The sequence below is a fragment of the Streptomyces sp. NPDC018693 genome, assembly GCF_044391385.1.
Classification (GTDB): Bacteria; Actinomycetota; Actinomycetes; order Streptomycetales; family Streptomycetaceae; genus Streptomyces.
Genome location: NZ_JBIRZZ010000003.1, coordinates 171,757 through 226,314, shown reverse-complemented (window position 1 = coordinate 226,314; position 54,558 = coordinate 171,757). Strand labels below are relative to the sequence as shown.

57 protein-coding genes, 2 tRNA genes and 1 pseudogene (2 of these 60 cut by a window edge) are annotated in these 54,558 nt (G+C 69.9%); 31 read left to right on the top strand and 29 right to left on the bottom strand.

Annotated elements, in window-relative coordinates; genetic code table 11:
• A protein-coding gene (locus ACH5AC_RS09415; RefSeq protein WP_398861131.1) for a decarboxylase crosses the window boundary here: on the bottom strand, positions 1–640 show its 5' portion. 92 nt of this gene lie to the left of the window's left edge; 640 of the gene's 732 nt are visible here — the first part of the coding sequence; it begins with the start codon at positions 638–640; its stop codon lies beyond the left edge, outside the window.
• A 192-nt stretch (positions 641–832) separates the two neighbouring features.
• Between ACH5AC_RS09415 and ACH5AC_RS09410 the strand changes: the two genes are divergently transcribed.
• From ACH5AC_RS09410 to ACH5AC_RS09375, 8 genes are all read left to right on the top strand, one after another.
• Positions 833–1,792, top strand: a complete 960-nt coding sequence (locus ACH5AC_RS09410; protein ID WP_398861130.1) for a D-2-hydroxyacid dehydrogenase — start codon at positions 833–835, stop codon at positions 1,790–1,792.
• A gap of 20 nt (positions 1,793–1,812) precedes the next feature.
• Entirely contained in the window at positions 1,813–3,210 is a 1,398-nt protein-coding gene (locus tag ACH5AC_RS09405) for an amidase (protein WP_398861129.1), read from the top strand.
• 199 nt (positions 3,211–3,409) lie between these two features.
• Positions 3,410–4,315, top strand: coding sequence for an ectoine/hydroxyectoine ABC transporter substrate-binding protein EhuB (gene ehuB, locus ACH5AC_RS09400; RefSeq protein ID WP_398861128.1), 906 nt, complete (start codon positions 3,410–3,412; stop codon positions 4,313–4,315).
• A gap of 12 nt (positions 4,316–4,327) precedes the next feature.
• Positions 4,328–5,071 (top strand): ectoine/hydroxyectoine ABC transporter permease subunit EhuC, encoded by a 744-nt coding sequence (ehuC, locus tag ACH5AC_RS09395; RefSeq protein WP_398861127.1) that lies wholly within the window; start codon positions 4,328–4,330, stop codon positions 5,069–5,071.
• Positions 5,068–5,712, top strand: a complete 645-nt coding sequence (ehuD, locus tag ACH5AC_RS09390) for an ectoine/hydroxyectoine ABC transporter permease subunit EhuD (RefSeq protein ID WP_398861126.1) — start codon at positions 5,068–5,070, stop codon at positions 5,710–5,712. The genes ehuC and ehuD overlap by 4 nt, the downstream gene beginning before the upstream one ends.
• On the top strand, positions 5,702–6,538 hold the full coding sequence (ehuA, locus tag ACH5AC_RS09385) for an ectoine/hydroxyectoine ABC transporter ATP-binding protein EhuA (protein WP_398861125.1): 837 nt from the start codon (positions 5,702–5,704) through the stop codon (positions 6,536–6,538). Before ehuD ends, ehuA begins: the two co-directional genes overlap by 11 nt.
• A gap of 198 nt (positions 6,539–6,736) precedes the next feature.
• On the top strand, positions 6,737–7,495 hold the full coding sequence (locus ACH5AC_RS09380) for an IclR family transcriptional regulator (RefSeq protein ID WP_398861124.1): 759 nt from the start codon (positions 6,737–6,739) through the stop codon (positions 7,493–7,495).
• Between the two features lie 110 nt (positions 7,496–7,605).
• Positions 7,606–7,679, top strand: a tRNA-Lys gene (locus tag ACH5AC_RS09375).
• Here ACH5AC_RS09375 and ACH5AC_RS09370 read toward each other — a convergent pair.
• The 5 genes from ACH5AC_RS09370 to ACH5AC_RS09350 all read right to left on the bottom strand — a co-directional run bounded on the left by ACH5AC_RS09370 (position 7,645) and on the right by ACH5AC_RS09350 (position 13,330).
• Positions 7,645–9,306, bottom strand: coding sequence for an AMP-binding protein (locus ACH5AC_RS09370; protein ID WP_398861123.1), 1,662 nt, complete (start codon positions 9,304–9,306; stop codon positions 7,645–7,647). The two genes, ACH5AC_RS09375 and ACH5AC_RS09370, sit on opposite strands and share 35 nt — an antisense overlap.
• Positions 9,307–9,344: 38 nt before the next feature.
• Positions 9,345–9,806: a DUF3592 domain-containing protein gene (locus tag ACH5AC_RS09365; RefSeq protein ID WP_398861122.1), complete on the bottom strand. Its 462-nt coding sequence runs from the start codon at positions 9,804–9,806 to the stop codon at positions 9,345–9,347.
• Between the two features lie 89 nt (positions 9,807–9,895).
• The gene (locus ACH5AC_RS09360; protein WP_398861121.1) at positions 9,896–10,501 is read right to left on the bottom strand and encodes a lytic polysaccharide monooxygenase; all 606 of its coding nucleotides are present in this window, start codon (positions 10,499–10,501) and stop codon (positions 9,896–9,898) included.
• Positions 10,502–10,642: 141 nt separating this feature from the next.
• Positions 10,643–11,764 carry an SPFH domain-containing protein gene (locus ACH5AC_RS09355; protein WP_398861120.1) on the bottom strand — a complete coding sequence of 374 codons (1,122 nt, stop codon included), beginning with the start codon at positions 11,762–11,764 and terminating at the stop codon, positions 10,643–10,645.
• A 69-nt stretch (positions 11,765–11,833) separates the two neighbouring features.
• On the bottom strand, positions 11,834–13,330 hold the full coding sequence (locus tag ACH5AC_RS09350; RefSeq protein WP_398861119.1) for a peptidoglycan-binding protein: 1,497 nt from the start codon (positions 13,328–13,330) through the stop codon (positions 11,834–11,836).
• A gap of 185 nt (positions 13,331–13,515) precedes the next feature.
• Between ACH5AC_RS09350 and ACH5AC_RS09345 the strand changes: the two genes are divergently transcribed.
• The 3 genes from ACH5AC_RS09345 to ACH5AC_RS09335 all read left to right on the top strand — a co-directional run bounded on the left by ACH5AC_RS09345 (position 13,516) and on the right by ACH5AC_RS09335 (position 17,697).
• Positions 13,516–13,589, top strand: a tRNA-Lys gene (locus tag ACH5AC_RS09345).
• Between the two features lie 267 nt (positions 13,590–13,856).
• Positions 13,857–15,731, top strand: a complete 1,875-nt coding sequence (locus ACH5AC_RS09340) for a glycosyltransferase family 2 protein (RefSeq protein ID WP_398861118.1) — start codon at positions 13,857–13,859, stop codon at positions 15,729–15,731.
• A 22-nt stretch (positions 15,732–15,753) separates the two neighbouring features.
• Positions 15,754–17,697 (top strand): galactose oxidase-like domain-containing protein, encoded by a 1,944-nt coding sequence (locus tag ACH5AC_RS09335; protein ID WP_398861117.1) that lies wholly within the window; start codon positions 15,754–15,756, stop codon positions 17,695–17,697.
• Positions 17,698–17,715: 18 nt separating this feature from the next.
• Here the strand turns inward: ACH5AC_RS09335 and ACH5AC_RS09330 are convergent, their stop codons facing one another.
• The 6 genes from ACH5AC_RS09330 to ACH5AC_RS09305 all read right to left on the bottom strand — a co-directional run bounded on the left by ACH5AC_RS09330 (position 17,716) and on the right by ACH5AC_RS09305 (position 23,407).
• Positions 17,716–18,726: a glycoside hydrolase family 6 protein gene (locus tag ACH5AC_RS09330; protein WP_398861116.1), complete on the bottom strand. Its 1,011-nt coding sequence runs from the start codon at positions 18,724–18,726 to the stop codon at positions 17,716–17,718.
• A gap of 157 nt (positions 18,727–18,883) precedes the next feature.
• Positions 18,884–19,582: a class F sortase gene (locus ACH5AC_RS09325; protein WP_398861620.1), complete on the bottom strand. Its 699-nt coding sequence runs from the start codon at positions 19,580–19,582 to the stop codon at positions 18,884–18,886.
• A 32-nt stretch (positions 19,583–19,614) separates the two neighbouring features.
• Complete coding sequence (locus ACH5AC_RS09320; protein WP_398861115.1) at positions 19,615–20,193, bottom strand: hypothetical protein; 579 nt, start codon at positions 20,191–20,193, stop codon at positions 19,615–19,617.
• 119 nt (positions 20,194–20,312) lie between these two features.
• Positions 20,313–21,092: an HAD-IIA family hydrolase gene (locus ACH5AC_RS09315; RefSeq protein ID WP_398861114.1), complete on the bottom strand. Its 780-nt coding sequence runs from the start codon at positions 21,090–21,092 to the stop codon at positions 20,313–20,315.
• A gap of 196 nt (positions 21,093–21,288) precedes the next feature.
• Positions 21,289–22,152, bottom strand: coding sequence for a hypothetical protein (locus ACH5AC_RS09310; protein ID WP_398861113.1), 864 nt, complete (start codon positions 22,150–22,152; stop codon positions 21,289–21,291).
• Between the two features lie 175 nt (positions 22,153–22,327).
• Positions 22,328–23,407 (bottom strand): ROK family protein, encoded by a 1,080-nt coding sequence (locus ACH5AC_RS09305; protein ID WP_398861112.1) that lies wholly within the window; start codon positions 23,405–23,407, stop codon positions 22,328–22,330.
• Between the two features lie 47 nt (positions 23,408–23,454).
• Between ACH5AC_RS09305 and ACH5AC_RS09300 the strand changes: the two genes are divergently transcribed.
• A complete protein-coding gene (locus ACH5AC_RS09300; protein ID WP_398861110.1) occupies positions 23,455–24,534 on the top strand; it encodes a Gfo/Idh/MocA family oxidoreductase in 1,080 nt (359 codons plus the stop codon).
• 136 nt (positions 24,535–24,670) lie between these two features.
• Entirely contained in the window at positions 24,671–25,180 is a 510-nt protein-coding gene (locus ACH5AC_RS09295) for a heme-degrading domain-containing protein (RefSeq protein WP_398861109.1), read from the top strand.
• Positions 25,181–25,354: 174 nt separating this feature from the next.
• Here the strand turns inward: ACH5AC_RS09295 and ACH5AC_RS09290 are convergent, their stop codons facing one another.
• The 6 genes from ACH5AC_RS09290 to ACH5AC_RS09265 form a co-directional block, all read right to left on the bottom strand.
• Entirely contained in the window at positions 25,355–26,476 is a 1,122-nt protein-coding gene (locus tag ACH5AC_RS09290; RefSeq protein ID WP_398861108.1) for an amidinotransferase, read from the bottom strand.
• Positions 26,477–26,618: 142 nt separating this feature from the next.
• The gene (locus tag ACH5AC_RS09285) at positions 26,619–27,476 is read right to left on the bottom strand and encodes a fumarylacetoacetate hydrolase family protein (protein WP_398861107.1); all 858 of its coding nucleotides are present in this window, start codon (positions 27,474–27,476) and stop codon (positions 26,619–26,621) included.
• Positions 27,477–27,660: 184 nt separating this feature from the next.
• Complete coding sequence (locus ACH5AC_RS09280; protein ID WP_398861619.1) at positions 27,661–28,395, bottom strand: YidC/Oxa1 family membrane protein insertase; 735 nt, start codon at positions 28,393–28,395, stop codon at positions 27,661–27,663.
• Between the two features lie 133 nt (positions 28,396–28,528).
• Positions 28,529–28,801, bottom strand: coding sequence for a DUF6412 domain-containing protein (locus tag ACH5AC_RS09275; RefSeq protein ID WP_398861618.1), 273 nt, complete (start codon positions 28,799–28,801; stop codon positions 28,529–28,531).
• 182 nt (positions 28,802–28,983) lie between these two features.
• Positions 28,984–29,616, bottom strand: coding sequence for a hypothetical protein (locus ACH5AC_RS09270; protein ID WP_398861106.1), 633 nt, complete (start codon positions 29,614–29,616; stop codon positions 28,984–28,986).
• The gene (locus ACH5AC_RS09265) at positions 29,613–30,368 is read right to left on the bottom strand and encodes a class E sortase (protein WP_398861617.1); all 756 of its coding nucleotides are present in this window, start codon (positions 30,366–30,368) and stop codon (positions 29,613–29,615) included. The genes ACH5AC_RS09270 and ACH5AC_RS09265 overlap by 4 nt, the downstream gene beginning before the upstream one ends.
• A 316-nt stretch (positions 30,369–30,684) precedes the next feature.
• Here ACH5AC_RS09265 and ACH5AC_RS09260 point away from each other — a divergent pair, with 316 nt between their 5' ends.
• The gene (locus tag ACH5AC_RS09260) at positions 30,685–32,157 is read left to right on the top strand and encodes a glycoside hydrolase (protein ID WP_398861105.1); all 1,473 of its coding nucleotides are present in this window, start codon (positions 30,685–30,687) and stop codon (positions 32,155–32,157) included.
• 24 nt (positions 32,158–32,181) lie between these two features.
• On the opposite strand, the gene ACH5AC_RS09255 is transcribed toward ACH5AC_RS09260, so the two are convergent.
• A complete protein-coding gene (locus tag ACH5AC_RS09255; RefSeq protein ID WP_398861103.1) occupies positions 32,182–32,481 on the bottom strand; it encodes a DUF1905 domain-containing protein in 300 nt (99 codons plus the stop codon).
• A gap of 115 nt (positions 32,482–32,596) precedes the next feature.
• Here ACH5AC_RS09255 and ACH5AC_RS09250 point away from each other — a divergent pair, with 115 nt between their 5' ends.
• The 4 genes from ACH5AC_RS09250 (at position 32,597) to ACH5AC_RS09235 (ending at position 38,531) form a co-directional block, all read left to right on the top strand.
• Positions 32,597–33,610 (top strand): SEC-C domain-containing protein, encoded by a 1,014-nt coding sequence (locus tag ACH5AC_RS09250; RefSeq protein WP_398861102.1) that lies wholly within the window; start codon positions 32,597–32,599, stop codon positions 33,608–33,610.
• 291 nt (positions 33,611–33,901) lie between these two features.
• Complete coding sequence (locus tag ACH5AC_RS09245; RefSeq protein ID WP_398861101.1) at positions 33,902–34,714, top strand: DUF6551 family protein; 813 nt, start codon at positions 33,902–33,904, stop codon at positions 34,712–34,714.
• Positions 34,715–34,911: 197 nt separating this feature from the next.
• Positions 34,912–35,250, top strand: coding sequence for a hypothetical protein (locus tag ACH5AC_RS09240; protein ID WP_398861100.1), 339 nt, complete (start codon positions 34,912–34,914; stop codon positions 35,248–35,250).
• A 134-nt stretch (positions 35,251–35,384) separates the two neighbouring features.
• Entirely contained in the window at positions 35,385–38,531 is a 3,147-nt protein-coding gene (locus ACH5AC_RS09235; protein WP_398861099.1) for a DUF3427 domain-containing protein, read from the top strand.
• A gap of 5 nt (positions 38,532–38,536) precedes the next feature.
• Here ACH5AC_RS09235 and ACH5AC_RS09230 read toward each other — a convergent pair whose 3' ends face one another.
• Positions 38,537–38,701, bottom strand: coding sequence for a hypothetical protein (locus ACH5AC_RS09230; protein WP_398861098.1), 165 nt, complete (start codon positions 38,699–38,701; stop codon positions 38,537–38,539).
• Positions 38,702–38,805: 104 nt separating this feature from the next.
• A complete protein-coding gene (locus ACH5AC_RS09225) occupies positions 38,806–39,480 on the bottom strand; it encodes an ATP-binding protein (protein WP_398861097.1) in 675 nt (224 codons plus the stop codon).
• 198 nt (positions 39,481–39,678) lie between these two features.
• Between ACH5AC_RS09225 and ACH5AC_RS09220 the strand changes: the two genes are divergently transcribed.
• The 7 genes from ACH5AC_RS09220 (at position 39,679) to ACH5AC_RS09190 (ending at position 44,514) form a co-directional block, all read left to right on the top strand.
• Entirely contained in the window at positions 39,679–40,527 is an 849-nt protein-coding gene (locus ACH5AC_RS09220; RefSeq protein ID WP_398861096.1) for a helix-turn-helix domain-containing protein, read from the top strand.
• Positions 40,524–40,724, top strand: coding sequence for a DUF397 domain-containing protein (locus ACH5AC_RS09215; RefSeq protein ID WP_398861094.1), 201 nt, complete (start codon positions 40,524–40,526; stop codon positions 40,722–40,724). Before ACH5AC_RS09220 ends, ACH5AC_RS09215 begins: the two co-directional genes overlap by 4 nt.
• A 39-nt stretch (positions 40,725–40,763) precedes the next feature.
• On the top strand, positions 40,764–41,621 hold the full coding sequence (locus ACH5AC_RS09210) for a hypothetical protein (protein WP_398861093.1): 858 nt from the start codon (positions 40,764–40,766) through the stop codon (positions 41,619–41,621).
• A gap of 136 nt (positions 41,622–41,757) precedes the next feature.
• Positions 41,758–42,498 (top strand): DUF6879 family protein, encoded by a 741-nt coding sequence (locus ACH5AC_RS09205; RefSeq protein WP_398861092.1) that lies wholly within the window; start codon positions 41,758–41,760, stop codon positions 42,496–42,498.
• Positions 42,495–43,343, top strand: coding sequence for a helix-turn-helix domain-containing protein (locus ACH5AC_RS09200; RefSeq protein ID WP_398861091.1), 849 nt, complete (start codon positions 42,495–42,497; stop codon positions 43,341–43,343). Before ACH5AC_RS09205 ends, ACH5AC_RS09200 begins: the two co-directional genes overlap by 4 nt.
• Before the next feature lie 213 nt (positions 43,344–43,556).
• Positions 43,557–43,997, top strand: a complete 441-nt coding sequence (locus ACH5AC_RS09195; protein ID WP_398861090.1) for a hypothetical protein — start codon at positions 43,557–43,559, stop codon at positions 43,995–43,997.
• Between the two features lie 112 nt (positions 43,998–44,109).
• The gene (locus ACH5AC_RS09190) at positions 44,110–44,514 is read left to right on the top strand and encodes a hypothetical protein (protein ID WP_398861089.1); all 405 of its coding nucleotides are present in this window, start codon (positions 44,110–44,112) and stop codon (positions 44,512–44,514) included.
• On the opposite strand, the gene ACH5AC_RS09185 is transcribed toward ACH5AC_RS09190, so the two are convergent.
• Complete coding sequence (locus ACH5AC_RS09185; protein ID WP_398861088.1) at positions 44,443–44,736, bottom strand: hypothetical protein; 294 nt, start codon at positions 44,734–44,736, stop codon at positions 44,443–44,445. The genes ACH5AC_RS09190 and ACH5AC_RS09185 overlap by 72 nt on opposite strands.
• Positions 44,737–45,373: 637 nt before the next feature.
• Here ACH5AC_RS09185 and ACH5AC_RS09180 point away from each other — a divergent pair.
• On the top strand, positions 45,374–45,511 hold the full coding sequence (locus ACH5AC_RS09180; RefSeq protein WP_398861087.1) for a hypothetical protein: 138 nt from the start codon (positions 45,374–45,376) through the stop codon (positions 45,509–45,511).
• Positions 45,498–45,965 carry an NUDIX hydrolase gene (locus ACH5AC_RS09175; RefSeq protein WP_398861086.1) on the top strand — a complete coding sequence of 156 codons (468 nt, stop codon included), beginning with the start codon at positions 45,498–45,500 and terminating at the stop codon, positions 45,963–45,965. Before ACH5AC_RS09180 ends, ACH5AC_RS09175 begins: the two co-directional genes overlap by 14 nt.
• On the opposite strand, the pseudogene ACH5AC_RS09170 reads toward ACH5AC_RS09175, so the two are convergent.
• Positions 45,953–46,514, bottom strand: a pseudogene (locus ACH5AC_RS09170) (HD domain-containing protein). The gene ACH5AC_RS09175 and the pseudogene ACH5AC_RS09170 overlap by 13 nt on opposite strands.
• A 328-nt stretch (positions 46,515–46,842) precedes the next feature.
• Between ACH5AC_RS09170 and ACH5AC_RS09165 the strand changes: the two are divergent.
• A complete protein-coding gene (locus ACH5AC_RS09165; protein ID WP_398861085.1) occupies positions 46,843–47,292 on the top strand; it encodes a hypothetical protein in 450 nt (149 codons plus the stop codon).
• A 69-nt stretch (positions 47,293–47,361) separates the two neighbouring features.
• Here the strand turns inward: ACH5AC_RS09165 and ACH5AC_RS09160 are convergent, their stop codons facing one another.
• Entirely contained in the window at positions 47,362–47,952 is a 591-nt protein-coding gene (locus ACH5AC_RS09160; protein WP_398861084.1) for a TetR/AcrR family transcriptional regulator, read from the bottom strand.
• A gap of 60 nt (positions 47,953–48,012) precedes the next feature.
• Here ACH5AC_RS09160 and ACH5AC_RS09155 point away from each other — a divergent pair, with 60 nt between their 5' ends.
• Positions 48,013–48,870 (top strand): alpha/beta fold hydrolase, encoded by an 858-nt coding sequence (locus ACH5AC_RS09155; RefSeq protein ID WP_398861083.1) that lies wholly within the window; start codon positions 48,013–48,015, stop codon positions 48,868–48,870.
• A 120-nt stretch (positions 48,871–48,990) separates the two neighbouring features.
• Here the strand turns inward: ACH5AC_RS09155 and ACH5AC_RS09150 are convergent, their stop codons facing one another.
• From ACH5AC_RS09150 to ACH5AC_RS09135, 4 genes are all read right to left on the bottom strand, one after another.
• On the bottom strand, positions 48,991–49,329 hold the full coding sequence (locus ACH5AC_RS09150) for a hypothetical protein (protein ID WP_398861082.1): 339 nt from the start codon (positions 49,327–49,329) through the stop codon (positions 48,991–48,993).
• A gap of 315 nt (positions 49,330–49,644) precedes the next feature.
• Positions 49,645–51,333 carry a sigma-70 family RNA polymerase sigma factor gene (locus tag ACH5AC_RS09145; protein WP_398861081.1) on the bottom strand — a complete coding sequence of 563 codons (1,689 nt, stop codon included), beginning with the start codon at positions 51,331–51,333 and terminating at the stop codon, positions 49,645–49,647.
• Positions 51,334–51,424: 91 nt separating this feature from the next.
• The gene (locus ACH5AC_RS09140) at positions 51,425–52,228 is read right to left on the bottom strand and encodes an inositol monophosphatase family protein (RefSeq protein WP_398861080.1); all 804 of its coding nucleotides are present in this window, start codon (positions 52,226–52,228) and stop codon (positions 51,425–51,427) included.
• 4 nt (positions 52,229–52,232) lie between these two features.
• A complete protein-coding gene (locus ACH5AC_RS09135) occupies positions 52,233–52,538 on the bottom strand; it encodes a hypothetical protein (RefSeq protein ID WP_398861079.1) in 306 nt (101 codons plus the stop codon).
• A gap of 188 nt (positions 52,539–52,726) precedes the next feature.
• Here ACH5AC_RS09135 and ACH5AC_RS09130 point away from each other — a divergent pair, with 188 nt between their 5' ends.
• Both ACH5AC_RS09130 and ACH5AC_RS09125 read left to right on the top strand, forming a co-directional pair.
• Entirely contained in the window at positions 52,727–53,155 is a 429-nt protein-coding gene (locus ACH5AC_RS09130; RefSeq protein WP_398861078.1) for an Hsp20/alpha crystallin family protein, read from the top strand.
• Between the two features lie 107 nt (positions 53,156–53,262).
• Positions 53,263–53,778 (top strand): DUF2267 domain-containing protein, encoded by a 516-nt coding sequence (locus ACH5AC_RS09125; RefSeq protein WP_398861077.1) that lies wholly within the window; start codon positions 53,263–53,265, stop codon positions 53,776–53,778.
• A gap of 46 nt (positions 53,779–53,824) precedes the next feature.
• On the opposite strand, the gene ACH5AC_RS09120 is transcribed toward ACH5AC_RS09125, so the two are convergent.
• On the bottom strand, positions 53,825–54,558 hold the 3' portion of the coding sequence (locus tag ACH5AC_RS09120) for a GlxA family transcriptional regulator (protein WP_398861076.1). Its footprint extends 232 nt past the window's final position; only the last 734 of its 966 coding nucleotides appear in the window; the start codon falls outside the window, past its right edge — the gene reads right to left on this strand; the stop codon is at positions 53,825–53,827.

Below are 54,558 nucleotides of genomic sequence, written 5' to 3'. Positions count from 1 at the left end.
TTACCTGGTTGGCGGTGAGGACAGGTTTGGCGAGGGTTTTCTCCAGGGCCGGGAGGTGGCTCGCGGTGTGCAGGGCCGTGTCGGGGAGGAGGAGGGCGTCCGCGTCCGGGTGGTCGGCCGCGCGGGCCAGGGTGAAGAGGTCCTCCTCGCCCCAGGCGGCGACCTCGGCGGGCGTCCGGATCCCGGCCCCGCGCACGCCCACGACCTCGATGTCCGCCGCCCGCAGGAAGTCCGCGAACAGGTCCGCCACGTCCGCCGGGTAGGTCGCGCCGACGGCGACCCGCCGCAGCCCCAGCTCGGCGACCGCGTGCGCGAAGCCGACGGAGGTCGAGGAGGCCGGCATGCCCGCGGCCAGCGCGAGGGCGCGCACCTGCTCGTGGGCGCCCTCCCAGCCGTAGACGAAACTGCCGCTGCTGCACGCCCACACGACGGCCTCGGCGCCGGCCAGCCGCAGCTGCTCCACGCCGGCCGCGATCCGCTGCGGGGAGCCCATGCGGCGCAACGCGTCCTCGTGGTGCGGGTCCTCGCCGGTGTCCGTGCGCACCAGGTCGACTCGGATGTCACTGCCCAGGAGCTGCTCGATACGGGGGTAGTCGGACTCGGCGGCGTGGCCCGGGTGGAGGAATCCGAGTGCGGTCATGTCCAGCCTTCCTGCCGTTCTTCCGGCAGTACGGGTACCCAGCCGACGCGGCGCTGCCCCCACGGTCACCTGGTTGGCCGAGAGGTGCCGGGTCAGGCCCGCGAAGGCCGTGTTGACGGCGGTGGGTTCAGGTGCGAGCGTGGTCAATCCATGCACGTCAGGCCCTTGGTCACGCCCGAGGAAGGGCCCAGGATGCCCCTGGAACCCGCTGTTCCCACCCTGCTGGTGCTGGACGCGGAGCCGCTTCCCCGGCTCGGCCGCCTCATCGGCCGCGCGCAGGTCCTGCACGCCGACGAGACCACGCTCGCCGAGCGGCTGCCGCGGGCCGACGTACTGCTGGTGTGGGACTTCACCTCGCACGCGGTGCGCCGGGCCTGGCCGGGCGGCGGCCCGCGCCCGCGCTGGGTGCACACGGCCAGCGCGGGCGTGGACCATCTGCTCTGCCCGGAGCTGGCCGCCTCCGACACGGTGGTGACGAACGCGCGCGGCGTCTTCGACCAGCCCATCGCCGAGTACGTGGCCGCGCTGGTGCTCGCCCACGCCAAGGACCTGCCGCGCACCCTCGAGCTGCAGGGTGGCCGCGAGTGGCGGCACCGCGAGACCCGCCGGGTGGCCGGCACGCACGCCGTGGTCGTCGGCTCGGGTCCGGTCGGCCGGGCGATCGCCCGCACCCTGAAGGCGCTCGGCGTGACCGCGGCGGTCGTCGGCCGGGTGCCGCGCACCGGCATCCACGGCCCCGGCGACCTGGACCGGCTGCTCGCCCGCGCCGACTGGGTGATCGCGGCGACCCCGCTCACCGAGGAGACCCGGGGCATGTTCGACGCCCGCCGCTTCGGCGTGATGCAGCCCTCCGCGTACTTCGTCAACGTCGGCCGCGGTCCGCTCGTCGACGAGGAGGCGCTGATGCGGGCCCTGACCAGCCGCTGGATAGCGGGCGCCGCGCTGGACGTCTTCACGACCGAGCCGCTGCCGCCGGACAGCCCGCTGTGGAAGGTCCCGGGACTGCTGGTGTCCCCGCACATGAGCGGCGACACGATCGGCTGGCGGGACGAGCTGGCCGCGCAGTTCGTGGACCTGTACGAGCGCTGGGCGGCGGGCCGTCCGCTGGTGAACGTGGTCGACAAGGAGCGCGGATACGTGCCCGGTCACTGACCCCTGCCCAGGGAGTGCACATGACGGAGCCCACCGAACCCACAGAACTCACCGAACTGACCGCCGTACGGCTCGTCGAGGGCTACCGCAAGGGCGAGTTCGATCCGGTGGAGGTCACCCGGGCGGCCCTGGAGCGGGCCGAGCGGATCCAGCCACGCGTCAACGCGTTCGTACGACTGCTGCCGGACGAGGCCCTCGCCGAGGCGCGCGCGTCGGCCGGGCGGTGGCGGCGCGGGGAGCCGGCCGGGCTGCTGGACGGGGTGCCGGTGACGGTGAAGGACCTCCTGCTGCTGCGCGGCCACCCCACCCTGCGCGGCTCGCGGACGGTGGCCCCGGAGGGCCCCTGGGACGAGGACGCGCCGTCGGTGGCCCGGCTGCGTGAGCACGGCGCGGTGTTCCTCGGCAAGACGACCACGCCCGAGTACGGCTGGAAGGGCGTCACCGACTCCCCGCTGACCGGCATCACCCGCAACCCGTACGACCCCTCCCGCACCGCGGGCGGCTCCAGCGGGGGCAGCGCGGCGGCGGTGGCGCTCGGCGCGGGCCCGCTGTCGCTGGGCACGGACGGCGGCGGCAGCGTGCGCGTCCCGGCCGCGTTCTGCGGGATCCTCGGCCTCAAGCCGACGTACGGCAGGGTGCCGATCCATCCGGCGAGCCCCTTCGGAACCCTCTCGCATGTCGGCCCGATGGCCCGGGACGCGGCGGACCTGGCGCTGCTGCTGGACGTGATCGGCGTGCCGGACGCGCGGGACTGGTCGGCGCTGGGTCCGGCCGGGATCTCGTACCGCGAGGCCCTGACCGGGGGCGTGCACGGGCTGCGGGTGGCGTACTCGCCCTCGCTCGGCGGGCAGGTCCCGGTGCGGACGGCGGTCGCCACGGCGGTGCGGCGGGCGGTGGAGCGGCTCGCGGGGCTCGGGGCGTACGTCGAGGAGGCCGACCCCGACTTCAGTGAGCCGGTGGACGCCTTCCACACGCTGTGGTTCACCGGCGCCGCCCGGGTGGCCCAGCATCTGGGGCCGCACCGGCGTGAGCTGCTGGAGCCGGGGCTGCGGGAGATCTGCGCGGCCGGGGAGCGGCGGTCGGCGCTGGACTATCTGGCGGCGGTGGACGTCCGTATGGACCTGGGCCGGCGCATGGGCGTCTTCCACGAGACGTACGACCTGCTGGTCACGCCGACGCTGCCGCTCACCGCGTTCGAGGCGGGGGTGGAGGTGCCGCGCGGCTCGGGGCTGCGGCGGTGGACGGGTTGGACGCCGTTCACGTATCCGTTCAATCTGACGCAGCAGCCGGCGGTCAGCGTGCCGGTCGGCGTGGACGGGGACGGGTTGCCGGTCGGCCTGCAGATCGTCGCCGCGCGTCACCGGGACGACCTGGTACTGCGGGCGGCGCACGCCCTGCACCAGGAACTCGCCGGCTGAAGAAGCCGCCGAACCCGAGCAGGCCAAGACCCGAGGAAGCCAAGGACGCCGCCACCTCCGGCGGACACAGGAGCGTCTCGCTCCGGTCACCGTTGGGTCACATCCGCTGTCGGGTCTGCATAGCCCACGGGAATCGGGCAGGCGCCATCACTGGCCGTCACCGGCCAACCAGGCAAGGTCTTCCGGAGGTTGCACGTCCATGACCGAGTTCCCGAATCTCTCCCGCAGGGGCTTCCTCACCAGAACCGCCGCGGTCGGCGGTCTGCTCACCGTCCCCGGTCTCATCACCGCCTGCAGCAAGACCGACAGCGGCGACGGCGAGGGGTCGAAGCTGGAGCAGTTGAAGAAGCAGGGCTATGTGAAGGTGGCCTACGCCAACGAGGCGCCCTACGGCTACGAGGAGGACGGCGAGCTCAAGGGCGAGGCGCCCACCCTGCACCGGGAGATCTTCAAGGCCCTCGGCGTGGCCGAGCTGCGCCCGACCTTCTCCGAGTGGGACGGCCTGATCCCGGGACTGCAGGCCGGCAAGTACGACGTGATCAGCGCCGGCATGGCGATCCGCCCCGACCGCTGCGAGAAGGCCCTGTTCTCCGAGCCCGAGTTCGTCTCGCCGACCGCGATGCTGGTGAAGAAGGGCAACCCGAAGAAGCTCACCGACCTGGCGTCGGCGAAGGCGGCCGGGGTCACCGTCGGCGTGATGTCCGGCGCGGTCGAGAAGGAGTACGCGGCCGGCGCCGGGATCGCCGAGGGCAGCATCAGGACGCTGCAGAAGCCGCAGGACGGCGCGGACGCCGTCAAGGGCGGCCGGATCGACGCCTTCCTGCTGACCAGCATCTCGCTGAACTGGCTGGTCAGGAACAACGGCGATCTGGAGGTCACCGAGCCGTTCATCCCGGAGCTGGACGGCGCCAAGCAGTACAGCCCCGGCGGCGCCGTCTTCCGCCAGGGCCAGGAGGAGCTGCGGGACGCCTTCAACGAACAGCTGAAGAAGATCACTTCCGACGCGGACCGCTATGTCCAGCTGATCGGGCAGTACGGCTTCGGCAAGGAGACCATCCCGCCGGCGGACCTGCGGACGGCCGAGCTGTGCAAGAGCCCGGCCTGACGGGGCCCGCGCATGGGTGACTTCTACGCGTACTTCTTCGACCATCTCCCGGACGTCGGTTCGGGGCTGTGGGTCACGATCGAGGCCACGGTCCTCGGCGCGCTCCTCGCCCTCCTGCTCTCCTTCGCCTTCGGCTTCATGGCGAACAGCCGGCCGGTGCTGGTGCGCGGGGTGTCCCGGGTGGTCGTGGAGTTCTTCCGCGGCACCTCGCTGTACGTCCAGCTGTTCTGGCTGTACTACGCGTTCCCGCTGCTGCTCGGCTATGAACTGACCCCGCTGTTCTGCGGGGTGGTCGCGTTCGGGATGAACTACGGGGCGTACGGCTCCGAGGTCGTGCGCGGCGCGCTGAACGCCGTACCGCAGGGCCAGCGGGAGGCGGCGATCGCGCTGAACATGACGCCGTGGCAGCGCATGCGGCGGGTGATCCTGCCGCAGGCGTGGGTGCAGATGATCCCGCCGTTCACCAATCTGCTGATCCAGCTGCTGAAGTGCACCCCGCTGCTGTGGCTGATCTCGGCGGCCGACCTGACCACGGTGGTGCAGCAGATGCGTGACCGCACCGGCGCCACCACCTGGGCCTATGTGACCCTCCTGGTGATCTACTTCGTGCTCGCCTACGCGCTCACCCTGCTCATGAACCTCCTGGAACGGCACGCGAAGGCCAGGCTGGGGCGGCACGAGGGCGCCCGGGGGCTGCTGCGTTCACGCAGCGCCGAGTCGGCCGTCGCGCCGGAGATGGCGGGGGGTGCCCGATGAACTACGAGTGGGACTGGGACGCCGTCGGCGACTCGCTGCCGCTGCTGCTGGAGGGGTTCAGGACGACCCTGCTGGCCACCGTCCTCGGCATCCTGGTCGCGTCCGTGCTGGGGCTCGTCGTCGCCGTGGCCGGACGGGCGCCGAGCCGATGGATCACCGTGCCGGTGCGGGCGGCCACCGAGTTCGTCCGCTCGACGCCGCTGCTGGTGCAACTCGTCGGCGCCTGGGCCGTGTTCAACACCGTCGAGCCGCTCACCATCGGCATCACCGTCCTCGGCATCCACTACGCCTCCTATCTGTCCGAGGTGTACCGGGCCGGCATCGACGCCGTACCGAAGGGGCAGTGGGAGGCGTGCCGCGCGCTGTCCCTGTCGCGGCGGCGGACCTGGCGGGCCGTGATCCTGCCGCAGGCGGTGCGCAAGGTGCTGCCCGCGCTCGGGAACTACGGCATCTCCATGTTCAAGGAGACGCCGTTCCTGGCCGTCATCACCGTCCAGGAGATGGTGGCCGAGGCCCGGGAGTACGGCGCCGACCACTTCACCTACGCCGAGACGTTCACCCTCGCCGGGCTGATCTTCCTGGCGGCCAGTTACCCGACCTCGCTTCTGATGAGAAGGCTGGAGAAGCGCCTTGGCCACTGATCCCCTGCAGACGCCTGTGCAGAAGACGTCCCCGACCGCCCTGGAGGACGCGGCGCCGACCGGCGACCTGATCGTGTTCGACCGGGTCGTCAAGCGCTACGGCGACCATGTCGTCCTCGACCACCTCGACTTCTCGGTCGAGCGGGGCCGGCATGTCACCCTGATCGGGCCGAGCGGCTCCGGCAAGACGACCATCCTGCGGCTGCTGATGACGCTGGAGCAGGTCAGCGGGGGCATGATCCTGGTGGCCGGAAAGCCGCTGTCCCACATGCCCGGCCCGAACGGCACGCTGAAGCCAGCCAACGAGCGCCACCAGCGGGAGGTGCGCAAACGGATCGGGATGGTCTTCCAGCAGTTCAATCTGTTCCCCAACATGAACGTGCTGCGGAACATCACCGAGGCACCGGTGAACGTGCTGGGCCTGGAGCGGGCCGAGGCGGAGGCGCGCGCGGAGGAACTGCTGGAGCTGGTGGGCCTGCGGGAGAAGATCACCGCGCATCCGACCCAGCTGTCCGGCGGCCAGCAGCAGCGCGTCGCGATCGCCCGCGCGCTCGCCATGCGGCCGGAGATCCTGCTGCTGGACGAGGTGACCTCGGCGCTCGACCCCGAGCTGGTCGCCGGTGTCCTGGACCTCCTTCGGGACATCGCCCGCACCACCGACATCACCATGCTCTGTGTGACCCACGAGATGAACTTCGCCCGGGACATCTCGGACCAGGTGATGATGTTCGACCGGGGGAAGGTCGTCGAGTCGGGTCCGCCGGAGCGGATCTTCGGGGAGCCGGAGCACACGCGGACCCGGGAATTCCTGAGCGCGGTGCTGTGACACCGGAGGGTGACTACGCAGGTCTCGAAGTCGGGGCATGTCGATGGCATATGCCATGGGGTCGATGCCGCTGATGAGAGCCTCGGAGGGGGTGGGTGTTTCTCGTCAACACCCGCTCCGTCCAGCACCCTTGGCGGTTATCGTGGAACTGATTCGCTGCCCGGATCACGGCCAGAAAGCGACCGCAGGGGGACAACCGTGGCGCTGATGCACGAGCCGACCGCGCCGTACAACGCGGCCCAGGACGCCCTGCGCGTCCTCGAAATCGTGGCCCGGCACTCCGCCGGTGTCACCGACGCCGAACTAGCCCGCCGGACCGGCTTCGGCATGGAGCGGTTGACCGCGCTCCTGCGGATGCTGCGCCGCGAGGGCTACGTCGAGCAGATCACCGGCGGTGCCTATGTCACCGGCGCCGCCCTCACCCGCCTGGGCTCCGCGCACCACCGCAAGGAAGCCCTGCGCGAGAAGCTCCAGCAGACCCTGGACCGGCTGCGCGACTCCGTCGGCGCCGCCGTCTACATCAGCCGGTACGTCGACGGCGAGGTCAAGGTCACCCAGTACGCCGCCGGCCCGGGCACGCCCGCGGTCAACGAGTGGGTCGACTTCCGCTATTCCGCGCACGCCACCGCGGTCGGCAAGAGCCTGCTCACCCAGCTCGACCACAACGGCCGGCGCGACCACCTCTCCCGGCACAAGATGGCCCGCCTGACCTCCCGCACCATCACCAGCGACAAGCTGTTGCTCTCCCGCCTGGAGGCCCAGCCACCGACGGTCCCGGTCCTCGACCTCCAGGAGTACGCGATCGGCACGGTCTGCGCGGCCGTCCCGATCACCGCCGGGTCCTCGGTGGGCTGCCTGGCCCTCTCCCTCCCGGTCGAGCACGCCCACCGCCTCCGCCAGGCCGCCGACGCCCTCAACCGGAACGCGGCACCGGTACTGCTGTCGCTGGCGATCTAGTACGGCGACCAGGTCCCGTCTCAGCCAGGTCCCGGGTGGTCACGAGCACCGCTCGGGACCGGGTAGTATTTTCTTCGTCGCCGACCGCGGGAAGCGGACGGCGAGGGTCTGCGCCGCTAGCTCAGTTGGTTAGAGCAGCTGACTCTTAATCAGCGGGTCCGGGGTTCGAGTCCCTGGCGGCGCACCGGTGAAGGGCCTCTCGTGGGAGCGAGGGGCCCTTCGGCGTGCTCGGGTTCGTATATCCGGTACGCCCGCTCCCCCGCCGGCCGCCACCACACCGGGTCGGCGCAGCGGACGCCCTCCTTGCGCAGCAGCGCCCGGTGGATCTTGTTCGTGGCGGTCACGGGCATCCGCTCCAGCACCCTGACGAAGCTCGGCGCCATCTTCGTCCCCAGGTCGGGCTGGGCCGCGAGGAACGCCTCGAACCCCGCCGGGTCGAAGGTCCCCGCGATCGCCGCCATCACTTGGTCCCCGGTCACCGGATCCGGCACCGCGTACACGGCGACTGCGGCGGCCCCCTCGTACCGGGCGAGGATGTGCTCGATCATCGCGGTGGCCAGGTTCTCGCCGTCGACGCGGATACGGTCGTCCCCGCGCCCGGCGAAGTAGAGGAACCCGTCGCCGTCCTGGTAGAAGAGGTCGCCGGTCCAGTACCAGCCCGCCCGGCGCCGCTCGGCCTCCGCCTCGGGGTTGCGCCAGTAGCCCTCGAAGGGGTTCGGGCCGCGGTTGACCAGCTCGCCGATCGCCTCGTCGCCGTTCAGCAGCCGCCCGGCCGGGTCGAACTGGGCCGGCGGGCACTCGGCGCCGCTGTCCGGGTCGAGCACCACGAGATCGCCGCCCCGCGCCGCCTTCCCCACCGCGCCCGACGGTGTCCCCGGCACCCACTGGACCGCCGCCCCGCCCTCCGACGACCCGTACCCCTCCACCAGCCGCGCCCCGAACCTCCGCTCGAACGCCGCCGCGTCCGCCGGTCCCGCCTCGGTGCCGAAGCCGAGCCGCAGCCGGTGGTCACGGTCGTCGGGGCGGGGCTCGGTGGCCAGGAGGTACTGCACGGCCCGGCCCACATACGTGAAGTACGTCGCCCGGTAGCGCCGTACGTCCGTCAGGAAGCCGGACGCCGAGAAGCGGCGGCGCAGCGCCACGCCCGCGCCGGCGGCGAGCGCCGGGGCCCAGTCGGCGATCACCGCGTTGCCGTGGAACATCGGCATGCAGATGTAGTGCACGTCGTCAGGGCGGACCGTGAACTGCCCGGCCAGGGAGCGGCCGGCCGCCGCGAGGCGCCCCTGGGTGCAGATCGCGGCCTTCGGGGCGCCGGTGGAGCCGGAGGTGAAGTAGAGGAGGAGGCGGTCGGCGGGGGTGGCGCGGGAGGGGTCCGGGCGGGCGTCGGCGTACGGGGCGAGGAGGGCGTCGTACTCCGGGGTGCCGGTGGTCAGCAGGCGGACCCCGGGCAGGTCGAGGCCGGTGAGGAGGGGCAGGTGGGCGGGCTCGGTGACGAGGAGGCGGCACTCGGTGTGCAGGATGTCCCGGGCCAGCTCGGCGCCCCGGCGGGTGGGATTGATCCCGGCGACCGCCGCCCGGGCCAGGGCCGCGCCGGACAGCCAGAGCGGGAACTCCGGGGTGTTGTCCAGCAGGATCCCGAGGTGCGGCGGCGCGTCCGGCGGCAGCAGGTCGGCCAGCAGCGCGGCGCGGGCGGCGGCCCCGGCGGCGAGGCGGTGGTGGGTGAGCACGGTGTCCTCGCACCACAGGCCCGGTCGGTGGTCGCCCCACCGCGCGGCGACGAGTTCGGCGACGGTCGCCCTGGCGGACTTCATGCGCCGACGGTAACTGACGGTGCGTCAGATGGGGAGCCTCACGGCGCGGGGAAGTCGTCGGAGGCGAAGAAGTCCTGCGCGCCGGCCATGAAGGCGACGGCGAAGGCGATCAGCACCCCGCAGAAGACCAGCAGAACCCCCGCCTCGGCGGCGAGCCGGCCCCGGGCCGGGGTGAGCGCCGTGGCCTGCTCGGGGCGGTCCGGCACATAGTGCACGGTGACGATGTCGCCCTCGACGGTGGTCCCTGGGCCGCCCCGCTCCTCGAAGCGGACGGCGCGGCCGTCGCGGGTGGTGAACTCGTAGACGTGGTGCAGATGGGTGTGCAGCGTACGGTCGCCGCTGCGGCTGGTCGTCGTGTACGTGCGCAGACAGCGGGCCTCTGCGGTCAGCCCGCTGTCCCAGGCCCTGGCCGTCCGCCGGGCGCGGCGGACGACCAGGACAGCGGCGAAGCCCGCGCCGGCGATCACGATCGACGGCACGATGTAGAAGACGTTGTCCATGCGTGTTTCCCCTGTTCCCCGTGGTCGGTAGGAACCTACCCACGCCGATCACGGGGGCCGCTCAAGGGAAGCTCAGAAGATCGGCGGCTTCAGAACGTGACGTCCGAGCAGGCGTAGAACGCGTTGCCCGTGTCGTGGACCGTCCAGACCGCGAGGATGACGTGGTGGCCGCTCAGCCCGGTCGGCAGGACGCCGCTGTGGGAGAGGGTGGACGGGGGGCGCTGACCGCCGTAGGGCACGGTCAGGAACGGGGTGAGGGTGAGGTCGGAGCGGGACAGGTTGTGGTTCTGGTTCCAGCCCTGCCTGGTGACGAAGTACTTGAAGTCGGTCGTGGCGTGCATGGCGGTGAACTGCCAGCGGAAGGTGTAGCTCTGCCCGCCGGTCACCCTGGTGGTCGGCCAGGCGCCGCCGTTCGGGGTGCGCGGGCTGTCGAGCGGGGCGAAGCGGGTGTTGCCGCCCGAGCAGATCCGGCCGTCGGCCGGTCCGGCCGCCGGGAAGCCCTTGGGCCCCTCGACGCTCTGCGGCTCCCATCGGATCTCGCCGCAGTTGGTCACCGTGCCGTTCTGGCAGAGCTTCTGCCTGCTGATGGGGAGGTCGGTGTAGCCGTGGCCGGTGGCGCCACCGGAGGAGAGCACGAGGGCTCCGGTGGTGGCGAGGCCCAGCACGGCCGCGTTCAGCTTGGTCCTTGTGCGCATGCTGCCGCTCCTGGAGAACGTGGGGAGTTCCGGGGAGTTCAGGACGTTCCGAGGTTCGGGACGCACCTGAGGCGTGCAGGTCTAGACCAAGTCCGAGATTATGGCCGCGTGGTGGACATGTCCATACCAATCACGTCCGGATTACGGCGTCTGTTCGCCGCGCCCCGCGCAGAACGCCACCGTCAGGTCCTTCACCAGCGCCTTGCGCTCGTAGTCGTCCAGCTCCACCAGGCCGCGCATGGTCAGCCGGGTCACCGTGTCCTCGACCGAGTCGACCACCGAGGTGAGCATGGACGCCCGCTGCTGGGCGTCCAGCGCGGCGATCCGGCGGCGGTGCATCGCGGCGGCCACCTCGGGGGCGTACTCGGCGCGGACCGGCTGCACGGAGTACACCTCGACCCCCACCGCGCCCGCGTCCCGCGCCACCAGCCGGGTCAGCGCCTCCCCCGCCGCCCCCACCGGGCCGCGCCCCGAACCCGGCATCTCCACCGGGACCCGCGCCAGCGCGGCCTCCACGCACTCCCGCAGATAGGTCTCGTGGTCCTCCACCCCCAGCGTGGCCCGCGCGGTGTCCCGCACCCGCCACACCACCAGCACCACCACCCGCAGCGCGACCCCGCCGGCGTCGGCGGCCGGCATCGGCTCGCTGCGCCAGTGCCGCAGCCGTACGTCCACCCGGCGGCGCAGCAGCAGCGGGTTCACCCACAGCAGACCCGTGCGGCGCACGGTCCCCCGGTAGCGGCCGAACAGCCCGAGCACCCAGGCCCGCCCGGTGCGGCCGCGCGCCAGCCCGCCGAGGCCGAACAGCCCGAGCGCGCCCGTCCCCGCGTACGCCGCCCACTGCGCCGGCCCCAGACCGGTGCCCGCGGACCCGGGCAGGCCCAGCGCCTCCAGCAGCTGCGGCGGCAGCACCCCGGCCCACCAGGAGGTGACCGCGCACCCGGCCGCCCCGCAGGCACCGGCCAGCACCCCCGCCGCGCCGGGCAGCACCCGGGCGGGCCGCTCGACGAGGGCGGGGTCGACCTGGGCCACCGGCCGGGAAGCGGACTGCGCCGGGCGGCGGAAGCGGGGCTGGTCGGCGCCGCCCTCGGCCTGGGGGCGGGTCACCACGGCGGGGCCGACCGGCACCGGCTGCGGGTCGGGCTCGTCGCGGAACAGCAGGTGGACGGGGATCTCGGTGGTCGCCTCGTTCTGGATGAGCCGCCCGGGCCGGGCCTGGCTCTCGTCGGGTTCGGGGGTGCGTGGGGTGGTCGTACTGGTCATACCTGCCTCCAGCCTCCGCGCCAGATGCGTGACAAAGGTGCGATGGGGGGTGGGTGGGGGTGAGGTGCGTCAGGAGAACAGCCGGCGCCAGGTCTCCGGCCCCGGGTAGCCGTCCGCCGCGGCGCCGCGCCAGCCCTGGGCGCGCTGGAACGCCTCGACGGCACGGCGGTCCGCGGCGCCCCAGCGCGGCCCCGGGCCCAAGGTGTAGTACCGGCCGTACCCCTTCTTCACCAACTGCTTCCCCAGCTGGGTGACATGGGCGTTGTTCGCGCCGGGGCGGAACATCGCCCGCCCGGGAAACGCGGGCGCCCGCGCAGAGGGAGTGGCTGTGGGCGTCGGAGCCTTGGGGGCGGGGACGGGCGTGCCGGCCGTGCCGGGGGCGATGTCGCGGCCCTGTCCGCCGACCAGCAGCGCCCAGGTGCGCGGGCCCGGCAACCCGTCGGCGTCGGCGCCCCGCCACCCCTGGGCCTGCTGGAACGCCTGAGTGGCCCTGCGGTCCGCCTCGCTCCAGCGCGGGCCGGGGCCGACTCTGTAGAAACGTTTCGCGCCGCGCTCGACGAGCATCCGGCCCAGCTGGGTGACGTACGCGTTGCTCACGCCCGGGCCGAAGGACGACCGTCCGGGGAAGCGGACCGTCTCCTTGGGGTCGGTGCTGCCCGGCTTCTCGTTGTCGGTGCTGGCCGGCTTCTCGTTACCGCTCTCGCCCGGTCCTGGAGCTGCCGGACCGGCCGGACTGCCCGGACCTGGCGGACTGCCCGGACCTGCCGCGTCCGTCGTGCCTTCCGCGCCTTCCGTGCCTGCCGTGTCCGCTGTGACCCCCTGGTAGCGGTAGGCGACATAGTGGTCGGAGTGGCTCCAGTAGGCGTACGGCGTGGCCTGGTGGCGGGTGCCGGGGCGGGTCTGCTCGTAGGCGAAGTAGTAGCTGTGGGTGTAGTCGGTCCAGCCGCCGAAGATCGTGACGTGCGAGCCCTTCTGGGGGTCGGCCGGGTTGTGGAAGAGCAGTATGTCGCCGGGCTGGAGTTCCTCCTTGGGGATGCGGGTGCCGTACTTGTCGAGGGTGCCCGTCCATTCGTTGCCGGGCAGGTTCCAGGCCATGGAGACGAAGCCCGAGCAGTCCTGCCGGTAGCCGTCGGACCAGTAGGCGGTCATGCTGTACGGCACCTTCGCCGCGACCCAGGTCTTCGCCCGCCGGATGATGTCGGCGCGGGTCGTGGCCGGGATCTTCACGGCGGCCGGGGTGGGGACGGGCGGGGTGTCCGACGGGTTGACGGGCCCGCCGGCGGGGCCGTGCAGCGGGGCCTTGTCACCCTGGGGGGTCTCGGGCTCGTCACCTGCGGGAACGCCCGGGCGAGCGGGGCTGTGGGGGGCGGCCAGGGCGGGGGCGACGGGGCCGGCGGTCAGCGCCGCGGACGTCGCCGCGACGACGACGGCGGCGGCAGCGCGATGCCCGGTCGGAGCGGGGCGGGCGCCCGGATTCAGCCGCTGGAGCGCGCATCCGGAGCAGTCGCAGTCGGTCGTGGGATCGATGTCCTCGAATGCAGGGGTCCCGCATGCCGGAGTTTCCATGAGATGCCCCTCACACTCCAGAGAGAAATGTCACGCATGTGCACATTGATCAGTTTCACAACCGTCTTCGGGACGCGCATGTTGACGGTCCGAATGATGTACGCGGGCACGGAGGGGGCGCACGGTTGGCCGACAGGCGGTCGGAAGCACCTCCGGAGGTCATGTAAAGTTAACGACGTCAGCAGGCGCCGCTAGCTCAGTTGGTTAGAGCAGCTGACTCTTAATCAGCGGGTCCGGGGTTCGAGTCCCTGGCGGCGCACAGACAAGGAAAGCCCTCCGCGAAAGCGGGGGGCTTTTCTGCTGCACCCACCTGCTGCACCCACCCACCTGCCACACTCACCCGCCGTGCGCGCACACCTCCTCCACGCATGCTCCACAATGCCCCCGTATGCCCGGTAAACAGCGCGTTGCACACCTTGCGATCATGCTCGGGCGCATAGACCCTGTTTCTCAAGATGCTGCGGATACGCGGCAGTTGGGGGGATCACAGACACGCGCCGTCCTGCGCGTGTGTGGGGGGAGACACATGACGGTGCCTGCGCACCATTCCGTCGGTACGGTCACGTTCCGACGTCTCAGGAGGACGCTTCCGAAGTACGACTACGAGCACTACAGCAGGCTCGCCGGGCCGCTCACCGAGCCCGGGTCCGACCGGCCCTACAGAGTGCGCTACCGCTCGCTGCTGGCGCAGGAGCCGCACCGGATCCGTGCCGCGCTCATGCTGGGTGCGGCCCCGCTTCTGTCACTGGTGCTGCTGGTGTGGCTGCTGAGGCCCGAGCACTGGACCCAGCGCGACCATCCGGAGTACGGCTTCCTGCCGGCGCTGGACGTCGTGATGCTGGTCTCGATCGGTCTGATCGAGTCCTTCCGCTGTCTGAACGTCCTGTCGAACGCGCACGCGACCCTGGTCGCCCGCGACCCGGTCCCGGTGGTGCCCGAGACCGGCACCCGGGTCGCCTTCCTCACCACGTACGTCCCGGGCAAGGAGCCCCTGGACATGGTGACGAAGACCCTGGAGGCAGCCGTTCGGCTGCGCCACCGGGGTCTGCTGCACGTGTGGCTGCTCGACGAGGGCGACGACCCGGAGGTGAAGGAGGTCTGCGCGCGCCTCGGCGTGCACCACTTCTCCCGCAAGGGCGTCGAACGCTGGAACCGGCCCTCGGGCCCCCACCGCGCCAAGACCAAGCACGGCAACTACAACGCCTGGCTGGAGGCCCACGGCGACGCCTACGACTACTTCGCCTCCGTCGACACCGACCACGTGCCGCTGCCCAACTACCTGGAGCGGATGCTGGGCTACTTCCGCGACCCGGACGTCGGCTTCGTGATCGGCCCGCAGGTCTACGGCAACTACGACACGTTCGTCACCAAGGCCGCCGAGTCACAGCAGTTCCTCTTCCACGCGCTGATCCAGCGCGCCGGGAACCGCTACGGCGCCCCCATGTTCGTCGGCACCTCCAACGCCGTACGGATCTCCGCGATCCGGCAGATCGGCGGGCTGTACGACTCGATCACCGAGGACATGGCGACCGGCTTCGAGATGCACCGCGCGAAGAACCCGGCGACCGGCAGGCGCTGGAAGTCCGTCTACACGCCGGACGTCCTCGCCGTCGGGGAGGGCCCGGCCGCCTGGACGGACTTCTTCACCCAGCAGCTGCGCTGGTCGCGGGGCACCTACGAGACGATCCTCAAGCAGTACTGGAAGGGCTTCTTCTCTCTCCCGCCCGGGCGGCTCTTCAACTACACGATGATGATCGTGTTCTACCCGATGTCCGCCCTCAACTGGATCCTCGCCGCGCTGAGTTGCGCCCTGTTCCTGGGGCTCGGCGCGTCCGGCGTGAACATCGACCCGGCGGTGTGGCTGATGCTCTACGGCAACGCCTCCGCGCTGCAGATCGGGCTGTACCTGTGGAACCGGCGGCACAACGTCTCGCCGCACGAGCCGGAGGGGTCCGGCGGGATCGCGGGCATGGTGATGTCGGCACTGTCGGCACCCGTGTACGCGCGCTCGCTGATGGACGCGGTGCTGCGCCGCAAGAGCCGCTTCGTGGTGACGCCCAAGGGGGACTCCGCGAGCCCCGACACCCTGTTCGGCACCTTCCGCATCCATCTGTTCTTCCTGCTGGTCTTCGGTGCCTCGATCGCCGCCGGCCTCGTGCTGGGGCACGCCCATCCCGCGATGATCGTCTGGGCCTCGCTGGCGCTGCTGATCACCGCCTCGCCGGTGGTCGCCTGGCGGAGGGCCGTACGGGAGGAGCGACGCCGGCGCGTGCGGAAACGGGAGGTCGTGCTGGACGAGGAGGTGGTGCCTGAGGAGGAGGTGGTGCCTGAGGAGGGGCCGGTGGTCGAGGAAAAGCTGGTGCTCGGCGGGCTGGGCGGGCTGGGCGCACCGGCGAAGTGAGGGGACCGGGGGGACGTAGCGCATGAGGGAACGGGCAGGGGCGGGGCTGCGGCGCGCCCGCAGGCTCGCGGTCAGTACGGCGGTCGTCGTGGCGCTCGCCGCGGCGAACGGGCCCTGGCTCTACCGCGTCGGCACGGCGCGCTACCACGCGTATGCCATCAGCAGACCCGACTACCTGGCCGCCAACGGGCAGTGGAAGACCGTCGAGTTCCCCGAGGAGTACCGGCAGAACACCATCCACGCGGTCCTGCTGCACACCGGCAAGGTGCTGCTGGTCGCCGGGTCCGGCAACAACCAGGACAACTTCGACGCCAAGCGGTACGACACCCGGCTGTACGACCCGGTCAAGGGCACGGTCAAGAAGGTGCCCACACCCAACGACCTGTTCTGCACCGGGCACGCCCAGCTGGCCGACGGGAAGGTCCTGATCGCGGGCGGTACGAAGCGGTACGAGAAGCTGGAGGGGGACGTCACCAAGGCCGGCGGCCTGATGATCGTCCACAACGAGAACCCGGACAAGCCGGTCACCCTGCCGGCGGGCACCCTGTTCACCGGGCGGGAGAACCGCAAGACGTTCGTGTCCAAGGACCCGGTGCTGGTGCCGCGCGCGACCAAGGTGTTCGACAAGAAGACCGGGAAGTTCCTGCGCAACGATCCCGGGCTCGGGCGGATCTACGTCGAGGCGCTGCGGTCCGGGGCGCGGTATGAGACCGGCACCCAGGACAACTACCGGATCAAGGGGCTGACCGGGGCCGACGAACGCAACACCTACGGCATCGCGCAGAAGCTGGCCCTCGACAAGAAGGACTTCCAGGGGATCCGGGACGCCTTCGAGTTCGATCCGGTCGCCGAGCGGTACCTCAAGGTCGACCCGATGCACGAGGCCCGCTGGTATCCGACGCTCACCACGCTGAGCGACGGGCGGGTGCTCGGTGTCTCCGGGCTCGACGACATCGGGCAGCTGGTGCCGGGGAAGAACGAGGTGTTCGATCCGGCGACCGGGAAGTGGACGTATACGAAGACGGTCCGGCAGTTCCCGACCTACCCGGCGCTCTTCCTCATGCAGAACGGGAAGATCTTCTACACCGGGTCGAACGCGGGCTACGGCCCCGATGACGTGGGGCGCGACCCGGGCGTGTGGGACGTGCGGACGAACGTGTTCACCAAGGTGCCCGGGCTGAGTGACCCGCAGCTGATGGAGACCTCCGGAAGTGTGCTGCTGCCGCCCGCACAGGACGAGCGGTACATGGTGATCGGGGGCGGTGGGGTCGGGGAGTCCCGGAAGTCGAGCCGTAAGACGCGGATCGTCGACATGAAGGCCGAGGAGCCGCGGTTCGTGGACGGGCCGTCGCTGGAGAAGGGGACGCGGTATCCGCAGGTGTCGGTGCTGCCGGACGACAGTGTGCTGGTGTCGGGGGGTTCGGAGGACTATCGGGGGCGGGGGGACTCCGATGTTCTCCAGGCCAGGCTCTACCACCCGGACACGAATGCGTTCGAACGGGTCGCGGATCCCCTGGTCGGGCGGAACTACCACGCCGGGTCGCTGCTGTTGCCGGACGGGCGGGTGCTGTTCTTCGGGTCCGACTCGTTGTTCGGGGACAGGGCGAACACGAAACCGGGGGAGTTCGAGCAGAGGGTCGAGATCTACTCGCCGCCGTATGTGTTCCAGGGGGAGCGGCCCGAGTTGGGCGCGGGGCCGGAGCGTATTGCTCGCGGGGCCTCGGGGACGTTCCTCTCCCAGGACGCCCGGTCGATCCGGAAGGTGCGGCTGATTCGGCCCAGCGCGTCCACCCATGTGACGGACGTCGAACAGCGGTCGGTCGCCCTGGGGTTCACCACGGCCGGGGACCGGGTGACGGTGACCGTGCCGGGGAACCGGAATCTGGTGCCGGGTGGGTGGTACATGCTGTTCGTCACGGATGAGAGGGGGGTGCCGAGTGTGGCCCGGTGGGTTCGGGTGCCGTAGCGCTCTGCGGCCGCGGCCTCACCGTCCGGCCAGCCCGAGGGCATAACTCGCCCACCATTCACCCGCCTTCGGGCCCCCCTTGCACTCCCCGTCCGACTCCCCCGGGCGCTTGACCCACAGGTAGGCGTCCACCAGGGGATCGGCCGTCCGGGTCGTCGGTGTCTCCCCCAGGGCCCTGCCCGGGGGGTTGCACCAGCGCTCGCCGGGGTCGCCCCGCTCGTAGGGGCCGTTGCCGTTGCGGCTGGTGTCGATGACGAAGTGGCTGCCGCCGAGCTTGGCGGACAGCTGCTTGCCGTACGTCAGCGAGTCCCGTGTGCTGTAGAAGTTGGAGACGTTGACCGAGAAGCCGTCGGCCCGCTCCACCCCCGCCCGCCGCAGCGGCTCGTGGATCTCGTCGGGGCTGCCCCAGCCGGCGTTGCCCGCGTCGACGTACACCTTCGCGTTCTTCAGGGACTTGAGGGTGGTGACCGCGCCGGAGAGCAGGGTGTAGCGCTCCTCGTGGTACTCGGCCGGGGTGCAGCCGTCGGCCATGTGCAGCACGGCGTCGGGCTCCAGGACGATCAGGGCCGGGCGGTCGCCGACACCCCGGGCCACGCCGTCGATCCAGGCGCGGTAGGCGGCGCCGTCGGGTGCGCCGCCCCGGGAGTACTGGCCGCAGTCACGGTGCGGGATGTTGTAGAGGACGAGCAGGGCGGTACGGCCGGCCCGGTCGGCGGCCTCGGTGAGGCGGCTGGCCTGCCCCTCCGGGTCGTCCGGGCTCAGCCACTCGCCGGTCGGCTGCTCGGCGATCCTGCGGATCAGGTCGGCGGACGCCTGGTCGCCGGCCTTCTCGTACGCGGCGACCTGACGGGACGCCGTACCGTCCGGGTTGACCCAGAACGGAGCGGCCTCCTTGGGCTGCTGGGTGATGCGGGGGGTGGCCGGGGGCGCCGGGCTCGGCCTGTCACGCGATTCGCCTTGCCCGCCCGAACACCCCGTGATCAGCAGCGCCGAGCTCAGAGCGGCTACGGCGGCTCTCCTGACGTACATCCAACTCCCCCTTGGCGCACGGTTGTTCGTCCGCATTTCGCCCGCCCCAATCGTGGCATAGGACGCGGGTCGGCCACGAGGTCGCACGGTGTCATCGGGGCGGCATGGGGGTGAGTGTGTTGGTGAGTGTCCGGGGCGGTCAGGGGCCGGTTCGCGGTCACGGGCCGGTTCCCGTCAGGTACGCCGACACGATGACGTTCGCCGTGTAGCTGCGGCTCGCCCGGTCGAAGGTGCCGCCGCAGGTGATCAGGCGGAGTTCGGCGCGGCCGGACTGCCGGGTGCCGTAGGCGTGCCGGGCGTCGAACAGGTCGCGGCGGACCACCTCGACGTCGTCGACGGTGAACTCGGCGACCTTGCCGTCGGCCCGCACCACGCGGACCGTCTTGCCCGGCTCCAGCGTGCTGAGCTTGAAGAAGACGGCCGGGCGGGTCTCGGTGTCGACATGGCCGACCATCAGCGCGGTGCCCTTGGCGCCGGGCGTGGCGCCGGCCGCGTACCAGCCGACGACGCCCGCCTGCTCGTAGGGCGGCGGATCGATCGCGCCCTGCGGGTCCAGGCCGCGGGACACGACCGGGGCCTGGACGCCGATTTCGGGGATGTCGATGCGCTGCGGCAGCGCGGTGCCGAGCGGCTTGGCGGCGGGCGGGAGTTCGACTCCGGCCGGGCGGCCCACGGCGGCCACGTCGCCGGTGGTGGGGGGCGATGTCCCGTGCCGTACGTCGGTCACCTCACGCCCCCACAGCCACAGCCCGAGCAGCAGGGCCGCCCAGGCCAGGCCGGTGAGCAGGCGTCCGGTCCCGGAGGAGCGTCCACCGCAGGGGGGTGTGCCGTCGGCGGGTGTGCCGTCGGCGGGCATGCTGTCGGAGCGTGTGCCGTCGGACATCGCGGTCAGTCCGTCCTACGGCTCCGGCGGCGCGCGCCGCGCAGCGCCACGGCGGTGGCCGCCGCGCCCGCCAGGACCAGGCCGGTCACCGCGTGCGCGGTGCCGGGCCCGGCGGCACGGTCCTCCTCGTCCGCTGCGGCGAGCCGCTGTGCCGCCCCGCCGCCGCCCGCCTGCACGGGGGCGATCGGGGAAGCGGGCACGGAAGGCCGCTCCGACGCCGCTACGACCCTGATCGTGCCCTTGATCCGGAAGTCGGCGCAGGTGATCTGCACGTCGTAGGAGCCGGCCTGGAGCGAGGAGCGGACCCTGGTCTCGCCGATGAGGTTGCCGTCCGCGCCGACGAGCCGGGCGTCCGCGACGAACGCCTCCGAGACGGCGACCGCCGTCTTCCCCGCGCAGCCGGTGACGCGCAGCGCGACATCGGCGCCGACGGCGGGGCTCGACGGGGTCACCGAGACGCTGCCCTTGCCGTTCCGTCCGCCGCCGTCGCCCCCGTCGGCCGCGTGGGCGGCGTGAGCGGCGGGGAGGAGTGCGGTGGCGGCGAGAGCGGCGCCCGTACAGAGAGTGACTTTCAGTGGACCCATCGTGTACCTCCTGTAGTCAGGAGGCTGCCCCGCGGGGCGCGTTCCTGCATCCGGGATGGTCCGAATGGGTGACTTTCGCGCGGCTTTGGTTTTCAAACCGTGCGCTTCAGCAGCGGGTTTCAGATCCGCTCGACGAGGTCCGCGATGGAGTCCACGACCTTCGACGGGCGATACGGGAAGTTCTCCACCTGTTCCGGCCGGGTCAGGCCGGTGAGCACCAGGTACGTCTGCATGCCGGCCTCGATACCGGCCAGGACGTCGGTGTCCATGCGGTCGCCGATCATCGCGCTGGACTCGGAGTGTGCGCCGATCGCGTTCAGGCCCGTGCGCATCATCAGCGGGTTGGGCTTGCCCGCGAAGTACGGGTTCTTGCCGGTCGCCTTGGTGATCAGCGCGGCGACGGCACCGGTCGCGGGCAGCGGGCCCTCGGTCGACGGCCCCGTCTCGTCGGGGTTGGTGCAGATGAACCGGGCGCCGTCGTTGATCAGCCGGACCGCCTTGGTCATGGCCTCGAAGGAGTAGGTGCGGGTCTCGCCGAGGACGACGTAGTCCGGCTCGTGGTCGGTGAGGATGTAGCCGATGTCGTGCAGGGCGGTGGTCAGACCGGCCTCGCCGATGACGTACGCCGAACCGCCGGGCCGCTGGTCGTCCAGGAACTTGGCGGTGGCCAGCGCGGAGGTCCAGATGTTCTCGATCGGCACCTCCAGGCCCATGCGCTTCAGGCGGGCGTGCAGGTCGCGCGGGGTGTAGATGGAGTTGTTCGTCAGCACAAGGAAGGGCTTGCCGGATTCGCGCAGCTTCTTGATGAACGCGTCGGCGCCGGGGATCGGGACGCCCTCGTGGATGAGCACACCGTCCATGTCGGTGAGCCACGACTCGATGGGCTTGCGGTCTGCCATGTGCGGGATCTCCTGCCGTACGCCTGGGCGCGGTGCTGCGTGCGCTCAGCCTAATCACAGGCCGGATCTTGAGGGAATGGCCGGATGGCACGGTCTCAGTCTCCGGTCGGGCAGGTGTCGGGCGGGGGTTTGGGCCGGCATCGGGCGGGTGGTGGGCGTGGTTCAGCGGCGTCCAGGGCCCGGCGCGCGGTTGTGCTCAGCGGCGTCTTCGGGCCGGGAGCAGCGCGGCGCCCACCGCGGCGAGGGAGCCGGTGAGGAGGCAGGCGGCACCGAGGACGGTCGCGGGTACGCCGAGGCCGGTGCTGGCGAGTTCATCCGCCGCGTCCTCCGCCGCGTGCTCTGCCGTGTCCTCCGCCGCGTCCTCCGCCGCGTCGGACGGGGAACGCCCGGCGTCCGGGGAGGCGGTGGGGGCGGTGGGGGCAGCGGCGGTGGCAGTGGCGGCGTCGGGGTCGGCGTCGGCGTCGGGATCCTGGGTGGGCAGGGGACCGCTCCCGATGGTGAAGCGGTAGTCGTTGGACTGGCCGATCCAGTCGCCGTCGTCGCCGTGCCGCTGGACGACGGCCGCGTTGGCGGTGATGTCGTTCGGGGCGGTGGCGTCGGAGGTGAGCATGAGGCGCACCCTGACGGAGACGGTCTCTCGAGGACCGACGGTGAAACCGGGGAAGCCGTCGAAGGCGCCGACGAGTTCGTCCTGGTCGGTGACCTCGAAGTCGACGGGATGCGGGCGGCCCTCGGCGTAGAACTCCATGCGCGCCTGCCCCGGTTTCAGCGCGCGTGCGCTGTCGACGAGAACGACGACCGGATGGATGCCGGTGCAGGTGCGGGCCGTGGTGTTGGTCAGGTCCAGGTACCAGGTGCCGTACTCGCCGCCGGGCTCATAGGCGCCGGGGCCTCCGTGCAGGCGCGTGGTCAGCGGGAACTCGCGGGAGTCGGAGGCCACGCAGGCGGGCACGGGCCTGGGCACGGACGGCTCCGCGTGCGCGGGCACGGCGGCGAAAGCGGCGAGAGTGGCGGTTAAGGCGAGGGTGAGGGCGGCGGGCTTACTCGGTCGCATGGTCATGTGAGCCTGCGGGAGCGGGCAGGCGTGGCAGTGGCGCCACTCCGGGCGCGGCCCGGAGCCCACCCATTCAGCTCATACGACTTTCACACGCCCGGCCGACCGCTGCCTTTCATACGACCGATGGCCTCGCCCCCTGCCCTTCCCTTCCCCGCTCCGCCTCCCCCGCCTCCCCCGCCTACCCCTCCTCCCGCCCAAACACCGGCGCCACCAGCAGCTGGGCCGCGCCCTCGGCGACCGCCCACGCTCCTCCGGGCGCGACCGAGACGGGCACGGCCCCCGCACCCGCCCCCTCCCGCAGGGCCCGCGCGTCCAGCACCGCCGCGACGCCCCGTACGAACTCCACCGGCGCCGACTCCACCATGCGGCCGCCGACCAGCACCCGGTCGATGTCCAGCAGCCCGACGAGGTTGGCGGCGCCCGCCCCCAGCACCCGGGCCGCCTCCGCCACGTCGCCCCGCCCGATGGCGGCCATGCACAGCGCCTCGACGCACCCGCGATTACCGCAGGAACACACGGGCCCGCCCAGCTGGATGACCTGGTGCCCGAACTCCCCCGCCCTGGTCCGGGCCCCCCGGTGCAGGCTGCCGCCGATCACCAGGCCCGCACCGAGCCCCGTACCGAGATGGAGGTAGGCGAAGGAACCCCGCTCACCGCCCACGGCGAGGCCGAGAGCCACCGCGTTGGTGTCCTTGTCCACCACGACCGGCGCCTCCAGCCGCCGCTCCAGCTCGTCCCGCAGCGGGAAGCTGTCCCACTCGGGGAACCCGGTGACCCGGCGCAGCACCCCGTGGACGTGGTCGAGGGGTCCCGGCAGGGCGACGCCGACACCGAGCAGCGTCCCGGGCGCGGCGGACGCCGACTCCCCGGCCTCCCGCACCACCGCCCCGACGACCGCCTCGGCCCCCGCCCCCAGATCGAGCGGCACACACTGTTCCCGGAGCACCTTGCCGTCGAGGTCCACGAGCACGGTCCGCAGCTCGTCGCGGTCCAGGTGGACGCCGACCGCGTGCCCGGCGTCGGGCACCAGCCGCAGGACCGTGCGCGGCTTGCCTCCGGTGGAGGCCCGGCGGCCCGCCTCGGTGGCGAGCCCCTCCTCCCGCAGCCGGGCGGTGATCTTGCTGACGGCCTGCGGGGTGAGCCCGGTGCGCTCGGCGAGCTCCAGCCGGCTGATGCCCTCGCCGCCGGCGGTGCGCAGCAGGTCGAGCACGAGCGCGGTGTTGTGGCTTCGCAGGGCGAGGACATTCACATGACCCATTGTCCTCCTCACTTGCACTTTGGCAACACCGTTGCGAAAGTGCCTTCATGACTACAGGTACGAGCGGCACCCCCCTCCGCGTGGGCCTCCTCGGCTACGGCCTCGCCGGTTCCGTCTTCCACGCCCCGCTGATCGCCGCCACCGAGGGCCTCGCCCTGGACACGGTGGTCACCTCCCACCCCGGGCGGCAGGAGCAGGCCCGCGCCGCGTTCCCGGACGTACGGACGGCCACCACCGCCGAGGAACTGTTCGACCGGGCGGGCGAGCTGGACCTGATCGTCATCGCTTCCCCGAACAAGACCCACGTACCGCTCGCCACCGCCGCGCTGGACGCCGGCCTGCCGGTCGTCGTCGACAAGCCGGTCGCGGGCACCGCGGCACAGGCGCGCACCCTGGCCGCCCTCGCCGACGAACGCGGACTGCTCCTCTCCGTCTTCCAGAACCGCCGCTGGGACAACGACTTCCTCACCCTGCGCCGGCTGCTCGCCGACGGCGAACTGGGCGACGTATGGCGGTTCGAGTCCCGCTTCGAGCGGTGGCGTCCGCAGCCGAAGGGCGGCTGGCGGGAGTCCGGCGACCCCGCGGAGATCGGAGGTCTGCTGTACGACCTCGGCAGCCATGTCGTCGACCAGGCGCTGGTGCTGTTCGGCCCGGCGGTGTCGGTGTACGCGGAGGCGGACGTCCGCCGGCCCGGCGCCGAGACCGACGACGACACCTTCCTCGCGGTCACCCACGCGAACGGCGTCCGCTCCCACCTCTACGTCTCCGCCACCGCCGCCCAGCTCGGCCCGCGCTTCCGGGTGCTGGGCTCGCGGGCCGGCTATGTGAAGTACGGCCTCGACCCGCAGGAGGCGGCCCTGCGCGAGGGCCTGCGGCCCGGCCCTGGCTGGGGTGAGGAGCCGGAGGCGCTCTGGGGCCGGGTGGGCTCCGGAGAGTCCCCGCTGACCGGGGGCGGACGACCCGAACGGACCCTCCCCGGCGCCTACCCGGCCTACTACGCTGCGGTGGCCGAGGCACTGATCCACGGCGGCCCCAACCCGGTGACCGCCCTGGAGGCGGCGTCCGCCCTCGATGTCCTGGAGGCGGCCCGCCGTTCGGCACGAGACGGAGTGGCGGTGACGTTGTGACGACCGGCTCTGAGACTGGACGGACTGCGGCGTCCGAGGCTGGATGGGCTGCGATGGCACGGACTGCGGTTGCATGGACTCCCCCGGGGTTCACCTCGGTGTTCGCTTTCGAGATCAGCATGGCGGTGATGTCGTGATGACCGGAACAGGGATCACCCCGAGGTTCAACCCCGAGATCACCCCGACAATCGAGGAACTGGAGGCCCAGGAACGCCGCCTGGTCTTCCGGCAGTTCACCTACGACGACGCCTGGGCGCTGGGCTCGCTGCTGGTCGAGCTGGCCCGTGAGCGCCAGGCCCCCGTCACCATCGACATCCACCGGGCCGGCCAGCAGCTCTTCCACGCGGCCCTGCCCGGCTCCACACCCGACAACGACGCCTGGATCGCCCGCAAGCGCCGGGTGGTGGAGCGCTACGGCGCCTCCTCCTACCTGGTCGGCTCCCGATTCCGCGCCAAGGGCACCACCTTCGAGGAGTCCTCCCGCCTCGACCCCGACACCTACGCGGCGCACGGCGGCTCCTTCCCGATCCACGTCGAGGGCGTCGGTGTCATCGGCGCGGTGACGGTCTCCGGCCTGCCGCAGTTGCAGGACCACCGGTTCGTGGTGGAGGCGCTTGAGGAGTTCCTGGGCAAGGGCTACGAGTAGGCCACGCCCGGCCGGTGCCGGTCAGCGGTCTCATCGGCGGTCACCGGGCCCGGCCGTCACCGGGCCCCGCCGTCACCGGGCCATCGGCCGTCACCGGGCCCGCGGTCGTCATCAACCGCCATCGGCTCATCGGTCGCCAGCGGCCGTCGTCGGCTCATCAGTCGCCAGCGGCCGTCACCGGTCCACATACGACTGCAGCGTGCCCCGGCGCCGGATGTCGAGCGTCGCGCAGTGGAACGAGCCGCCGAACGGCGCGTAGTGCATCAGGTCGCACGGGATCGGCTCGAACCCCCACCGCTCCAGCGCGCGCAGCATGCCCGTGTGGTGCCGCTCCGCGATCACCCGCCGCTCGTCGATCATCAGCACGTTCATGCTGAGCCACTTGCCGCACATCGAGGTGATCTGGAGCAGCCGCTCGCCGATCGGGTCGGGCTCGGGGGCGACCAGCACGTCCCACGAGTCCAGCACCTCGGGCAGCCGGTCCACGTCGATGTACTCGGGGTTGACCAGCACCCGGCCCGGCGCGAGCGGCACGAACGTGGTGTCGATGTGCATGGGTGTACGGCAGCGGCTCTCGACCTCGTGGACGCGGTAGCCGGGCCCGAGGTGGCGGCGCAGCCACTCGATGCCCATCCCGTTGGTGACATTGCTGCGCGTGACGAACAGGTCGCGCCCCGCGCGCACGAAGTCCGCCGCGTCGAACACCGGCTCGAACTCGGTCAGGATGTACCGCATCGGCTCCCCGGCCTCCGGGATGCGGAAGTCCCCGTCGAACAGCGCGTCGGTGAGCTGCGGTCTCGGCGCCGCCGTCCAGCGCGCGCCGCGCCGGAAGTACTCCTTGAGCAGCGCGCGGTAGGAGTGCGTCTCGAAGTACCGGCACGGCCACGCCATCGGCGTCTCGATGATCTCGTCACCGATCACGAGCATGCTGTCGCGCGGGCAGGTGTTGCAGAAGCCGCGCGACGACCAGTCGGGTGTGCCGAAGCGCCGCCGGTGGTCGACCGGGTCCGGGCGCCTGACGGTGACCCCGAGGGACCGCAGCAGCGCGACGAACCCGTCCAGCTCCCGCTGCGCCCGCTCGACCAGCACCCGCGGATACCGGCGGCCGGCGGCCACCCCCAGCAGCCGCGCCGCCCACGGCGGAACATTGCAGGTGACGACCGGATGACCGGAGGGGAACGCGGCACCGTCGAGCCGGCCGACGACGACCTCCTCCAGCGGATCCCACTCGGTGTGCGAGCTGACCGGCGAGACAAGCGGCTCCGCGGCATCGCCGGTCGTGACCGACGATGCCATCGGGGCCGCCGTCCTGCCGGGCGGATTCTGCGCTACGGCCATACCCAAACGCTCTCGATCGCGGCGGAACAAGCACTGACCTGCCCCTGGTAACCAGGTACGGGCAGGTCAAACCCGCCGCGATCACATCCGCCGCGATCGCTCAGGCGTCCTTGAACTCCTGCCGCTGACGCCCCAGCCCCTCGATCTCCAGCTCCACGACGTCCCCCGCCCGCAGGAACGGCTTCGGCTCGGGCTCCCCGAGCGCCACGCCGGCCGGCGTCCCGGTGTTGATGACATCACCGGGGTACAGCGTCATGAACTGGCTGACATACCGCACCACTTCCCCCACCGGGAAGATCTGCTCGGCCGTCGTCCCGTCCTGCTTCAGCTGCCCGTTGACCCAGAGCCTCAGGGCGAGCTTCTGCGGGTCGGGCACCTCGTCGGCGGTCACCAGCCAGGGCCCGAGCGGATTGAACGTCTCGCAGTTCTTGCCCTTGTCCCAGGTCCCGCCCCGCTCGATCTGGAACTCCCGCTCCGACACGTCGTGCGCGACCGCGTACCCGGCGACATGAGCGAGGCCCTCCTCCGCCGACTCCAGGTAGCGGGCCGTACGTCCGATGACCACGGCCAGCTCCACCTCCCAGTCGGTCTTGGTCGACCCACGCGGCACGAGCACGGTGTCGTACGGCCCGACGACCGTGTCCGCCGCCTTGAAGAAGATGACGGGCTCGGCGGGCGGCTCGGCACCCGTCTCCCGCGCGTGGTCGTGGTAGTTGAGCCCGATGCACACGATCTTGCCGATCCGCCCCAGCGGCGCCCCGACCCGCAGCCCCGTCGCATCCAGCACGGGCAGCTCACCGGCCTCGGCCGCGGCACGGACCCGGCCGAGCGCCGCGTCATCGGCGAGCAGCGCGCCGTCGATGTCCGCGACGACACCCGACAGGTCGCGCAGGGTTCCGTCGGCGTCCAGCAGCGCGGGCCGCTCCGCGCCCGCCGTACCGACTCGCAGCAGCTTCATGGAATCTCACCATCTCCCTCGATCGCGGGCGCCCGACCGACGGTCTGCGGCCGGAGTGCGGCCGGGGCCACACAGCCATCGGAGGACTGGTCGATCCTCCAAGCTCGACGTCCAGTCCGCAATACCCGGTTCACAGACTGGACCATAGGGACTCAGGGACTCAGGGACTCAGGGACTCAGGGACTCAGCGGTACAGCACCGCCCTCTCCACGGCACTCCACGCCGTACTGGTGACCACGTACAGCGCGGCGGCCAGGGGCACGACGGCGACCGTGACGAGCGTGAGGAAGGACATCAGCGGCAGCACCCTGGTGACGGCCCCGAGCCCGGGGACCTGCGCGTCGGCCGACCCGCCGGCCAGCCCACCAGCCAGCCCGCCGGACTGCGCCTCGGCCATCGTCCGCCTGGTCCGAAGGTAGGTGAAGGTCGCCAGGGCGGCCACCACGACGAACAGCCCCAGGTACACCGTCCCCGCGCCCCCGAACACGCCCCCGTCCGCCAGCGCGTCCGTCCACCGGTCACCGAGGGGCGCGGCGAACAGCCGGTGCCCCAGCAGCTCATTGGTCTCACCTCCGATCGTGGTGTGCGAGAAGACGTAGTACAGGACGAAGAAGGCGGGCAGCTGCAGCAGGCTCGGCAGACAGCCGGCCAACGGCGACACCTTCTCCCGCGCGTGCAGCTCGACCACGGCCCGCTGCAGCCGCTCGGGGTCCTTCCCATGCTTCCGGCGCAACTCGGCGATCCGCGGCTGCAGCGCCGCCCGCGCCCGCTGGCCCCGCGCGGCGGCCCGCGACAGGGGGTGCAGCAGCAGCCGTACGCATGCGGTGAACAGGACGATCGCGGCGGCGGCCGCCGAGGCGTGGAAGAGGGGTTCGAGCAGCTCGGCCAACTGCTCTACGAGTCGGACGAAAACGGACAGGGGTGAGGACATGGGTGAGGAACCCTCCAGGGGTCTCGTCGTGCCGGGGCGGTGTTACTGACGGCATGACGACGACCGCGCGGGCATCAACCCTCCGGTGAGGTCCGCTGCTGGCGGTGCTGCCCGGTGTGCCCTACGCGACGGCCGTCGGGAGGGCCTGTCCGGGCGCTCGGGGCCGTATTCGACCGGACGCGTCGGGGTCGCGCTGCGCCAGGAACGCCGTACGGCGGTCCCGGTCACGTATCGCCGTACGCACCCGCGTCGACGGCAGGGCGGGCGCACTGCGCCCGGCGACGAGGGCGGCGGCGATGAGGGCCGCGCCGACGGCGGCGGTCGCGGCGAAGGCGACGGCGGTTCCGAGGCTGCCCGGACCGAGCAGGACGAGCTCGAAGAGGAAGAGGTCCAGGGCGACAAAGAGAAGGACGACACCGCTGCCGGGCCGGCGCGCTGCCGAGCGACCACGCCCACGGCCACTCGCCACGGTCACCCCTCCCCTCTGCCTACTCCGCTCTCGGGACCAGACTCCGAACGACTGTCCGTCATCCGTGAAAACGGCCGGGCCGCCACGGCGGTTCCCGCTCACCCCGATCAATTCCGCCCGTCCAGATGCCCGTCCGGATGCCCGTCCGGATGCGCGTCCGGATGCGCGTCCATACGCCCGTCAGTACGCCCCTCCACCAGCCCGTCGATCCGCCCAAGCCGACGCAGCACCGTAGGCCATGGCTCGTCGGGACCCTCGCCGGAGAGGGCGAGGTAGGCGGGACCGAAGACCTTGTCGAGCAGAAAACCGGTGAGGTCGCCGCCGAGCCGGTCGAAACGCTCGCTCTGCCACCAGATCGTTCCGATGTCGGGGAAACCCCACACCTCACCGGTCGCCCGGTGCAGAAAGAACGGATGCTCATCGATCTTCCCCGCACAGAACCACTCCTCCCGCCCGAGCCGCACGGGCCCGCCCTCCACGGAATCGGCGTAGAACTGCGAGCGAGGTGCGTACTTGGCGCCGAAGAGCACCACCGCGCCGAAGATCCCACCATCGGCCCTCGCCAGGAAGTCCGCGTAGACAGCGGGGAGTTCCTCCGGCAGAGGCCACGGCCCGCCATACCCCTCGGGCACGCTGTTCATCATGCCGAGGTCGAGGTCCTCGGCGAGGAGAGGCCGGGCAGCGGCGACCAGCGCGTCCAGGCGGTCGGAGGGGCACGCCTCGATGCCCCCGGGCCTCACTGTCCCCGAGGCCGCATGGACATCAGCTTTCCCCACACCACCAGACGGTACTTGGAGGTGTACTCCGGGGTGCAGGTGGTCAGGGTGAGGTAGTGGCCGGGCGCGGTGTAGCCGTAGGTGGGCCTGGTCAGGCTGCGCGGGACGGGGCGCAGGACGCCGGAGTCGCCGGGTGAGGTCTCCGGCAGGATCCCGTCGACGGCGTAGGTGAAGACCGCCGCCTTCGTCTCGACCTCGATGGTGTCCCCGGGGCGGAGCCGGTTGAGGTACCGGAAGGGTTCGCCGTGGGTGTTGCGATGCCCGGCGACGGCGAAGTTCCCGGCCTGGCCGGGCTGCTGGGTGCCCGCGTAGTGGCCGACGTACCCCTTGTTCAGCACGTTCCGCTTGCTGATGCCCTCGGCGACGGGGGCGCGGAGGTGGAGGCGGGGGATGCTGAGGACGGCGTACGCCTGCGAGGGTAGGGGTCGGTTCGACGCGCCGGCGGAGCCGCGGGTACCGCTGCCCGCCTGCCCCCTGCCAGGCCCCGTATCAGCGTCGCTGTCGCTGTCGCCACCGGCATCGGCATCGCCGCCGGAGTCGATGGGCGCGCCGGAGCCACTGCCCCACTCCCGCTCCAGCGCCTGGACCTTCCGCTCGGCCCCGTCCTTGGCCTCCAGGTTGGTCCACCACATCTGATGGACGACCAGCAGAAGCAGCAACACCCCAGCGGTGACGAGGAGTTCACCCCCGGTCCACACCACATGCCGCATCCGCATCCGCACCCGCACCCGCACCCGCACCCGCACCCGCACACGACCTCCTCCGCACACCCGCCCACGCCGTTCGCCCGCACGATAAGGGCCGGAGCACAAGGTCTCCAGACCCGCACATTCACGACCCCGCGTTCGTACGGTCGAACCCGCCCCTCCGCCTTCCTCCACAGGTTTGAGAAAGGGCTGCCAGAACTCTCGACAACACCACACGCCACCCCCGATGCTTCAGCAACCCACCGCGAGGCACCGCACCTGACGCACGGCAACTCGCCTCACCCGACTCACCCCACCCCTCGAACAAGCATCGAGCGGAGAATCCATGATCCGGCGCAGAACACTGCTGACGGCCACGGGCGGAGCCCTCATGGGGAGCGCCCTGGCGACGGGCACCGCCCACGCCGACGCGACGATCGCCGTCAACCCCTCGACGACGTACGGCATCTGGGAGGGCTGGGGCACGTCCCTGGCCTGGTGGGCCAACGTCTTCGGCGACCGCGACGACTTCGCCGACCTCTTCTTCACCACCAGGTCGGTGACGTACAACGGCACCACCCTCCCCGGTCTGGGCCTGAACATCGCCCGCTACAACCTGGGCGCGTGCAGCTGGAACAGCGTGAACGGCGAGTCGATGGTGGTCTCGCCGAACATCCCCGCCTTCAAGCAGATCGAGGGCTTCTGGCAGAACTGGAACAACGAGGACCCCGCGTCCTCGGCCTGGAACTGGTCGGCGGACGCCAGGCAGCGCGCGATGCTCGTGAAGGCGACACAACGAGGCGCGACCACGGAACTGTTCGCCAACTCCCCGATGTGGTGGATGTGTTACAACCACAACCCGTCGGGCGCCGCGAACGGCGGCAACAACCTCCAGTCCTGGAACTACCGCCAGCACGCCTCCCACCTGGCGGCCACGGCCCTCCACGCCAGGAACAACTGGGGCGTGAACTTCGCGACGGTCGACCCCTTCAACGAGCCGGCCTCCACCTGGTGGACCGCCACCGGCACGCAGGAGGGCTGCCACCTGGACCCGGCGGTCCAGGCCGCCGTACTCCCGTACATGCGCAGCGAGTTGGACAGACGCGGCCTGACGGGCATACGCGTCTCCGCGTCCGACGAGACGAACTACGACACGGCACGCTCGACCTGGGCGTCCTTCAACTCCTCCACGAAGGCCCTGGTCAACCAGGTCAACGTGCACGGCTACCAGGGCTCGGGCGGCCGCCGCGACCTGCTCTACACGGATGTGGTGACCACCGCCGGCAAGAAGCTGTGGAACTCGGAGACGGGCGACAGCGACGGCACGGGCCTGACCATGGCTTCCAACCTCTGCTACGACTTCCGCTGGCTGCACCCCACGGCCTGGTGCTACTGGCAGGTCATGGACCCCACGACCGGCTGGGCGATGATCGCCTACGACCCGAACACCCTCCAGCCGACGACCATCCAGACCAAGTACTACGTCATGGCCCAGTTCAGCCGCCACATCCGCCCCGGCATGCGCATCCTTGACACGGGCGTGAGCTACGCGGCGGCGGCCTACGACGCGACGGCCCGCCGCCTGGTGATCGTGGCCGTGAACACGAGCGCCTCGGCCCAGACCCTCACCTTCGACCTCTCCCGCTTCGCCACGGTCAGCGGCGGCTCGGGCGGCCTGGTCCCCCGCTGGAACACGGTGACGACCGGGGGCGACCGCTACCGCTCGTACTCGGACACGCGCCTGAGCGGAAAGTCGGTGGCGGTGCCGTTCGCGGCGAGGTCCGTCCAGACGCTGCAGATCGACGGCGTGACGATGTAGTGTCCCCGCCCCGGGGCGCGGCCGTCACGGCGACAACGGCAGCCGGACGGTCATCTCGACATTCACGTCATCCCCTACCGAGAGCCCCTGGGGCATACGCACGGCACTCTTGAGCGGCAGCAGATAGCCACCGTCCTTCGGAAAGAGCGACGTGTCGAAGACGGCCCCGCCGATCCGCACCTCGACCGGAATCACGCCCCACCCGTACGTGGCCATCGCGGCCACGTCCCGAATGTCCGCGCACTCTTCCTCCGGCACCGGAACGAAGTAGTACGGCGCCGGCCCCCGCCACTCGATCACCCGCCCCTCGAAGACAAACCGCACGTCCCCACACCCCCGTTCCCTCATGACCGACCACGGACAGCCGGAAAACTACCTCCTCCCGCTCCGACCGGCAGCCCTCTCACCTTTGTCACCGACGGGCAGTACGGTGTCGTGCATGCGCCCCGACACGCCCGCCGAGAACGTCGACCACACCGCCGAAGCGGCACGCCTGGAGCGAACCGCCGACCGGTATCCCGAGGACGCCGAAGCCCTGCTCCTGCAGGCCGCGGCCCACCGGGAACTCGCCGGCGACCGCCCCGCCGCGACGGCCCTCTACGACCGCCTGCTCTCCTCCCAGGCCGACCTGGAGAACCCCCACCTGGTACGAGCCCTCAAGGCGTCGAACCTCTGGGAGTACGGCCACGAGGCGGAAGCCCGGGCGATCATCGACGGCATCCGCGCGACGGCGCCCCGCGACCCGGCCCCCTGGGTGATCATCGCGGAGTCCCTCGAATCCCATGACGAGCTGGAAGCGGCGCACGAGACCTTCACGGAGGCCGCCCGCCTCCTCCTGGCGGACGCCCCGGAACCCCCGTACGCCACCCACCCCCTCCTCTTCGGCCGCCACCGAGTCCGCCGCATGCTGGGCGTGCCCCACGACGACTGGGACACCCTCGCCGACACCGTGAACTCCGCGTCGATCTCCCTGGACGAACTCCACGACCCCAAGCGCGTCTGGTCCCTGGGCTCCAACAACCCAGCGGAACTGGAAGCCGAGATCACCCGCCTCCGCGCGGAACTCGGCACCTACCGCGAGGCCCTCTCCCGCCCCTTCCCGGTGGCGGTCCTGCACTGGCCGGCACCCGAACTCAACGAACTCCTGGCCGACCACCCCTCCCTCTCCACGGAATACCCCTCCTACGAGACCCACCTCACGACCATAGAGTCCTCCCTCCGCGAACTCGCCGCCTCCGGCACCCAGAACCTCGGCATCGTCACAGGCACGGTCCCCTCCTACGAGGCATTCGCCGCCTCCGAGGGCTCCTCCCCGTCGGACCCCACCCTGCTACCGCAGTACGCGACGACACTGGCGGCGCGGGGGAGGGCGGTGGCTTGGCCGCCGCAGCGGGGGGCGGGTTGTTGGTGCGGCTCGGGGCGGGTTTATGGGGAGTGCCACGGGGCCGAGTAGGCAGTTGGCCAGTCCGACAACAACACGTCACTTACATACCGTGAGAGCCTCAGCCCTGCGCGGCTGAGGCTCAAATGCTTCCAGGCATTCCACTGCTCACCTCACGGCACGTGGACCACGCCTATCAGGTCCGCGGCTCATGGGCACTCGGTATCCAAGGCAAGTGAACTGCGGTGCGAGCGAAGCGACTTGCAAACAGTCCATTCGTATGATTTTCTGATCGCCGCGTTGCATCCCAAGATCCCGGCATAGCCGAAACATCCCCCTAACGCAACGCTGAGAGGCACAGCCATGCCCAAGGCGCGGTACACCTTCGAACTCCCCGAGCACAAGGTGGAGTACGGCGTTGAGGTTTCGATCAAGGACCTCAACATCGACCCTCAGGCGCAGCGGACCCTCAACGAGAGGCGCGCTCAGAACATCGCGGACAACATGGTCCGCGAGGCCATTGGCTCGATAATCGTGTCGGAACGCTCCGACGGCGACCTCTACATCGTCGACGGACAGCATCGGTGGCGCGCCTGTGCGCTGGCTGGCATACGAACCATCCGAGCAGAGATCCATCATGGTCTGACCCAGGCCGAGGAAGCCATACTCTTCCTCATCAAGAACCGGGAATCCCACAAGCCTCGCCCCATCGACGAGTACCACGTCGGCCTTACCGGTGGAGTGCCACTGTTCGTCGACACGGACAGAATTCTTCAGAAGCACGAGCTGGCCCTCGGTTCCACGTCCACCAACGGCGTGGGGGCGGTGTCCGGCGTGCTCCAGATCGTGGACCGCTACGGCGCCTCGGTCTTTGACCGAACTCTTACGGTGGCTGAGAGCGCCTGGGGTCGTTCAGCGGAGACCTGGGACGGCATGCTCCTTGGTGGCATAGGCATGTTCCTCGGCCGGTGGGGAGACCTGGTCGAGGACAGCGAGCTCGCCCGGAAGATGATGTCCATGGGCACGGCCGCCAAGTGGCGTTCCGAAATACTCAGCCAGTCGTCCCGTGGCGGCTTCAACAACAGCGGAACCGGATCGCGCGTCTCAACCGCCTATCGTCTCGTGGCTGCCGCCTGGAACAAGGGTCGCAAGGCCGAGAACCGTATCGAGGCGTAGTACCGCGAACGGCCAGCGCCTTCCCGCGCAGGAAGGCGATCACCTTCGGCTGGACCTGAGATCGCGATCGCGCCGCTTCGAGTTTCCTCACACACCCACCTCTCATAGAAGGTGCGGCGTAGGCGTAGCCATGCCATTTAGCGTGCCGCCGATGTCACTCTTGTCTTGCCGACCGCAGCGAAAAGGGTCAGCAAACCATGTTCTCACAGTTCCCCGAAGGCATGCCTGTAGGGGCCGTCATCCCCATTGGCGTCATGTGCGTGACGCTCGCGTTGGCCAGAGTGGTCAGAAACCTCCCCAGGAACACGGTCGCCAAGTTCTTCGAACACCGCACCACCAAGTACCGGATCATCGCCGATGACTCCAAGGGGCGCGTGGTAGCCATGCAGAAGCAGCGGCTCATGTTCCTCGCCTTCGCACTGACCTGCCTCGTCGTCGTTGCCCTCACCTTCATCATCTCCACGGACGACAAAGCCGAGCTTCCACGACGAGGCTCTACCGCACCGGCTGCAGAAGAGTCACGCCCTGTTCCCTGAAGCCGGGTCCCTTCGGGCTCCCCTATCCCCGTGGCGCCAACGCGAAGGTGCCTTTCGACGAAAGGCACCTTCGCATGTCAGCGACTGCTGTTAGAACAGATCAACAGCGAAGATGAGTCACCAGAGGAGCAGGCGTGACGGAGTCAGTGGATCGATCGGAGCTGGTCGCAGGCGTCCACGAGCGGCTTGTCACTCAGGATCTACGCGATCAACTGCAGGGACTTGAAGCCGCCGGCTGGAAAGCCATCGACGCCGAAGTCAGTGAAGAGTCCACACCTCAGGTGCTGGCCAGACACATCGGAGAAGCCGTGGGGAGCCGGTTGGCCCGACTCCCGCACAAGAGGCAGGTGGCCGTCGCCAACCAGATCCTGCGTGCGCTGACCGATAGCGCTCCCGACCCAGACGTCGACGAAGTCAGAAACGTCATTGCCGATGGCCCGCGCCAGCTCCTTGCCCTCGCCGAACAGGAGGCCCCTGGCGTCTTCGCGCTTCGCCCCTTGACTCCACTGTCCGAAACCGCACTCATCACCAACGCCCCAGGTGACCCCAGCCTTGGTGCCGAGTTGCGGGCCGAGCTGGCCACGGCGGACCGGATCGACCTGTTGTGCGCGTTCGTCAAGTGGTACGGGATACGCGTCTTGGAGGACTCCCTGCGTGCAGCGAAGAAGCGGGGTGTGCCGATTCGTGTCATCACCACGACGTACATCGGGGCCACCGATCGGCTAGCCCTGGATCGGCTGGTCCGGGAGTTCGGCGCCGAGGTGAGGGTCAACTACGAGATCAGATCAACGCGGCTGCACGCCAAAGCCTGGCTCTTCCGACGCGACACCGGCTTCGACACCGCCTATGTGGGCAGCTCCAACCTGTCGAAGACAGCCCTCCTTGACGGCCTGGAGTGGAACGTGCGGCTGTCCTCGGTTGCCACGCCCCGAGTGCTCGACAAGTTCGAGGCGACCTTCGACGCGTACTGGGACGATCCCACGTTCGAGGCGTACGACCCCGACCAGGACGGGAAACGACTCGACGAAGCGCTGGTCCGCGCAGGGGGCAGTGGCGCAGGCGATGACCTGAACGTCAGTCTCTCAGGGCTCCAAGTGCAGCCCTTCCCTCACCAACGAGACATGCTGGAACGCCTCCGCGTGGAGCGCGAAATCCGCGATCACCACCAGAACCTCCTCGTGGCGGCCACCGGAACCGGGAAGACGGTCATGGCCGCTCTGGATTACCGCACGATGCGCGACCAGCGTGGTGGGGAGCTCCCGCGGCTACTCTTCGTGGCGCACCGCAAGGAGATCCTGAAGCAGTCTCTGCGCACGTATCAGGAGGTACTCGCCGACGCCTCTTTCGGTGAGCTGCTCTTCAACGGCCACGAGCCCCGCGACTACACACATGTCTTCGCCAGCGTCCAGTCGCTCAACCTTCAGCGACTGGAGCAGTTCGATCCCGCCCATTTCGATGTCATCGTTATCGATGAGTTCCACCACGCCACGGCGAACACATATCGCCGTGTGCTTGACCACTTCAGGCCCACTGAACTTCTCGGCCTCACCGCGACACCAGAGCGGATGGATGGGCTGAACGTTCAAGACGAGTTCTTCGACGGGCGGATCGCCGCCGAGATGCGGCTGTGGGAGGCGCTTGAGGCCGACCTTCTGTGCCCGTTCCACTACTTCGGGATCCCAGACGGTACGGATCTGACGCAGCTGAACTGGCGAGCTGGAAACTACGACAGGAACGAACTCGGCAACCTCCTCACGGCAAGCCACGCACGAGCTCTCATCGTCATCAAGCAGGTCAAGAACAAAATCTCCAACCCCTCCACCATGCGCGCCCTGGGCTTCTGTGTAACCAAGGCGCACGCGCATTTCATGGCCGGGGAATTTCGCAAGGCTGGTCTTCAGGCCGCAGCTCTCGACAGCGACTCATCTCCCGCAGCGCGCGAGCAGACACTCAACGACCTCAAGGCCGGACGGATCCAAGTGATCTTCTCTGTCGACCTGTTCAACGAGGGTTTGGACATCCCTGACGTCGACACACTGCTGCTTTTGCGCCCCACGAACAGCGCGACCGTCTTCCTCCAGCAACTGGGACGCGGCCTGCGCCGTACGCCGAATAAACCGGTGCTAACCGTGCTCGACTTCATCGGTCAGCACCGGGCGGAGTTCCGTTTCGAGGAGCAGTTCCGCGCGCTGACAAACCTGTCTCGCAACCGCCTTGCCGACAGCATCGAACGTGACTTCCCACAGTTGCCCTCCGGTTGCCAGATCATTCTGGAGGGCAAGTCCAAGGACCTCGTTCTCGACAACATCCGCACCCAGCTCAACGCGACCATCACCACACTGGCGAAGGAGGTCACGGCCTACAGCACACCGAGGCTCAACGCCTACCTGCGCGAGAGTCGACGGGATATCAAGGAGCTCTACAAGAGCGATAACTCCTGGACCAAGGTCCTACGCAAGGCAGGAATCATCAAGGAGGCCCCACGACCAGGCGAAGAAGACCTCCTCAAACGAGTCCATGCCTTCCTCCACGTGGACGACAAGGACCGGGCTGAGGCATATCTACGCCTACTCTCCGACGACGCCCCCAAATACGACTCGCTCTCACCTGTCGACCAGGCTTACGCCCGCATGCTCTTCTTCACCCTGTGGGACAAGGGAGGCGGTTTCTCCAGCTACCGAGACGGCATCGACTCGCTACGCACCCAGCGTCTTGTCCGCAGCGAACTCCAGCAGGTTCTGACGTACGGCCTCGATCGCACCGACCACTACCCCCTCCCCTTGGGGGGCGCCCTCAGCCACCTGCCCTTGAAGATCCATAGCGCCTACAACCGCTCCGAGATCCTCTCGGCTCTCGGCGTCGCACGGTTGGGTGGGCAGATGCCGGGTTTCTTCGCTCAGGGAGTCACATGGGTCGAGGAGATCAAGACCGACGCCCTACTCATCACCCTGGAGAAGAACGAGAAGGACTTCTCCCCCAGCGTCCGATACAAGGACTACGCAGTCACCCCCACCCGCTTCCACTGGGAATCCCAGAGCACCACCCCCGCCAACTCCCGAACCGGCCTGCGCTACCAGCACCACGCCGAACAGGGCAGTCATGTTCTGTTGTTCCTGCGCCGCTACAAGACCAACACGATTGGTAAGCCCGCGCCTTGGATGTTCCTCGGACCAGCCAGGTACGTGAAGCACACGGGCAGCAAGCCGATGGCGATCACATGGGATCTGGAGCAAGAGCTCCCAGCTGACGTATGGACGTATTCGACGATCGCCTCGGGCTGACACCGTCAGTCGAGCAGTTCCCGAGCGAGCGCCGAGGCGACCCTCCAGACCATGCGCGCGTAGTCGACTTCGATCTCCTCGTACGGGGTCACGGAGCGCAGCCGCCCCGCACTTGATTCGCTCGGGAACTCAGCCGACTCCTGCGCCCATGCCGCATCGATCTCCTGCACTTCACGTGCCAGCGCTCGAAGTCGGTCCAGCTCGCAGGAGCACCGGGATACCGTGGGACGCTCGACGCTCCGGCGTATGGTGTGTGCCTTCGAGAGGCCGTTCATCAGAGGCTTCGGCAAGGCACGTCTCCCCATCCCTCGATCTGTGCCTCGAACTGGGTCTGGGCCTGATCCAGGACGTCATCTGCGTCACAGCCGTGGGCGTGTAGCCAGTGAAGGAAGTCCGTGATGGCGTTGATGACGGCCACTTGAGCCATCGAAGTGCAGAGTCTGCTCAAGCTCTGCTCGCAGGGTTGCTTGGCCACACCGTAGAGGCCGATGAGCGCCTCGGCACGCGTGACGCCCGGGGCTCTCATATGGCCACCGGGCGAGGTGAGCCCGGTCGCCAGCTCGAACCAGGTCACCTTCTGGTCGGGTCGAAGCAGGACACCCCAGCGGTCGGCGACGGCGTCGATGACCGCCATGCCTCGGCCGTCTTCCGCGTCGGGCTGCGCGTCCAGGAGAGTCGGAAGGGCGCGGGTGTCCGGGTCGTGGACCTCGACACGCAGATAGGTGCCGCTCATGGATACCGCCAGGGTGGCCGGCGTGCCGTGGCCGACATGGGTGATGACGTTGTTCACCAACTCGCTGGCGCAGAGCTGAGTCGAGTCGATCAGTTCGTGTAGGCCCCAGTTCTCCAGGCGCAGCCGCAGCATTCTGCGCAGCGCGGCCACTTCGGCGGGCTGGGCGGTGAAGGCCAGGCGCCATGGCCTGCGTGACACACATGCCGGTTGGCTCATGGAGACCCCTCTCGTTGCAGGCGCCGCCACATGGACAGCGGAGCGTTACGGACGATCACGATGGGTTGCTTCGATGACCAGAGTGACGGCACCGCATCCCTTCATGCAATGTGCAGGGCGGGATTCCCACTTCCGAGTGATTGGCAAGCGCATCCCTTGGCGCAAGACTGAACGCCCGCTATTTGGAAGAGGATTGGGATGGCCGGATCACCGACGGCACGGCGTCGTCGTCTCTCGATCGAGCTGAAGAAGCTCCGTGAGCAGAGCACGCTGACCTGCGCACAGGTCGGTGCCGCGCTGGATTGGAGTGGCTCCAAGGTCAATCGGATGGAGACGGGGAACGGTCGCGTCCAACCTTCGGACATCGATGCCTTGTGTCGGTTCTACGACACCAGCGACGAGCTCCGCGAGTTCCTCAAGTCGCTGGCGCGGCAGGCCAAGACGCGAGGCTGGTGGCAGGTGCACGGTGCCGGCGTACCCGAGTGGTTCAACATCTATATCGGGCTTGAGCAGGACGCCTCCACGCTGCACCAATACCAGTGCGAGTTGATCCCTGGCCTCATGCAGACTGAGGACTACGCCCGTGAGCTCCACAAGAGCGGCGGCCATATGACCGACGAGGACATCCGACGGGCTGTACGTGTCCGCATGGAGCGACAAGCGATGCTGATGCGTCCAGACCCCCCTGATGCATGGTTCATCCTGAACGAGGGGGCACTGCGCAATGTCATCGGGAACCGTCCACTGATGCGGGAACAGCTCGAACGCGTTCTGGAATCGACCAATTTGCCGTCAGTGACCCTGCAGGTTCTCCCGTTCGACTCCGGCACCTACCCGGTCACGGGCACCTTCACCATGCTGGGCTTTCCGGCTCCGGAGGACCCGGACCTCGTCTACCGAGACGGCATCACTGACGCGGTCTATCTCGAAGGCGAACACCATGTTCGCGAGTACACGAAGGCGTTCAACGGCCTACGAGCCGCGGCCTTGAGCCCTCAGCGCTCCGCCGAGTTGATCGAGTCAGTGTTGAAGGAATACGCACGGTGAGCATCGCAGAGTCCAACCGCTCCAGGCCCCCGACGTGGTTCACGTCGACGTACAGCAACGGTGCCGGTGGCGAGTGCGTGGAGTGCGCCCTAACCAGCAGCGGCGTACTTGTCCGTGACTCCAAGGTGGCGAATGGGCCAGTGATCCCAGTCAACGCTGTCGCGTGGGCGTCGTTCCTTGAGCGTCGGAAGTGGTAATCGCGGTACGCGCACACGCCCGCTGCTACGGTCCCCGCCATGCCCCTCTCACACCGCACAGCCCACCCCGTCGACCTGCGGACCGAACCGGTCGATGCGGTTCTCAACCACGTGGAGCGGTCGCTTCAAACGCGTCTGGACCGGGACACGGTGAAGCGCAAGCGCCGGACGGTCGGGGCGCGGACGCAACGCGACACGTGGGTGCGGGTCGAGAGGCGGGCGCTCGACCGGATCGGGTTTCAAGGGTGGAACGGCGCGGAGTCCGCCGCTCGGCTGGACGGCGTCTCCCAACCGGCCTGGCTCGGTTGCGTCGTCTGGCCGGATGCGGGCGAGCCGGTGATGTGGCGGGCCGACGAGACCGAGCTGCTGCCCGGTGCCCCCGTCGGAACCGCCGTCCTCAGTGAGAACCCCGGGCTGCCGGACGAGTGGTGGCAGGGATTGAGCTCCACGCTGGACGCCCTTGCGGCCCAGGAGACGAGGCGAATTGCCACTCCAGACACGGAGACCATCACGCAGGCCCTCGTCACCGAGTCCATCCATCGGGTCTTCCCCGGCGAACTCGACACCACCATCGAGCGATGGGTACCGGCCCACGCAGATCTCAACTGGGCCAACATGACCGCGCCGGCGTTCTGTCTCTTCGACTGGGAGGACTGGGGGAACGCGCCCCGAGGGCTGGACGCGGCCTCCCTGTGGGCAAGCTCCCTCGCCGTCCCGTCCTTGGCCGATCGCGTACTGCGGGAGCGGCGCTCCGACTTCCGGAGTCGGGACGGCAAGCTGATGATCCTTTTCGCCTGCTCGAAGATCCTCGGGCCGTACGCCGACCCAGAAGATCCGCGCCTGACGCCAGCCCGTCACACGGCGGACCAGGTCATCGCGAAGCTCCAGCCGAACTGACCCCCCAACAGCTCGCCGTCCACTTGCGCGCAATCCCCGCCCTTCCGTGTGGAGACGCAATCCGTCGCAATTACCAGGTGCGCCTGAGCCTGCCCATTCATCCTGGGGCTCCGGCATACACCCACGGAGGACGACCATGACGCTCAGGTTCCTCGGCACGACCAGTGACGACGGAGACTGCCCCACGCTGTACGAGATCGAGGGCACGGACGAGATCCTCGTTCAAGGTGACCGTGAGACCAACCCGGCGAATCTGGCCCAGCTGCGGGACGTCAAGGAGTCCGAGACCTTCGTTCGTGTCCCGCGCAGTCTGCTGACCCGCTACGCGCCCAGGAGCGAGGCCCCCGAGCTTCAGCCCTTCGCCTCGATCTCCGACCTCTTCCGCGACTTCAAGCACACAGCTTGGCGCCTGGAGACGCGCCGCGGTTACGCCTCCGACCGCAGTAGCCCCAAGTGGGCCCGGTTCCTGGCGGGCGAGAACATCGCCGGTGATCCGGACAACGCCTGGCGTGAGAACGTCCGCGCGCAGACAGCGCAGGGCAAGCGTTTCGAGCGCGTGAGGCTGGTCGACCAACCGCTCACGCAGGGCCAGGAGTTTCTGCTGGCCAGTGCGCCCAGCAACGTCGCGGCGGGCGAGGACATCCGGAATCTGGCGCGCGCCCAGGCCGACAAACTGCGGCTGCCGAGCTACGACTTCTGGCTCTTCGACTCGAAGATCCTCGCCCGGTTTGCGTTCGACGACAATGACACCACCCTGGGCGTGTACGTCACCGAGGACCCGGCCGATGTCCTCGCTGCCTGTCAGGCCCGCGATGCCGCCTGGCACCATGCGGTCCGTACCGAAGACTTCGCCAGGCGGGTACGTTCCACCGTGTGACCACGGACTACCAGACCGCGAGAGAGGCCCTCGGCGCGCGGTTGCGCGAGCTGCGCACCGAGGCCGGTCTGGAGGGCAAGGGCCTGGCGGCCAAGCTGGGCTGCCAGCCGTCGAAGGTTTCCCGCTTGCAGAACGGCAAGCAGACTCCGTCCGCAGCCGATCTGACCGCATGGGCACAAGCCTGCGGTCGACCGGATGCGGAGGCTGAGCTCCAAGGGCTTCGGGCCGGCCTTGAGATGAAGCAACGGCACCGCTCTTGGCGGCGCCAGCTGGCGGGCGGACACCGGGGCCGCCAAGAGATCGCCGTACGTCAGACGGAGGCCACGAAGGCGATCCGCGGCCTCGAAGTATCGCGCGTTCCCGGGCTGTTCCAGACACCGGAGTACGCCCGTGTCATCTTCGACTCCAATGCGGAGTTCCGCGGCATCACCCCGACCACCGAGGCTGCGGTTGAGGCCCGGATGCGTCGCCAGGAGGCGCTGTACGACCCCGAGAAGACGTTTCGGTTCCTCTTGTGCGAGGCGGCGCTGTACCACCGCTCATGTCCTGCGGATGTGATGGCTGAGCAGTTGGACCGCCTCTACAACCTCGTGGGTCAGCGCCGCATCGAACTCGGTGTCCTCCCCTTCGGGGCGCAATTGCGCCGTACGGCACCACATGCGTTCTGGATCTATGACCGACGTCTGGTCATTGTCGAAACGATCAGTGAAGAGCTGTGGCTCACTGGTGACGAGGACATTCAGCTGTACGAACGGGCGTGGGACTGGCTTGCCGAGTCCGCTGAGTACGGGGCGCCCGCACGCCGTCTGATCGGACGCGCGAGGGCTTCTCTGGATCTGCCGTAGTCAATCGGATGCAAGCGTCACACCCGCATGCGCAATCAGGCGCAATCGCCGCGAGCATGCGCAATCACTCCGTCTAGCGTCCTGGTCATGGCCACGAAGCTCGTCCGATTCACCCCGCAGACAGGCCAGGGCTGAATACTGGCTCGCTCTCGAAATCCCGTGGACGTGCTCCGTGAGCCCAAAGCCCTCCAGCCACCGACAGGGAGTTCACCCATGCCCCTCACGAGTGTCGTCGCCGACAGCCGCACCGGACGCTCTCTCGTCAGCGACGCCGACTTCGAGATGCTCGCCGCCTTCTGCGCAGACGAGTACGGCCTGGAGCAGTGTGTCGCCAACCAGGTGGTGGACCAGGCACTGGCGTTGGTCCATGTGATGGGTACCACCCACGCAGGTGCCGACATGGCGCCGTCGCAACTGGTCGATCCCGGCTGGCACACGCTCATCCTGCACACCGACTGGTACGCCGCGTGGTGCCAGGAGCAGTTCGGCTACTTCCTGCACCACCAGCCCAACAGCAAGGTCCGCACGCGCGGTCTGATGACCGATGTCGTCGGCCGGATCCGGGCGGCCGGCTTCGAGGTCGACGAGCGGCTGTGGGGCACGGCCGCCGAATGCAACCCGCCCGCGTGCTGCGGTGACGGTCCCTGCTGCTGACCCAGTTCCCCTGAAGTGCCTCGGCGGACCTGGCTTCCGCGCCTGGTCCGCCGTGCCGTACCGGAATGGATTCCGTCCCGTGCCGCCGACCGAGCTGTCCTCTAACGGCCGAGTGACCGTCTTCCCCCTCGAAGCTCTGACCGTGGCCTACACCACCCACTCCAGCGACCAACGCGGCCTGGGCGACATCGGTGTCGTCGCCGTCCTCGGCGGTCAAGGCGATGGTGACGAGCTATGGAGCCTCGCCCATGACCTCGGCGGCCGCGCCCAAGCCCAGGACCAGGCCCGCTGGATCCTCACCCAGGCCAGCCGCGCGCGCATGGTCAAGTCCGACGATCGTCCCGATGTCATGTGGACGGCGTACATCCGACGACGCTTCGAGCTCGACGCCCTTTTCACGAACCACGACGTACTCATGACCGGCCGGATCAGGTTGGGTGGGACCTCAGCAGCACCCGGAGAAGCGGCGGACGACCGGCTCCAAGTAGTCCGCGTGTGGACCGACCAGGTCGAGTAGTTCGTCCGGTGAGCGCACCAGGGCGATGCCGTCGAGTTCAGGTTCGCGGCCATGGGCGCGCTCGGCTGCCGCAGCAGCGGTGAAGCCCGCGTGCAGGGTTGCCTCGGGAAGGGCAGGGGCCAGGTAGGTCAGGCCGATACTGCCGTTCTCTCCGCGGGTGACGACCCACAGCTTCAGCTCCTCGGCGGCCGTGCCGATCCCCAGCTCCTCGGGCGAGCTCACGCGCGGCCTGACCGGCCAGTGCCGGCTCGTCCAGCACAGCTCCGTCCCGGGGAGGCTCCACCGACCCCCCTGGCAGCTGCCAGCGGCCCGGGGCGGCCGTGGAGGGGGACATCCTCGCTGCCAGCACACGGCCGTCGTCGGTCGGCTGGACGACGTTCACGAACAACGAGGGCAGCGCGGTCGCGCCGGGGACGCGACGCAAGGCGTAGTGCCGGTAGGTCACCCGCACCCAGGACAGACGCAGGATGCGCGGGCCGGTCCGCTCAAGTCCCCCGCACGCCACCACAGGCCCGTCGAAGAGGGTGGGGTTGGCCCGGACCGCCATGTCCCACACCCGATCCCGGGCCTCAGCGTCATGGGGCGGCAGCGGCGGCTCCACAGCTTCGGTCAGCAGGAGCCGTTCAACGTCGAAGAGGTCAATGCCCACGGGGGGGCAGTGTCTCGGTCACCGGCCCATCGTAGGACCCGCTCCAGGCGTGACCCGCCAACTTCATATAAGGGGGCGCTTATCTGAGTTCCGGACAGGACTTCAGCAGCGCCGGCGGCGGACAGTTCCTCCGGTCCGCGTATGCCCGCGCGACGACGACGCTCCCGGAGCCCGAGGTCAGGGCAGCTTCCACACCACGAGGGGGGTCCCGTGCACGAGAACCACCTCAAGAGGGCAGACAGCACAGGGTGGTTCGACAACTACGCTCAGAGCTTCGACGCCGTCTGGGCCACCGCGCGGCCATGGACACCCGACCAGGAGAGGACCGCCCGCCATGGGCAGGACTGAGTACTACCACGACCCGACCGCACCGAAGGCGAACACCCTCATCCCGGCCAGCAACCTCCTCGTCGTCGACGAGACCGGCGCCATCCTCCTCCAGCGCCGCCGCGACACCGGCCAGTGGGCTCTTCCCGGCGGCGCCCAGGACATCGGCGAAACCGCGGCCGAGTGCGCGGTACGCGAGTGCCTGGAGGAGACCGGCATCATCGCGGAGATCACCGGCTTCCTCGGTGTCTACACCAACCCGAACCACATCGTCGCCTACACCGACGGCGAGATCCGCCAGCAGTACGAGACCACCTACATCGGCCGCGGCGTCGGCGGAGAACCCACCATCAACGACGAGGCCGACGGCGTCCGCTTCGTGCAGCCGGCCGACCTGGACCAGTACGACATCCACCCCAGCATGCGCCAGCAGATCGGTGACTACCTGGCCGGCACCTACCCCTACCTCGGCTGAGCCGCCAGGGCGGCCTCGATCCGCTCGACGGAGGAGAAGATCTCCGGTGCCGCCCGCCGGATGAACCGCCCGACCACGCTGTCTGCGTCATAGCGGCCGACGATCTCCGCGACACGGTCCTGCGCGGTGGTCCGGCCGCCATCGGGTGTCGTCGTCATGTCGCAGTACACGAGAGCGTCCACCAGCAGCGGGTCGTCCAGCAGGGGGAACTCCGTGGCCAGCGCCTCCCTCAGCCCGCGTTCCTCCGCCTCCAGAAGCGCGAACGAGTGGTTCGCCACCAGGCGGGCCAGCCGCTCGTCTGCACCGTGCTCATCCCGGAGGAAGCGCGCTCCCTCGAGCGGATGGAAGCCTGTAACCGCCAAGCGAGGCGCGTAACCCACATCATGCAGGAGGGCAGCTGCGGTCAGCAGGTCGGCGTCCGCACGCAGGAGGTCTGAGCTCCTCCGCTCCAGCGGCTGCTCCCTGGCTGTGCACCAACCGTCGAGGCAACAACTCACCGAGCTCCGCCTCTGCGATGTGCACTGCCCAATCCAGTGTCACCTCGTCCATGGGCGACTTCATGCCCGTCAGGTTCGTCTCCCATTCTCGAGCGCGCCGTACCCCACCATGCTGCAAAGCGGCGAGCGAGGGGCCGCCTCACGTAGAGCAAGGGACTGGCGGCGTGCTGCCGGGCCCGCCGCAAGTTCCGGGAGGTGGTTCACTGCTGGCCATGGCGATATGGCGGCGTAAGGGCAAGAGCGGTGGAATCGGGGAGCGAGAGGGTGGTGTGCCTCCGTGTCCCTGTTGTGGTGGGGGTCTGGATGTCTCGGACCCTCGGTTCGATCTGGAGTTGCCGCAGCCTGTGGCGGCGTTGGGGGCGGATGGTTACGAGCGGCATGTGAAGGTGGCCAACAATGCGATTGTGGGGACCGACAATCTGGGTGGGTTCGCTCGTGCCCTGCTGCCCGTCGGTCTCGACGACGGTAGGACGACGACCATCGGCGTGTGGGTGTCGGTCGAGGCGGATGTGTTCCGTCACATCGTCCGGGTCGGGGCGGGGGAGCTCGACTTCGACGAGATGCAGTTCGACGGGCGGCTCGCCAACGAGCTTGATCCGTGGGGTGGGGAGATTCTGGGCCGGCCCGTGTCCGCCGGCGTAGATGTTCCTACGAACGGGCGTCGCCGTATGCCTCACATCAAGTCGAGCACCGACGCCCTCATGACGCGTGTACTGAGCCAACGCTGGGCTCCGGCGGACGTGCTGACGGGCACGATGGCCTGGGCGGTCAACTACGACCCCGGGAGCCGGGGTCCCCACGTTCCTCATGGTCGATCTTCTGGCCAGTGAGCATCTCGCTTGGCGAGTCGTGCGCTCAGTACCAACTCGTACTCGGGCCGTCCGCCCCGCTCGCCGGAGTCAACCCTCGTCTGCCTGCGCGACAGTTGTGCGCAGCAACTGGGCCATCGATCGGCCGGCCACCCGCAGCGGTTCCGGATCGCGGGCAGCCCGGCTGAGCATGAACGCCCCCTCAAGCAGCATGATCATCGAGCAGGCGAGCGAACGCGCCGCCATGGGGTCGACGACCCAACGGCCGAACCACTGCGCCGCGGCGTCGACCCATTCCTCGAAGACGTCTGCCGTCGCGGCCCGCAGCACCTCATTGCTGCTGGCGACCTCCAACGCCACCGTCCCGATCGGGCACGCGTCGGCGTAGTCGGCCGCGGCAAGGTCGTCCGCGGCCGCCTCGAAGGCGTGCACGAGTGATTCGGCGGGGTCCGGCACACTGTCCAGCAGAGCCAGCACCATGCGGCCGTACTCGGGTCCGGACGTGCGGATCATGTCCTCGGCCAGTTGCTGCTTGCCACCGGGGAAGAAGTGATAGATGGAGCCGAACGGCGCTTCTGCCTCTGTCGCGACCCGCTTGAGGCCGGTCGCTGAGTAGCCGTGGCGGCGGAACAGGATCGTGGCGGCACTCTGGATCCTGGCTCGCGTGTCCGATTGCCCCATTGCCCTCTGCTCTTCCTGTATCCAAGATTGCAGTAGAACAATCTATCAAATGGGGGTTTGATGCCGAGGATCGAGCTGTCGTCCGGGCCGATGGACTACCAGGACACCGGCGGTGAAGGGCCAGTGCTGGTGTTCGGCCACGGCCTGCCGATGAACGAGACCCAGTGGCGCAAGGTGGTCCCGCTGATGGACGGATACCGCTGTGTCCTGCCTACGCTGCCCCTCGGCGGTCACCGCCAGCCGATGAACCCGGATGCCGATCTGTCCCAGCGCGGTGTCGCCCTGCTTCTGAGTGAGTTCATCGAACGGCTCGGCCTGGACCAGGTGACGCTCGTCCTCAACGACTGGGGCGGGGGCCAGTTCCTGGTGTCGGAAGGGCGGGCCCAGCGGCTCGCGCGCCTGGTGCTGGTGGCCTGCGAGGCATTCGACAACTTTCCCCCCGGACCCGCCAAGGCGATGGCCCAGGTATGCAGGGTCCCCGGCGGTGTCTGGCTCCTGACCCGGCTCATGGGCATCCCCGCGTTCCGCAACAACCGGGCCGGATACGGTGGGATGAGCCTGCGCGGCATCCCTGACGAGATCATGGACGACTGGTTCGCTCCCGCCACTCGAAGCAGGGCCATTCGCAAGGACTTCGCCAAGTTCGCCACCGGAGCACCCGACCGCGAGACATTGCTGGCCTGGAGCGAGCGACTGCGTGAGTTCGACCGCCCGGTACTGGTCGTCTGGGCCACCGAGGACAGACTGATGCCGCGTGAGCACGGCCCCCGGCTGGCCGAGTTGTACCCGCAGGGTCGGCTGATCGAGATCGCCGACTCATCCACCCTCATCCCTGAGGACCAGCCCGAACGGCTTGCTGAAGTGCTGACCGACTTTCTTGTCCGGACCGGAGCAGAGCCGACCCGACACGCCGACTGAGTGAGCGGTGTGCATGATGAAGTTGCTGGTCATGACGTGGCGCGGGTTGTCTTCGGTCTACTCGTGCTGGTCGTGAGCGGCAGCCTGGGTGTAGATCGTCGGGCGGGGATCCGGCACGCGTCAGCGCCGCCCGGGGGCCGGGGGCGGCGGGCCCGGCGGAGGTGGGGGAGGCGGCTCCATGGCGGGCAGCAATGGCCCGCCCGCGCGCAGCCTGGCGATGCTCAACTCAGCACGGCGGCGCGCCTGCGGCTCGTCGTCCCGCTCGAAGATGTACCGGTCTGGTCCGCCCTTGCCGACGGCTACGCACCGGAGCAGCCGGTAGCCCAGGGCATGGGCGACCGGGCGGAACCGGTCCGATACCTTGCCGCTGCGCACGACGCCGAAACGCCGGTGGACGTCCACCTCCACGCGTGCCCGGCCGTCGAGGTGCCTCGCCAGCTCGTACTCGTTCATCGTCACCCGGCCATCATCGGCCACCCGCCGCCCGCTGTCACCGGCCACTGCCCGCAGGGCGGCGGTACGGCCAGCAGTGAAAGCGGGCCTTGAGGATTGACGACCTCCATCATTGGAGCTTCCGGTACAAGTACGAGCGAAGTTACCTATTCGGCCCCGAGTTGGGTCGATTCAAAGGGAGGTGATGTGGGTTGCGGGTCGTCGCCCTCGCCCAGTGGGCGGGCTGAGTGCGCGGGCTGTAGCCGGAACAGCCGCTACTGCCCATCGGCCAACTGAAGCCCACACCGGAACCCGGCGCGGACCGGGGCAGCCTCCAGATACTCAGTGCGAGGGGACGGCTCCTCGGCTGTGCTGATTGCCTTTGCCTCGGCCGATTCCTCGGGGATCGTCGTGGGGCGCCGGGGTGTCGCGCTCTCCAGCCTCGTTCTGATGCGCGTCTCCGCAGGCGTCGCCTCCGGGAGGTGCCGGAGAGGGTGGTGCCAGCGAGTCCGGGGAGTCATCAACTGGTGGTGATTCCACGGGAGTCGCGGTGTCCTGCTCGTCGTCCTCCCCGGCTTCCGGGTGGCCGGGGGCAGGGACCTCCGTATCGCGGGGCTCGGGTGGGGTGTCGGTGGTCGTGTCCTGGGGCTGTGCGGTGTCGGGGAGGTTCTCCGTTGGTGGGTTGTTCGCGGGGGGTGTCGGGGGGCGATGGGTGTCTGCGGGCTCGGCCCTCGTGCTGGGCTCGGCCGGGAGTTGTTGGTCCGCTGCGGTGACCGTCTGTGGGGGCGCGGTCGTCGAGGGCTCGTGCCGCGCGGTGTCGTCCTTCGCCGTACGCGCCACCGGGGGCTCGGGCAGCGGCGTCCTCGGCGCCGGCGCTTCTGCTGCGGGTGCGTCGGGCACTGGTACGTCGGCCACCGGGGCCTGCGCCACGGGCACCTCCGCCACCGGTGTTCTCGCCACCGGAGCGGGGGGCGGGGTTTCGGTGCCCAAGGCCAGTACGGCCACGATCGCGGCGCCTGTCGCGGCCGCGCCGACGGCGAGGGCTGCCGGCAGCTTCGCCGTGCTCGCGGCGCCGCCGGCGGCTCCGCCCGTCGTTGCGCCGGCTGCTGTCGTCGAGAGGAGGTACTTGCCCGTGCCGCCCAGCGCGAAGGTGAGCAGGGCCGGGGCGATCAGGGCGGGCAGGCGGTCGTTGGCGCGGGTCAGGAGGGACAGGCGGGTGCGGCAGGGGGCGCAGGTGTCGATGTGGGCGAGGAGGCGGTCCGCCTGGCGGGGGGTCGCCGTGTCGCGTACGTACGCCGGCATGCGGGACCAGTGGACCTGGCAGGCGGGGTCGTCGGGGGCGGCGGTCTGGATGCGGAGGAACGCCTGGCGCATGCCTTCGCGGGCCCGGTGCAGGAGTACGGCCGTCGCGCCCTGCTTGGCGCCGATGTGGCGGCCGACCGTCTCCAGGGGCTGGCCCTCCGCCTCTGCCAGCCAGAGGGCCCGTACCCAGCGCTCGGGCAGGTCGCCCAGCACCCGTACCAGCAGGTCCACGGAGGAGATCTGTTCTGCCGGGTCGGCGGCGCGGGCCTCGGCCTGGTGGATGCCCTGGGCGCCGTAGGAGAGGTCCGCCGTCTCGGTGCCGTTCGGGGTGCGCGGGTCCTGCGGGGTCTCGCGGGCCGTGCGCGCGGCCGCGCCCGCGAGGCGTCGTACGGTCGTCATCAGGTACGCCGGTACGTTGTCGATCTCGTGCCCCGCGGACAGCCGCCGCCAGACGCGGAAGTGGGCCTCGGCGACGAGGTCCTCGGCGGTCCAGGCGTTCCTGGCGAGTGAGCGTGCGTACGCGACGAGGCGCGGCTGCTGCTCCTCGTAGATCCGGGCGTAGGCGCGGGCGGACATGCGGGGGGCCGGGACCCGGGCCGAGGAGGCCGTGGGGGCGGATGCCGGTACGACTGCCGATGCCTGAGGGGGCACCTTGTCGGAACCGGCACCGGAAGCGGAACCGGCACCGGAACCGGAACCGGAACCGGAACCGTAGAAGCCGTCGGTCATGCCGGAACGCTCCCGTTCCTGCTCGCTGGGGGCACATGAGTTCTCGGGCTAAGTGACAGAAACTTCAACGAGTTTGGTTCCGTGAGGCGGATCACTTCTCGCGTCGGGCGGCGGCGACCGACGCCTCCCACAGTTCCGTCATCTCCGCTGCCACTCCCGGTGCCGTGAGGAGGAAGGGGTGGTTGTGGGTCGGGAATCGGGGGACTGCCACCGCTCCCGCTTCCCTGGCGATCAGGTAGGCCGGGAGGCCGTCGACCGCGTGGAACTCGCCGATCGCGGCCGCGGAGGCGCGGCCCGCGGCCACCTGGGAGAGGGAGAGGGCTGTGGAGCCCATGACCCGGGTGGTGCAGTGGCGGGCGGCGAGGGAGGAGAGGAGGGGGTCCAGGCCGGGCCAGTGCGTGTGGGCCGCCCATTCGGTGAGGAAGACGTGGCCGGTGAGGGTGGTGTGGTCGGCGGCCTGGATCGGGGTGTCGTTCAGGAACGCCCCTCCGCCTGTGATCGCCGTGAAGGTCTCGGACCGCCAGGGGTCGGCCACCAGGCCGAGCAAGGGGGTGCCGTCGGGGGCGGCCAGGCCCAGGGAGAAGGAGCACCAGCCGAGGTTGTGGGCGTAGTTCGTGGTGCCGTCGACCGGGTCGATCAGCCAGTGCGGCGCGTCCGGCGACTTCGGTGCCTGGACGCCGTACTCCTCGCCCTCGATGCCATGGGTCGGGAACTCTCGGTGCAGGACTTCGCGGACGTGTCTCTCGATGCGCTCGTCCGTGCCGGTGACGATGTCCGCGGGGCTCGCCTTCCGGCGGACGTTGCCCCGGTGGGGGGTCCGGATCGCCTCCGCCGCCCAGGCGGACAGTTGCCTGGCCACGGCCAGTGCGTGAGCCAGGTTCAGGTCCGCGTTCATGTGGTCAGGCGGGGTGGCGGTCCGCCACCGCCCAGGAGGCCAGTGCCACCGCGCCCGCCACGCCGAAGACCGACGGCCAGGCGCCCACCTTCTTGGCGAGCGGGTGGGAGCCGGCGAACGCGGCGACGTACGCGGCGGTGAGGGCGCCCGCGGCCTTGCCGCCGGCCTGCTGACGCCACTGCTGGGCGGCCGCGGCGCCCGCGACGGCGAGTACGACGCCACCGAGCTGGCGCTTCCTGGTCCAGCGGGCCACGCCGTAACCGCCGACGAGTCCGCCCGCGGCGATCACCGAGCTGGGAATCTTCGCCATGTCTGTCTCCTCCGCTCTCACTGCCACTGTGTGTGCCGTGCAGGTATGGGGACGAGGCTAGTCGTCTGCCGGGGCCCGAGGGCCAAGGGGTCGGTATGAGTCGGGTCTTGTCAAGTTTTCTCCTCCGAGTTATATAAGTAGCCGTGTGGCATCGCACTCGATGACGTCGACGAGAGGAGTGGACTGTGATGCTCATGCGAACCGACCCGTTCCGCGAGTTCGACCGCCTCGCGCAGCAGGTCCTCGGCTCCGCCGCGCGGCCCGCCGCAATGCCGATGGACGCCTACCAGTCAGGGGACGACTTCCTCGTCCACTTCGACCTTCCCGGCATCGACCCCGAGACGATCGAGCTGGACGTCGAACGCAACGTCCTCAACGTCCGTGCCGAGCGCCGCAGCCCCGCCCCCGAGGACGCGGAGATGATCGTCGCCGAGCGGCCCACGGGCTCCTTCACCCGGCAGCTCTTCCTCGGTGACACCCTCGACACGGAACGCATCGACGCCTCGTACGAGGCCGGCGTGCTGACCCTGCGCATCCCGGTGGCCGAACAGGCCAAGCCGCGCCGCATCCAGATCACGGGCGGCGGTGCGGCCGACCGCAAGCAGATCAGCGGCTGACGCAGCCGGTGCCCCGCGCTGGGCCTCCTGTCCGGACATCCGCGCGGGGCACCTTTCCTGTCCCGGTGCCCAGCCCCCTTGCAGAGCCCTGAGAGGAGTCGAACGACATGACCGCGCCAACGACGACGTTCACCAGGACGCCCGCCGGCCCGTCCGCCCGGGCGGTGATCCCCGCCCCGGCCGCCGGCCGCCGCCCGAAGGCCGCCGCCGGCGGGGACGGGAGTCCCGGCTGGGCGCGCTTCGTGGATGCCGTCCGGGAGGCCGGGCAGTACCCGACCAGAGCGGAGGCGGAGCGGGTCACCCGTATCGTGCTGTCCGCTCTCGGCGGCCATGTGGTCGGCGACGAGCGCGTGGCACTGGCCCGTGCGCTGCCCCCGGAGGCGGCCTCGGTGGTCGCCGCGCAGATTCCGGTCACCCGGCCCCAGACGGCGGCGGAGTTCGTGGACGGCGTGGCCGCGCGCGTCGAGGGGGCGACACCCGCCACCGCCCGCTGGGACGTCAGTTCCGTGCTCAGCGTGCTGCCCGAGCTGGTCGGTGACGCTCTCGTCGACCGGGTCATCGCCGAACTGCCGCCCGGGTATGCCCTGTTGTTCGGCAGGGCGGAGCTGCTCGCGAAGGGCTGAGGCGGCGCCCCCTCGTCCGGCGGCCCGGCTGCTGATCGTATGGGTGTCACGTCCGGCCCGAGCGGAACGCCCTCCGGTACCCCTGCGGGCTCGTCCCCACGACCCTGCGGAAGCGCTCGCGGAACGCCGTCGGGGAGCCGAAGCCGGCCTGCGCCGCGATGCGCTCGACGGGGTACGCGGTCGTCTCCAGGAGGTACTGGGCCCGCCGGACCCGGGCCCGGTGCAGCCACTGCAGCGGTGTCGTGGCCGTCTGCTCGCGGAAGCGGCGGTTGAGGGTCCGGGTGCTCATGCCCGCGCGGGCGGCGATCTCGTCGAGGCTGAGGTCGCGTTCGCAGTGGGCCTCCAGCCAGTTCAGGAGGGGTTCCAGGGTGGCGCCGGCGGGTGCCGGTGGCAGGTCGTGGACGATGAACTGGGCCTGGCCGCCCTCCCGTTCGAGGGGCATCACCGACATGCGGGCCGTGTGTGCGGCGACCGCCGAGCCGTGGTCCTTGCGAATCATGTGCAGGCACATGTCGAGGGCGGCGGCCGCGCCCGCCGAGGTGAGGAACTGGCCGTTGTCGACGTAGAGGACGTTCGGGTCGACCGTCACCTTCGGGTAGCGGGCGGCCAGGTCCGCTGCCGCGAACCAGTGCGTCGTCGCCGGCAGGCCGTCCAGCAGACCGGTCGCCGCGAAGAGGAACGCGCCGACGCAGATCGACGCGATGCGGGTGCCGTTCGCGGCCGCCGTGTGCAGGGCCTCCGTGACCTCCGGGAGCAGGGGGTCGGGGGGTTCGGCCACGC

What these genes read in the sequence shown, in the direction of transcription:
- ACH5AC_RS09365 (WP_398861122.1), bottom strand. Translation starts at nt 9,806, where the DNA reads ATGGACAACGTCTTCTACATCGTGCCGTCGATCGTGATCGCCGGCGCG.
- ehuC (WP_398861127.1), top strand. Translation starts at nt 4,328, where the DNA reads ATGGGTGACTTCTACGCGTACTTCTTCGACCATCTCCCGGACGTCGGT.
- ACH5AC_RS09320 (WP_398861115.1), bottom strand. Translation starts at nt 20,193, where the DNA reads ATGGGTCCACTGAAAGTCACTCTCTGTACGGGCGCCGCTCTCGCCGCC.
- ACH5AC_RS09340 (WP_398861118.1), top strand. Translation starts at nt 13,857, where the DNA reads ATGACGGTGCCTGCGCACCATTCCGTCGGTACGGTCACGTTCCGACGT.
- ehuB (WP_398861128.1), top strand. Translation starts at nt 3,410, where the DNA reads ATGACCGAGTTCCCGAATCTCTCCCGCAGGGGCTTCCTCACCAGAACC.
- ACH5AC_RS09300 (WP_398861110.1), top strand. Translation starts at nt 23,455, where the DNA reads ATGACTACAGGTACGAGCGGCACCCCCCTCCGCGTGGGCCTCCTCGGC.
- ACH5AC_RS09325 (WP_398861620.1), bottom strand. Translation starts at nt 19,582, where the DNA reads ATGCCCGCCGACGGCACACCCGCCGACGGCACACCCCCCTGCGGTGGA.
- ACH5AC_RS09210 (WP_398861093.1), top strand. Translation starts at nt 40,764, where the DNA reads ATGCCCCTCTCACACCGCACAGCCCACCCCGTCGACCTGCGGACCGAA.
- ACH5AC_RS09145 (WP_398861081.1), bottom strand. Translation starts at nt 51,333, where the DNA reads ATGACCGACGGCTTCTACGGTTCCGGTTCCGGTTCCGGTTCCGGTGCC.
- ehuD (WP_398861126.1), top strand. Translation starts at nt 5,068, where the DNA reads ATGAACTACGAGTGGGACTGGGACGCCGTCGGCGACTCGCTGCCGCTG.
- ACH5AC_RS09355 (WP_398861120.1), bottom strand. Translation starts at nt 11,764, where the DNA reads ATGACCAGTACGACCACCCCACGCACCCCCGAACCCGACGAGAGCCAG.
- ACH5AC_RS09125 (WP_398861077.1), top strand. Translation starts at nt 53,263, where the DNA reads ATGACCGCGCCAACGACGACGTTCACCAGGACGCCCGCCGGCCCGTCC.
- ACH5AC_RS09360 (WP_398861121.1), bottom strand. Translation starts at nt 10,501, where the DNA reads ATGCGCACAAGGACCAAGCTGAACGCGGCCGTGCTGGGCCTCGCCACC.
- ACH5AC_RS09405 (WP_398861129.1), top strand. Translation starts at nt 1,813, where the DNA reads ATGACGGAGCCCACCGAACCCACAGAACTCACCGAACTGACCGCCGTA.
- ACH5AC_RS09295 (WP_398861109.1), top strand. Translation starts at nt 24,671, where the DNA reads ATGACCGGAACAGGGATCACCCCGAGGTTCAACCCCGAGATCACCCCG.
- ACH5AC_RS09205 (WP_398861092.1), top strand. Translation starts at nt 41,758, where the DNA reads ATGACGCTCAGGTTCCTCGGCACGACCAGTGACGACGGAGACTGCCCC.
- ACH5AC_RS09140 (WP_398861080.1), bottom strand. Translation starts at nt 52,228, where the DNA reads ATGAACGCGGACCTGAACCTGGCTCACGCACTGGCCGTGGCCAGGCAA.
- ACH5AC_RS09290 (WP_398861108.1), bottom strand. Translation starts at nt 26,476, where the DNA reads ATGGCATCGTCGGTCACGACCGGCGATGCCGCGGAGCCGCTTGTCTCG.
- ACH5AC_RS09245 (WP_398861101.1), top strand. Translation starts at nt 33,902, where the DNA reads ATGCCCAAGGCGCGGTACACCTTCGAACTCCCCGAGCACAAGGTGGAG.
- ACH5AC_RS09155 (WP_398861083.1), top strand. Translation starts at nt 48,013, where the DNA reads ATGCCGAGGATCGAGCTGTCGTCCGGGCCGATGGACTACCAGGACACC.
- ACH5AC_RS09225 (WP_398861097.1), bottom strand. Translation starts at nt 39,480, where the DNA reads ATGAGCCAACCGGCATGTGTGTCACGCAGGCCATGGCGCCTGGCCTTC.
- ACH5AC_RS09240 (WP_398861100.1), top strand. Translation starts at nt 34,912, where the DNA reads ATGTTCTCACAGTTCCCCGAAGGCATGCCTGTAGGGGCCGTCATCCCC.
- ACH5AC_RS09175 (WP_398861086.1), top strand. Translation starts at nt 45,498, where the DNA reads ATGGGCAGGACTGAGTACTACCACGACCCGACCGCACCGAAGGCGAAC.
- ACH5AC_RS09250 (WP_398861102.1), top strand. Translation starts at nt 32,597, where the DNA reads ATGCGCCCCGACACGCCCGCCGAGAACGTCGACCACACCGCCGAAGCG.
- ACH5AC_RS09135 (WP_398861079.1), bottom strand. Translation starts at nt 52,538, where the DNA reads ATGGCGAAGATTCCCAGCTCGGTGATCGCCGCGGGCGGACTCGTCGGC.
- ACH5AC_RS09265 (WP_398861617.1), bottom strand. Translation starts at nt 30,368, where the DNA reads ATGCGGATGCGGCATGTGGTGTGGACCGGGGGTGAACTCCTCGTCACC.
- ACH5AC_RS09285 (WP_398861107.1), bottom strand. Translation starts at nt 27,476, where the DNA reads ATGAAGCTGCTGCGAGTCGGTACGGCGGGCGCGGAGCGGCCCGCGCTG.
- ACH5AC_RS09410 (WP_398861130.1), top strand. Translation starts at nt 833, where the DNA reads ATGCCCCTGGAACCCGCTGTTCCCACCCTGCTGGTGCTGGACGCGGAG.
- ACH5AC_RS09310 (WP_398861113.1), bottom strand. Translation starts at nt 22,152, where the DNA reads ATGACCATGCGACCGAGTAAGCCCGCCGCCCTCACCCTCGCCTTAACC.
- ACH5AC_RS09195 (WP_398861090.1), top strand. Translation starts at nt 43,557, where the DNA reads ATGCCCCTCACGAGTGTCGTCGCCGACAGCCGCACCGGACGCTCTCTC.
- ACH5AC_RS09260 (WP_398861105.1), top strand. Translation starts at nt 30,685, where the DNA reads ATGATCCGGCGCAGAACACTGCTGACGGCCACGGGCGGAGCCCTCATG.
- ACH5AC_RS09370 (WP_398861123.1), bottom strand. Translation starts at nt 9,306, where the DNA reads ATGAAGTCCGCCAGGGCGACCGTCGCCGAACTCGTCGCCGCGCGGTGG.
- ACH5AC_RS09350 (WP_398861119.1), bottom strand. Translation starts at nt 13,330, where the DNA reads ATGGAAACTCCGGCATGCGGGACCCCTGCATTCGAGGACATCGATCCC.
- ACH5AC_RS09160 (WP_398861084.1), bottom strand. Translation starts at nt 47,952, where the DNA reads ATGGGGCAATCGGACACGCGAGCCAGGATCCAGAGTGCCGCCACGATC.
- ACH5AC_RS09335 (WP_398861117.1), top strand. Translation starts at nt 15,754, where the DNA reads ATGAGGGAACGGGCAGGGGCGGGGCTGCGGCGCGCCCGCAGGCTCGCG.
- ACH5AC_RS09315 (WP_398861114.1), bottom strand. Translation starts at nt 21,092, where the DNA reads ATGGCAGACCGCAAGCCCATCGAGTCGTGGCTCACCGACATGGACGGT.
- ACH5AC_RS09305 (WP_398861112.1), bottom strand. Translation starts at nt 23,407, where the DNA reads ATGGGTCATGTGAATGTCCTCGCCCTGCGAAGCCACAACACCGCGCTC.
- ACH5AC_RS09330 (WP_398861116.1), bottom strand. Translation starts at nt 18,726, where the DNA reads ATGTACGTCAGGAGAGCCGCCGTAGCCGCTCTGAGCTCGGCGCTGCTG.
- ACH5AC_RS09220 (WP_398861096.1), top strand. Translation starts at nt 39,679, where the DNA reads ATGGCCGGATCACCGACGGCACGGCGTCGTCGTCTCTCGATCGAGCTG.
- ACH5AC_RS09130 (WP_398861078.1), top strand. Translation starts at nt 52,727, where the DNA reads ATGCTCATGCGAACCGACCCGTTCCGCGAGTTCGACCGCCTCGCGCAG.